This is a genomic window from Prauserella flavalba, from assembly GCF_003202235.1.
In the GTDB taxonomy this organism is placed as follows: domain Bacteria; phylum Actinomycetota; class Actinomycetes; order Mycobacteriales; family Pseudonocardiaceae; genus Prauserella_A; species Prauserella_A flavalba.
On the sequence record NZ_MASU01000023.1, the window covers coordinates 56,386 to 97,344 of the forward strand.

The 40,959-nt window shown below is 70.8% G+C and carries 40 protein-coding genes, 2 pseudogenes and 1 riboswitch (1 of these 43 only partly in view); of the genes and pseudogenes, 10 read left to right on the forward strand and 32 right to left on the reverse strand.

Going from position 1 to position 40,959, the window contains the following annotated elements; translation table 11 throughout:
• Both BA062_RS37175 and BA062_RS37180 read right to left on the reverse strand, forming a co-directional pair.
• Positions 1-106 carry the start of a metal ABC transporter ATP-binding protein gene (locus tag BA062_RS37175; RefSeq protein WP_110343830.1) on the reverse strand. 713 nt of this gene lie to the left of the window's left edge, so 106 of the gene's 819 nt are visible here — the first part of the coding sequence; its start codon is at positions 104-106; its stop codon lies off the left edge, out of view.
• On the reverse strand, positions 103-1,080 hold the full coding sequence (locus tag BA062_RS37180) for a metal ABC transporter solute-binding protein, Zn/Mn family (protein WP_110343831.1): 978 nt from the start codon (positions 1,078-1,080) through the stop codon (positions 103-105). The genes BA062_RS37175 and BA062_RS37180 overlap by 4 nt, the downstream gene beginning before the upstream one ends.
• A gap of 192 nt (positions 1,081-1,272) precedes the next feature.
• Between BA062_RS37180 and BA062_RS37185 the strand changes: the two genes are divergently transcribed.
• The 4 genes from BA062_RS37185 to BA062_RS37200 all read left to right on the forward strand — a co-directional run bounded on the left by BA062_RS37185 (position 1,273) and on the right by BA062_RS37200 (position 4,847).
• The gene (locus tag BA062_RS37185; RefSeq protein ID WP_110343832.1) at positions 1,273-2,373 is read left to right on the forward strand and encodes a LacI family DNA-binding transcriptional regulator; all 1,101 of its coding nucleotides are present in this window, start codon (positions 1,273-1,275) and stop codon (positions 2,371-2,373) included.
• Between the two features lie 61 nt (positions 2,374-2,434).
• Positions 2,435-2,926, forward strand: coding sequence for a beta-class carbonic anhydrase (locus tag BA062_RS37190; protein WP_110343833.1), 492 nt, complete (start codon positions 2,435-2,437; stop codon positions 2,924-2,926).
• Positions 2,927-2,941: 15 nt separating this feature from the next.
• The gene (locus tag BA062_RS37195) at positions 2,942-3,817 is read left to right on the forward strand and encodes an HhH-GPD family protein (RefSeq protein ID WP_110343834.1); all 876 of its coding nucleotides are present in this window, start codon (positions 2,942-2,944) and stop codon (positions 3,815-3,817) included.
• A gap of 58 nt (positions 3,818-3,875) precedes the next feature.
• Positions 3,876-4,847 (forward strand): peptidoglycan recognition protein family protein, encoded by a 972-nt coding sequence (locus tag BA062_RS37200; protein WP_110343835.1) that lies wholly within the window; start codon positions 3,876-3,878, stop codon positions 4,845-4,847.
• 94 nt (positions 4,848-4,941) lie between these two features.
• Here BA062_RS37200 and BA062_RS37205 read toward each other — a convergent pair whose 3' ends face one another.
• The gene (locus BA062_RS37205) at positions 4,942-5,709 is read right to left on the reverse strand and encodes an alpha/beta fold hydrolase (RefSeq protein ID WP_110343868.1); all 768 of its coding nucleotides are present in this window, start codon (positions 5,707-5,709) and stop codon (positions 4,942-4,944) included.
• A gap of 49 nt (positions 5,710-5,758) precedes the next feature.
• On the opposite strand from BA062_RS37205, the gene BA062_RS37210 reads away from it, so the two are divergent.
• Both BA062_RS37210 and BA062_RS37215 read left to right on the forward strand, forming a co-directional pair.
• Positions 5,759-7,201, forward strand: a complete 1,443-nt coding sequence (locus BA062_RS37210; protein ID WP_110343836.1) for a M1 family metallopeptidase — start codon at positions 5,759-5,761, stop codon at positions 7,199-7,201.
• Positions 7,202-7,217: 16 nt separating this feature from the next.
• Positions 7,218-7,529, forward strand: coding sequence for an antibiotic biosynthesis monooxygenase family protein (locus BA062_RS37215; protein ID WP_110343837.1), 312 nt, complete (start codon positions 7,218-7,220; stop codon positions 7,527-7,529).
• A gap of 327 nt (positions 7,530-7,856) precedes the next feature.
• Here the strand turns inward: BA062_RS37215 and BA062_RS37225 are convergent, their stop codons facing one another.
• Positions 7,857-10,409: an ATP-dependent Clp protease ATP-binding subunit gene (locus BA062_RS37225; protein ID WP_110343838.1), complete on the reverse strand. Its 2,553-nt coding sequence runs from the start codon at positions 10,407-10,409 to the stop codon at positions 7,857-7,859.
• 385 nt (positions 10,410-10,794) lie between these two features.
• Here BA062_RS37225 and BA062_RS37230 point away from each other — a divergent pair, with 385 nt between their 5' ends.
• The gene (locus tag BA062_RS37230) at positions 10,795-11,631 is read left to right on the forward strand and encodes a (2Fe-2S)-binding protein (RefSeq protein ID WP_110343839.1); all 837 of its coding nucleotides are present in this window, start codon (positions 10,795-10,797) and stop codon (positions 11,629-11,631) included.
• A 4-nt stretch (positions 11,632-11,635) separates the two neighbouring features.
• Here BA062_RS37230 and BA062_RS37235 read toward each other — a convergent pair whose 3' ends face one another.
• Positions 11,636-12,217 (reverse strand): TIGR03086 family metal-binding protein, encoded by a 582-nt coding sequence (locus BA062_RS37235; RefSeq protein WP_245960216.1) that lies wholly within the window; start codon positions 12,215-12,217, stop codon positions 11,636-11,638.
• A gap of 74 nt (positions 12,218-12,291) precedes the next feature.
• Between BA062_RS37235 and BA062_RS37240 the strand changes: the two genes are divergently transcribed.
• On the forward strand, positions 12,292-13,125 hold the full coding sequence (locus tag BA062_RS37240; protein WP_110343841.1) for an AraC family transcriptional regulator: 834 nt from the start codon (positions 12,292-12,294) through the stop codon (positions 13,123-13,125).
• Positions 13,126-13,135: 10 nt separating this feature from the next.
• On the opposite strand, the gene BA062_RS37245 is transcribed toward BA062_RS37240, so the two are convergent.
• The 9 genes from BA062_RS37245 to BA062_RS37285 all read right to left on the reverse strand — a co-directional run bounded on the left by BA062_RS37245 (position 13,136) and on the right by BA062_RS37285 (position 21,849).
• Positions 13,136-13,483, reverse strand: a complete 348-nt coding sequence (locus tag BA062_RS37245) for a histone-like nucleoid-structuring protein Lsr2 (RefSeq protein WP_110343842.1) — start codon at positions 13,481-13,483, stop codon at positions 13,136-13,138.
• 137 nt (positions 13,484-13,620) lie between these two features.
• Positions 13,621-15,126 carry a lysine--tRNA ligase gene (gene lysS, locus BA062_RS37250; protein ID WP_110343843.1) on the reverse strand — a complete coding sequence of 502 codons (1,506 nt, stop codon included), beginning with the start codon at positions 15,124-15,126 and terminating at the stop codon, positions 13,621-13,623.
• A gap of 58 nt (positions 15,127-15,184) precedes the next feature.
• Positions 15,185-15,970 carry a type III pantothenate kinase gene (locus BA062_RS37255; protein WP_110343844.1) on the reverse strand — a complete coding sequence of 262 codons (786 nt, stop codon included), beginning with the start codon at positions 15,968-15,970 and terminating at the stop codon, positions 15,185-15,187.
• A complete protein-coding gene (panD, locus tag BA062_RS37260; protein WP_110343845.1) occupies positions 15,971-16,471 on the reverse strand; it encodes an aspartate 1-decarboxylase in 501 nt (166 codons plus the stop codon).
• Between the two features lie 12 nt (positions 16,472-16,483).
• Positions 16,484-17,398, reverse strand: coding sequence for a pantoate--beta-alanine ligase (gene panC, locus BA062_RS37265; protein WP_110343846.1), 915 nt, complete (start codon positions 17,396-17,398; stop codon positions 16,484-16,486).
• Complete coding sequence (locus BA062_RS37270) at positions 17,395-18,291, reverse strand: Rossmann-like and DUF2520 domain-containing protein (RefSeq protein WP_110343869.1); 897 nt, start codon at positions 18,289-18,291, stop codon at positions 17,395-17,397. The genes panC and BA062_RS37270 overlap by 4 nt, the downstream gene beginning before the upstream one ends.
• Before the next feature lie 155 nt (positions 18,292-18,446).
• Positions 18,447-19,541: a PrsW family intramembrane metalloprotease gene (locus tag BA062_RS37275; RefSeq protein WP_110343870.1), complete on the reverse strand. Its 1,095-nt coding sequence runs from the start codon at positions 19,539-19,541 to the stop codon at positions 18,447-18,449.
• Positions 19,542-19,632: 91 nt separating this feature from the next.
• Positions 19,633-21,318, reverse strand: coding sequence for a DUF6779 domain-containing protein (locus BA062_RS37280; protein ID WP_110343847.1), 1,686 nt, complete (start codon positions 21,316-21,318; stop codon positions 19,633-19,635).
• A gap of 69 nt (positions 21,319-21,387) precedes the next feature.
• Complete coding sequence (locus tag BA062_RS37285) at positions 21,388-21,849, reverse strand: DUF3180 domain-containing protein (protein WP_110343848.1); 462 nt, start codon at positions 21,847-21,849, stop codon at positions 21,388-21,390.
• Between the two features lie 79 nt (positions 21,850-21,928).
• Between BA062_RS37285 and BA062_RS37290 the strand changes: the two genes are divergently transcribed.
• Entirely contained in the window at positions 21,929-22,915 is a 987-nt protein-coding gene (locus BA062_RS37290) for a MerR family transcriptional regulator (RefSeq protein ID WP_110343849.1), read from the forward strand.
• On the opposite strand, the gene folK is transcribed toward BA062_RS37290, so the two are convergent.
• The 14 genes and pseudogenes from folK to dacB all read right to left on the reverse strand — a co-directional run bounded on the left by folK (position 22,912) and on the right by dacB (position 36,775).
• The gene (gene folK, locus BA062_RS37295) at positions 22,912-23,403 is read right to left on the reverse strand and encodes a 2-amino-4-hydroxy-6-hydroxymethyldihydropteridine diphosphokinase (RefSeq protein ID WP_110343850.1); all 492 of its coding nucleotides are present in this window, start codon (positions 23,401-23,403) and stop codon (positions 22,912-22,914) included. The two genes, BA062_RS37290 and folK, sit on opposite strands and share 4 nt — an antisense overlap.
• The gene (gene folB, locus BA062_RS37300) at positions 23,400-23,759 is read right to left on the reverse strand and encodes a dihydroneopterin aldolase (protein ID WP_110343851.1); all 360 of its coding nucleotides are present in this window, start codon (positions 23,757-23,759) and stop codon (positions 23,400-23,402) included. Before folB ends, folK begins: the two co-directional genes overlap by 4 nt.
• Complete coding sequence (gene folP / locus BA062_RS37305) at positions 23,752-24,555, reverse strand: dihydropteroate synthase (protein WP_110343852.1); 804 nt, start codon at positions 24,553-24,555, stop codon at positions 23,752-23,754. Before folP ends, folB begins: the two co-directional genes overlap by 8 nt.
• Before the next feature lie 35 nt (positions 24,556-24,590).
• A pseudogene (gene folE / locus BA062_RS37310) lies at positions 24,591-24,935 on the reverse strand (GTP cyclohydrolase I); the annotation flags it as partial.
• 969 nt (positions 24,936-25,904) lie between these two features.
• Positions 25,905-26,132, reverse strand: a pseudogene (locus tag BA062_RS37320) (GTP cyclohydrolase I); the annotation flags it as partial.
• A 61-nt stretch (positions 26,133-26,193) separates the two neighbouring features.
• On the reverse strand, positions 26,194-28,587 hold the full coding sequence (gene ftsH / locus BA062_RS37325) for an ATP-dependent zinc metalloprotease FtsH (RefSeq protein WP_110343853.1): 2,394 nt from the start codon (positions 28,585-28,587) through the stop codon (positions 26,194-26,196).
• Between the two features lie 231 nt (positions 28,588-28,818).
• A complete protein-coding gene (locus tag BA062_RS37330) occupies positions 28,819-29,622 on the reverse strand; it encodes an ESX secretion-associated protein EspG (protein WP_245960217.1) in 804 nt (267 codons plus the stop codon).
• 43 nt (positions 29,623-29,665) lie between these two features.
• A complete protein-coding gene (locus BA062_RS37335) occupies positions 29,666-30,457 on the reverse strand; it encodes an ESX secretion-associated protein EspG (RefSeq protein WP_110343854.1) in 792 nt (263 codons plus the stop codon).
• A 3-nt stretch (positions 30,458-30,460) separates the two neighbouring features.
• Complete coding sequence (locus tag BA062_RS37340) at positions 30,461-31,807, reverse strand: hypothetical protein (RefSeq protein WP_110343855.1); 1,347 nt, start codon at positions 31,805-31,807, stop codon at positions 30,461-30,463.
• Between the two features lie 18 nt (positions 31,808-31,825).
• Positions 31,826-32,194, reverse strand: coding sequence for a hypothetical protein (locus BA062_RS37345; protein WP_110343856.1), 369 nt, complete (start codon positions 32,192-32,194; stop codon positions 31,826-31,828).
• A 146-nt stretch (positions 32,195-32,340) separates the two neighbouring features.
• Complete coding sequence (hpt, locus tag BA062_RS37350) at positions 32,341-32,895, reverse strand: hypoxanthine phosphoribosyltransferase (RefSeq protein ID WP_110343857.1); 555 nt, start codon at positions 32,893-32,895, stop codon at positions 32,341-32,343.
• Between the two features lie 35 nt (positions 32,896-32,930).
• Positions 32,931-33,896: a tRNA lysidine(34) synthetase TilS gene (gene tilS / locus BA062_RS37355; protein WP_110343858.1), complete on the reverse strand. Its 966-nt coding sequence runs from the start codon at positions 33,894-33,896 to the stop codon at positions 32,931-32,933.
• Complete coding sequence (locus BA062_RS37360; RefSeq protein ID WP_245960218.1) at positions 33,875-34,933, reverse strand: zinc-dependent metalloprotease; 1,059 nt, start codon at positions 34,931-34,933, stop codon at positions 33,875-33,877. The genes tilS and BA062_RS37360 overlap by 22 nt, the downstream gene beginning before the upstream one ends.
• Positions 34,934-34,954: 21 nt before the next feature.
• Positions 34,955-36,775 (reverse strand): D-alanyl-D-alanine carboxypeptidase/D-alanyl-D-alanine endopeptidase, encoded by a 1,821-nt coding sequence (dacB, locus tag BA062_RS37365; RefSeq protein ID WP_245960219.1) that lies wholly within the window; start codon positions 36,773-36,775, stop codon positions 34,955-34,957.
• A 157-nt stretch (positions 36,776-36,932) separates the two neighbouring features.
• Between dacB and BA062_RS37370 the strand changes: the two genes are divergently transcribed.
• Positions 36,933-37,448: an inorganic diphosphatase gene (locus tag BA062_RS37370; RefSeq protein ID WP_110343874.1), complete on the forward strand. Its 516-nt coding sequence runs from the start codon at positions 36,933-36,935 to the stop codon at positions 37,446-37,448.
• Between the two features lie 57 nt (positions 37,449-37,505).
• Here the strand turns inward: BA062_RS37370 and BA062_RS37375 are convergent, their stop codons facing one another.
• From BA062_RS37375 to BA062_RS37390, 4 genes are all read right to left on the reverse strand, one after another.
• Positions 37,506-38,774 carry a serine hydroxymethyltransferase gene (locus tag BA062_RS37375; RefSeq protein ID WP_110343859.1) on the reverse strand — a complete coding sequence of 423 codons (1,269 nt, stop codon included), beginning with the start codon at positions 38,772-38,774 and terminating at the stop codon, positions 37,506-37,508.
• Positions 38,775-38,803: 29 nt separating this feature from the next.
• Positions 38,804-38,879: riboswitch (ZMP/ZTP riboswitch) on the reverse strand.
• A gap of 198 nt (positions 38,880-39,077) precedes the next feature.
• Positions 39,078-39,638: a hypothetical protein gene (locus BA062_RS37380; protein ID WP_110343860.1), complete on the reverse strand. Its 561-nt coding sequence runs from the start codon at positions 39,636-39,638 to the stop codon at positions 39,078-39,080.
• A 304-nt stretch (positions 39,639-39,942) separates the two neighbouring features.
• Complete coding sequence (locus tag BA062_RS37385) at positions 39,943-40,464, reverse strand: gamma carbonic anhydrase family protein (RefSeq protein WP_110343875.1); 522 nt, start codon at positions 40,462-40,464, stop codon at positions 39,943-39,945.
• A gap of 49 nt (positions 40,465-40,513) precedes the next feature.
• Positions 40,514-40,959 (reverse strand): nuclear transport factor 2 family protein (locus BA062_RS37390; RefSeq protein WP_245960220.1); only part of this gene is annotated, 446 nt, incomplete at its 5' end.

Here is a 40,959-nt window from a genome sequence, read left to right on the forward strand (position 1 = left end):
CGGCCAGGAACTCACCGGGCTGGACATCGAGGTCGAGACCCGACCACAGGACCCGGTCGCCGAACCGCAGCCCCGCGCCCTCGATCTCGACGACTCCGCGACTCACTGACCCAGTGCTCCCGCCAACGCGTCCACCTGCGTGCTCATCCAGGCAATGTAGTCCGTCGTGCCCTCGGGCAGCGTCTCGGTCACGTCGACGACGGGCACGCCGGCGTCCTTCGCCGTGCCGACGAGCTTCTCGGTCACGGGCGTGACGGTCTGGGAGTTGTTCACGACGGCCCGCACCTGCTTGCCGGACACGAGCTCGGTGACCTGCTGCTGTGCGGCGACGGGCACGTCGGTCTCGTTCTCGATGGCTTCGGCGTAGTCGTGCGGCGTGGCGTCGGTGATGCCCGCGGACTCGAGCAGGTAGTGCGCGACCGGTTCGGTGGCGACCACCTTGGTGCCGGGGTGATCGGTGCCGATCTTCTCGATGCGCTGGGTCAGCTCGTCGAGGTCGGCCTTGAACGCCTCGGCGTTGTCGGTGAAGGTCTGCTTGGCGCCCGCGTCGAGCTCGCTGAGCCGGGCGGCGACCTTGTCGGCGACCTCCGCGACGACGTGCAGGTCGTACCAGACGTGCTCATTCACCTCGCCGTGGTCGTGGCCGTGCTCCTCGCCGCCCTCCCCTGCGTGCTCCCCGGCGTGCTCGTCGCCGTGCGCGTGGCCCTCGCCCTCGAAGGCGACCACGGGCTCGCCGCCGGAGTTCTGCCCCGCGAGCTGCTCGAAGAACTCGTCGTACCCGCCGCCGTTGTAGACGAGCAGCTGGGCGTCCTGCACGTCGGCGGCGTCCTCGGCGCTGGCCTGGTACGAGTGCGGGTCTGCGGAGGGGTCCTCGACGATCGACTTCACGTCGACGTGGTCGCCGCCGACCGCCTCCACGACGCTGCCCCACACGTTCGTCGACGCGACGACGGAGATGCGGCCGTCCTCGCTCGCCTGCCCGCTGCCTCCTCCGCCGTCACCGCACGCGGTGAGGCCAAGGGCCAGCGCTGTGAGCACCGAGGTCGTGGCGAACAGGCGCCTGGCACGGCGAGAGCTCATCGGCAAACACACTCCGTCAACATCAGTGGTGGGTGACAGTCGGTAGGGATAATGGAAACCATTGTCGGTTCAACTTTACCCTAACCGGTGACGAACACACAGCTCAGCGACCGACGTCACGACTCACCGTCAAGATGTGACGGACGCGGGGCAGAACTTCTGCATTGGCTTCTGAACCGTTACGGTTTGTTCATGAACCGGCCGATGCGAACCCGGCGGCAGGCGACTCTGGCGTCCCTTGCCGCCGAGCTGGGCGTGTCCAGGACGACGGTCTCGAACGCCTACAACCGGCCGGATCAGCTATCACCCGAGCTGCGCAAACGCGTTCTGGAGACAGCCAGGCGCCTCGGCTACCCCGGTCCCGACCCGGTGGCCCGCTCCCTGCGTACCCGCAAGGCGGGCGCGGTGGGTCTTCTGCTCACCGAGAACCTCTCGTACGCGTTCCGTGACCCGGCCGCCGTCGGCGTGCTGGAGGGTCTCGCGCTCGCGTGCGAGGACGCGGGCGTCGGCCTGCACCTCGTTCCGGCGAGCCCCGGCAGGGAGGACGTCGCCGCCGTGCACCGCGCCGGCGTCGACGGCTTCGTCGTCTACTCCGTTCCCGACGATGACCCGCACCTCGCCGCGGTGCTCCAGCGCCCGGTGCCCACCGTGATCGTCGACCAGCCCGAAGTCGAGGGCGTCGACCGCGTCGGACCCGACGACGAGGCCGCCACCGTGAGCCTCGCCAACCACCTCGTCGCACTCGGCCACCGGCAGGTCGGCGTGTTGTGCATGCGCCTGGCCCGCGACCGCAACGACGACTTCGTGCCGATGTCGCGCCAGCAGGAGGCGCACTACCACGTGCAGCGCACCCGGCTCGCCGCGCTGGCGAGGACCTTCGAGGCCGCGGGCGTGGCCTGGGAGAGCGTGCCGGTGGTGGAGCGCTTCGAGCACAACGTCGACGACGGCGCCTCCGCGGCCCGCCAGCTGCTCGACGCCCACCCGCGCGTGACCGCGCTGATCTGCACCTCGGACATCCTCGCGCTCGGCGCGCTCGCCGAGGCGGGACGGCGCGGCCTGCGCGTACCCGCCGACCTCACGATCACCGGCTTCGACGGCATCGCCGAGGCCACGCGCGCCGGGCTGACCACCGTGCACCAGCCGGTGCTGGAGAAGGGCAAGTCGGCGGGCAGGCTGCTCCTCGGCGCCGCCGACCGAGTGGCACCCAAGGTGATCACACTGCCCACCGAACTGCGCGTCGGCACCACGTCCGCCCCGCCCCGCACCGCCGAGGAACGCTGGTTCGGCCCGTAACCGACGTGACGTTCGTCCGGCCGAGTTGTGCGAAGGACGGCAGCCCCGTTCCATTGAACGCATGACGTCGATCGACCTGCTGCTCAAGCGCAACGAAGAACTGGGCAACATCGTGCCCGGCGACCGCTCGTCGGCCAGCCCATCGCTGCACGTCGCGATCCTGACGTGCATGGACGCACGCATCCGCGTGTTCGAGCTGTTCGGACTGCTGCAGGGCGAGTCGCACGTGCTGCGCAACGCGGGCGGCGTCGTCACCGACGACATGATCCGCTCGCTCGCGCTCAGCCAGCGCAAGCTCGGCACCCGTGAGGTGCTGATCATGCAGCACACCAGCTGCGGGCTGAACATGGTGACCGAGGACAGCTTCAAGGACGAGCTCGAGGAGGCCAGCGGGCTGCGGCCGACCTGGGCCGTCGAGGCGTTCCGGGACGTAGAGGCCAGCGTTCGCCAATCGGTGCGGCGCGTGCAGACCAGCCCCTTCCTGCTCCACAAGGACATCGTGCGGGGCTTCGTCTACGACGTGCACACGGGCGCGCTCTCCGAGGTGTCCTGACTAGAGTCTCCGTCGATGCCCATCGACACCGACACCCTCATCGACTGGTTCGACACGGTCGGCCGCGACCTGCCCTGGCGGCGCCCCGAATGCACGGCGTGGGGCGTGCTGGTCAGCGAGATCATGCTCCAGCAGACGCCGGTCGCCCGTGTCGAACCGATCTGGCACGAATGGCTCGCCCGCTGGCCGCGTCCGTCCGACCTCGCCGCCGCGAGCCAGGGTGAGGTGCTGCGCGCATGGGGCAAGCTCGGTTACCCGAGGCGCGCGCTGCGCCTGCACGCCGCCGCCTCGGCCATCGCCACCGAACACGGCGACGTGGTTCCCTCCGACGTCGACACCCTGCTCTCGCTTCCGGGCATCGGCGCCTACACGGCCCGCGCCGTCGCCGCGTTCGCCTACGGCAAACGGGCGCCCGTGGTGGACACCAACGTCCGCAGGGTCGTCGCGAGGGCCGTGCACGGTGCGGGCGACGCGGGACCGCCGTCGAACACCCGCGACATGGCCGACGTCGAGGCGCTGCTGCCACGCTCCGAGTCCCGCGCGGCCCGGCTCTCCGCGGCGCTGATGGAGCTGGGCGCGCTGGTCTGCACCGCGCGCTCCCCGCGCTGCGCGGACTGCCCCGTGACCGACGGCTGCGCGTGGCAGCACGCGGGCAGGCCCGCCTACGCCGGACCCGCCAAGCCCGTGCAGAAGTACGCGGGCACCGACCGGCACGTACGGGGTCTCCTGCTGGACGTGCTGCGGGGGACGTCGGGGCCGGTGGAGAAGGCAAGGCTCGACCTCGTGTGGTCGCAGGCGGGACAGCGCGACCGCTGCCTGGACTCGTTGCTGGTCGACGGGCTGGTGGAGCAGACGGCCGACGGAAGGTTCGCCCTGCCGGGCGAACATTGACAGCACGTAAGCGAATCTTGTTAATGTTTCCCCTCGTTGCGATCGAGGGGAGATCGAGATGACCGGCAAGCCAGTGTTCGACCGGCGCGCGCTGATCAAGGGCGGTATCGCCGCGACCGCGGTCGGCGCGGTCGCCACGTGGCAGGCGGGTCCCGCCGCCGCCTCCGCGCGCAAGGTGGCCGAACCGGTGATCTACGGAACCGACATCTGGGGAGCGCGGCCGCCGAGCAGCCCGATCGAGGTGCTCGACCGCAAGCCGACCTACATCGTCGTGCACCACACCGTGGAGCCCGGCAACACCGAGGACTACTCGCGCGAGCGCGCGTTCCAGATCTCGCGCGACATCCAGACGTTCCACATGGACACGCGCGGCTGGGCCGACTCGGGCCAGCAGTTCACCAACAGCCGCGGCGGCCACATCACCGAGGGCAGGCACCGCAGCCTCGAGGTGTTGCGCGGCGGCGTGCAGCACGTGCTCGGCGCGAATGTCGGCAACCACAACAGCGAGGTCATCGGCATCGAGAACGAGGGCCTCTACACCGAGGTCGACGTGCCGCAGGCGCTGTGGGACTCGCTGGTGCAGCTCGTGGCCTACATGGCAGACCAGTACGGCATCTCGACCGAGTTCATCAAGGGGCACAGGGACTTCAACTCGACGCAGTGCCCCGGCGACGTCCTCTACGCGCGGCTGCCGGAGCTGCGGGAGGCGGTCGCCGCCGAGCTGGGCATGCGTGCGCGCCAGCCCGTGGAGTGGCCGTTGCTCAGCGAGGGCGACACGGGTGACCGGGTGCGCGAGGCGCAGCGGCTGCTGCGGGCGCGTGGTGAGAACGTAGCGGTGGACGGCGTTTTCGGCCCGGCGACCCGTGACGCGGTGAGCTCGTTCGCCACCGCCAACGGAGTGCCCACGGCGACCTGCTACGCGTCGGCGCACGCCGACGAGCGGGGACTCCTCGGCGCCGACATCTGGCCGCTGCTCGCGCAGGGCACGAACCGCCAGGCCCTCAAGACCCACCTGGCCCGCATCGGCTGACCGCAGTGAAGGCCACCATCACTGCGTTCAATGCTGTCAAGGTGGCCTTCACTGCGTTCAACGCAGGCATGGTGGCCTTCACTGCGGACGGTGGCTAGCGGTCGAGCACCTCCGAGAGGAAGGCTTCCACCGCGCCCCGGTAGTGCTCGGGCGCGTCGTCGTGCACCACGTGCCCGGCGCCGGGCACGACGACGTGCCTGCCGCCGCCAGGGGCGCGCGCGGCCAGCTCCGCCTGCTGTCCCGGCGGCATCGCCGTGTCACCGGCCTCGATCACCAGCAGCGGGCACTCCACCTTGTCCACAAAGGACCAGTAGTCGCGGCGGCCCCATTCCGCCGCGATCTCGTACAGGTCTTCGAGGTTGGCCATCAGGTGGTAGCCGTCGGCCCGCTCCTCGACACACTCCGCGAAGTAGTCGCCCGTGCTGCCGAAGAACTCCCTGACGTGCGCGAGCGAACGGAACGGAACCGGCCACGACTCGAAGTGGCCCCGCCACGCGTCGACGGTGCGGCCGCGCTGGTCGGGCGCCATGTCCTCCACCACGACGGCCCGCACCAGCTCGGGCCGCGTCGCGGCGAGCACCCACGCATGTAGCCCGCCCATCGAGTGGCCGATGACGATCGCGGGCCCCTCGCCCAGCTCGGTCACCAGCTCGGCGACGTCGGCGACGAACTCCTCGGTCCGCCACTCTCCCGTTCGCCTCGCCCGCCCGTGGCCACGTGCGTCGAGCCCGACGACGTGCCCGTACGCCGTGAGCCACCTCGCGACGCCCCACCACGTCGTCGCCCTGCCCATGAGCCCGTGCAGCAACACGATGGGCGGCCCCTCGCCACCGAAGTCGACCACACCGTCCCTCGGCTGCATCGGCACCTCGTTCACGTCGTCTTTCCGGCCCTGCGCGTAGGCTCCCGCCATGATCTCCCGCCGCGCGCGGACCGGCCTGCTCCTCGGTCTGATCTGCACCCTAGCCGCGTGCACCGCACCCGGGTCCGACGAGCAGACCCGGCCGCAGCCCACCCCCGGCGTCCCGTCGCCCGGCGCGGCGGGCATCGGCGACCCGTACTACCCCGACGACGGCAACGGCGGCTACGACGCGACGGGCTACGACGTGTCGATCGGCTACGACCCCGCCAACGGCCGCCTCACCGGCGACACCACCGTCACCGCACGCGCCACGCAGGACCTCGAGTCGTTCAACCTCGACCTGCGCGGCTTCAGGATCCGTTCCGTGGAGGTCGACGGCGAGCGCGCGGAGTTCGCGCGACAGGGCGACTTCGAGCTCGTGATCACGCCGGGCGAGCCGCTGACCAACGGCAGCGAGTTCACCGCGCGCGTCCGCTACGAGGGGACACCGCAGGACGCGTCGAGCGCCCAGCTTGGCGGCAACGGCTGGCAGCGCAGCGAGTCCGGCGGGGCGTTCGTGCTCGGCGAGCCGCAGTCGGGCTCCTACTGGTATCCGGTGAACGAGCATCCGAGGGACAAGGCGACGTTCCGGCTCACCGCACGCGTGCCCCAGGACTGGACGGCGGTGTCGATCGGGCGCCAGGAAGGTTCCTCGACGGCGGACGGCTGGACCACGAGCACGTGGGTCGAGTCCGAGCCCGTCGCCAGCTACCTCACCACGGTCGCGATCGACCGGTTCACGATCGACCGGGGACGGCTTCCCGACGGAACCCCGGTGCTGAGCGCGTTCGCCCCCGGCGCCGAGGGCATCCGCCAGGACGCCGCGCGCGTACCCGAGATCATCGAGTTCCTCTCCGGCAAGTTCGGCGACTACCCGGCGACCTCGGCCGGGGGCATCTACCTCGGCGAGAACGTGGGCTACTCGCTGGAGACTCAGGGCAGGCCCACCTACACGGTGTCGGCCGACCTGGAGACGATCGTCCACGAGCTGGCCCACCAGTGGTACGGCAACGAGGTGTCGGTGGAGTCGTGGGCCGACATCTGCCTCAACGAGTGTCTCGCGAGCTATTCGCAGTGGCTGTGGGCCGAGGGCAAGGAGGGCGACGACCTCGACGCCCGCTACCGGCGCGCGGTCGACCAGCTGCGCGACGACCGGGAGTTCTGGGGTCAGCGGCTCTACGACATGGGCGCGGGCCACGAGTTCGAAGGCGTGTACGACAAGGGCATCCTCGCGTTGCACGCGCTGCGCAGGCAGATCGGCGACGAGGCGTTCCACCGGGTGCTGCGGGAATGGCCGGTCGAACACCGCGAGGGCAACGCGAGCTGGCCGAAGTTCGAGCGGTTCGTCGCCGACATCGCGGGCCAGGACCTGGAGGGCTTCTTCGCCGACTGGTTCCGCGGCACCCAGCTGCCCGGTGACGAGCACCTCTATCCCGGCTCGCTGCGCCGGTAGCTTCTAGGCTGGGCACATGGCTGTTGTGAAGATCAACGCGATCGAGGTTCCGGAGGGCGCTGGCCCCGAGCTGGAGAAGCGGTTCGCCGCACGACTGCACGCCGTCGACTCGCAGCCCGGGTTCCTCGGCTTCGAGCTGCTGCGCCCTGTCGCCGGGGACAACCGCTACTTCGTCTACACGAAGTGGGAGACCGAGGAGCATTTCCAGGCGTGGGCCCAGGGTCCCTCGCGGGAGGCGCACGCCGGAGAGCGGGCCAAGCCGGTGGCCAGCGGAGCGAGCCTGCTCGAGTTCGAGGTGGTGCAGAGCTCGGCCCCCAAGGCCGACTGAACCCCCTCAGCGCCCCGCCCCTGTCGCGAGTCGTGCACTCCCGACCGCGAGTCGTGCACTCCGGACGCCGAGTTCTGCGTTCCGGACCGCGAGTTGTGCGCTCCCGACGGCGAGTGCTTCGTTCCCGGACGCGCGGCTCTGGGTCCGCCGACGCCCGAACGCACGACTCGCGGTCCCGAACGCACGACTCGCGGTCCGGAACGCACGACTCGCGGTCCGGAACGCACGACTCGCGAACGGGAACGCACGACTCGCGCCTGCACACGCGAAACGGCGCCCCCGCGCTTTGCGCGGGGGCGCCGTTCGCGTCGCAGCGGTCTGCGGCGGTTACTCCTTCTCGGCCTCGCCGGCGTCGTCGCCGCCCGCGGCGGCGATGCTCACCGGAGGAGCGTCGGGCACGTCCATCGGCTTCGCCTCACCGCGGAAGACGAACCTGGCCTTGTCGTCCTTGTCGTCGCCGGGCTCCCAGCCCTCGACGTCGACGATGATGATCTGGCCGGGCTGCACCTCACCGAACAGGATCTTCTCGGACAGCTGGTCCTCGATCTCCCGCTGGATGGTGCGGCGCAGCGGACGGGCACCGAGCACCGGGTCGAAGCCGCGCTTCGCGAGCAGGGCCTTGGCCCGGTCGGTCAGCTCCAGCTCCATGTCCTTGGCCTTCAGCTGGGTCTCGACCCGCGTCACCATCAGGTCCACCATCTCGATGATCTGCTCCTGCGTGAGCTGGTGGAAGACGATGATGTCGTCGATGCGGTTGAGGAACTCCGGCCGGAAGTGCTTCTTCATCTCCTCGTTGACCTTCTGCTTCATCTTCTCGTAGCGCGATCCCTCGTCGCTGCCGGAAGAGAAGCCGAGGCTCACGGACTTGGAGATGTCCTGCGTGCCCAGGTTCGAGGTGAAGATCAGCACCGTGTTCTTGAAGTCGACCGTGCGGCCCTGACCGTCGGTGAGGCGGCCGTCCTCCAGCACCTGCAGGAGGGTGTTGTAGATCTCCTGGTGGGCCTTCTCGATCTCGTCGAAGAGGACCACGGAGAACGGCTTGCGGCGCACCTTCTCGGTGAGCTGGCCGCCCTCCTCGTAGCCGACGTAGCCCGGAGGGGCACCGAACAGCCGCGAGGCGGTGTAGCGGTCGTGGAACTCACCCATGTCGATCTGGATGAGCGCGTCGTCCTCGCCGAACAGGAAGTTCGCCAGCGCCTTGGACAGCTCGGTCTTACCGACACCGGACGGGCCGGCGAAGATGAACGAACCGGACGGGCGCTTCGGGTCCTTCAGGCCGGCGCGGGTACGGCGGATGGCCTGCGACACGGCCTTGACCGCGTCCTCCTGACCGATGATCCGCTTGTGCAGCTCGGTCTCCATGCGGAGCAGACGCGTGGTCTCCTCCTCGGTGAGCTTGAACACCGGGATGCCGGTCCAGTTGGCGAGGACCTCGGCGATCTGCTCGTCGTCGACCTCGGCGACGACGTCGAGGTCGCCGTCCTTCCACTGCTTCTCCCGCTCGGTCTTCTGGCCGAGGAGGGTCTTCTCCTCGTCGCGAAGGCGCGCGGCCCGCTCGAAGTCCTGAGCGTCGATGGCCGACTCCTTCTCCCTGCGGACGTCGGCGATCTTCTCGTCGAACTCGCGCAGGTCCGGCGGAGCGGTCATGCGGCGGATGCGCATCCGGGCGCCGGCCTCGTCGATCAGGTCGATCGCCTTGTCCGGCAGGAACCGGTCGTTGATGTAGCGGTCGGCCAGCGTGGCGGCCGCGACCAGCGCCGAGTCGGTGATCGAGACGCGGTGGTGCGCCTCGTACCGGTCGCGCAGGCCCTTGAGGATCTCGATCGTGTGCTCGAGCGACGGCTCGCCGACCTGGATCGGCTGGAAGCGGCGCTCCAGTGCGGCGTCCTTCTCGATGTACTTGCGGTACTCCTCGAGCGTGGTCGCGCCGATCGTCTGCAGCTCACCACGGGCCAGCATCGGCTTGAGGATGCTCGCCGCGTCGATCGCGCCCTCGGCGGCGCCCGCACCCACGAGCGTGTGCAGCTCGTCGATGAACAGGATGATGTCGCCGCGGGTCTTGATCTCCTTGAGGACCTTCTTGAGGCGCTCTTCGAAGTCACCGCGGTAGCGGGAGCCCGCCACCAGCGACCCGAGGTCGAGGGTGTAGAGCTGCTTGTCCTTGAGCGTCTCGGGCACCTCGCCCTTGACGATGTTCTGGGCCAGTCCCTCGACGACGGCGGTCTTGCCGACGCCGGGCTCGCCGATGAGGACCGGGTTGTTCTTGGTGCGGCGCGACAGCACCTGCATGACGCGCTCGATCTCCTTGCCGCGGCCGATGACCGGGTCGAGCTTGCCCTCCCGCGCGGACGCGGTCAGGTTCCGCCCGAACTGGTCGAGCACGAGCGAGGACGACGGGGTGCCTTCGCCACGGCCTGCGCCCGCCTCGGCCGGCTCCTTGCCCTGGTAGCCGGAGAGCAGCTGCAGCACCTGCTGGCGAACCCGGTTGAGGTCTGCGCCGAGCTTGACGAGCACCTGCGCCGCCACGCCCTCACCCTCGCGGATGAGGCCGAGCAGGATGTGCTCCGTGCCGATGTAGTTGTGGCCGAGCTGCAGCGCCTCGCGCAGCGACAGCTCCAGCACCTTCTTGGCACGCGGCGTGAAGGGAATGTGCCCGCTCGGGGCCTGCTGCCCCTGGCCGATGATCTCCTCGACCTGCTGGCGGACGCCCTCCAGCGCGATACCCAGCGACTCCAGCGCCTTGGCGGCGACACCTTCACCCTCGTGGATCAAGCCCAGGAGGATGTGTTCGGTGCCGATGTAGTTGTGGTTGAGCATCCGGGCCTCTTCCTGGGCCAGGACAACCACCCGCCTCGCGCGGTCGGTGAACCTCTCGAACATTCCCACTCCCTCGACTGCTGCGCCGGCGGCCCGATCTCATCACCAACGAACTTTTCCGGCAATGAGTTCGGCACCGTGAGACCACTGTAGTAGCCAAGCGCTCGTGTCGGCCTACCACTACGGCGGAATGCACCCCGCCCAAGGTCGGCTCCTGATCGGCCTCGAGCCCGGCCAAGACCTGACACACAGTCCGTTTGTTGCTGGCTGCTGACGTCTGGCACAACGCAGGGGGCCCCGCCGGGATTCCGGTCGCAGATTCTTGTCCGCTCACCGCGAACAGGGCCACGCGATGTTCCCACGAACGGGGAGCACGACTGGCGAACCACCCGGACAGCGGTAAGGTAAGGCAGACCTAACACTCGGATGGAGCAAACGGAGGCGATGCGTGACCGTTGACCGGTCCTTTCGTGATGCTCGACACACTCGGGCCGAGCTCGACGCACTGTCGGGCTCGCTGACGAGGGTGGCCGGGCTCCAGGACCGGGTCGAACTGCGCACCGATCTGCCCGCCGACGGCTGGCAGCGTTGCTCGGACCTGCTCGCCGAGCCGCGCCGGCTCGCCGCGTGGTGCCTCGCCCTGACCGACTGGTTACGCGAGGAGTACGGCGACGCGCCACCGCGCACCACGGCGAGCTACGTCATGTCCTGGTACCTGCGGGTGCCCGCCTACGCGGGTGCGCTCCTGCTGCACCACGAGCGGCGCGTGCCGTCGCTGCGGCCGGAGGAGCTCGGCGTGCGGATCGCTCCCGGCGGGCGGCCCGATCCCACCGGCGTCGCGGTACTGGGCACCTCTTTCTACTGCCTGCCCTTCGACCCCGGCGCCGGGCGGCCCGAGGCGACCGTCGTGGCCGACGAGCGCGCTCTCGCGGCGGTGCTGAGGGCCCGCTACACGGCGCACGCCGCACGGTTCGTGCGCGCGTACGCACCGCTGAGCCCGCTCAGCACGCGCATGCTGTGGGCGGGCGCCACGGATGCGCTGGACGCCTGCCTGTGGTGGGCGGGACTCGACGGGGGCGACGAGGGCGCGGGCGTCGCCGACGCGGCACTCGTGCTCGAGTCGAAGTTCACGCCGCTGACCTCGGCCTCGACGCTGCGCATGGCGCGGGGCGAGGACGGCCGCCGCGCATGGTGCCGCCGCCGCGAGAGCTGCTGCTTCACCTACCTCCTTCCAGAGCGCTCCGAGTGCACGGACTGCCCGCGCCTTGGTCCCCGCCCACGCTGACGCCTCACGCCGCCCAGTCCGGCGAACGGCCGGAGAGCCCCAGCGCCCGGTCGAGCGGCGGCGCCGACGCCGGGACCGGCACCTCCTCGCCGAACACCCCCATGCCGCGCCCCTGCTCGGCCATGCCCCGCATCACCTGCTCGATCGCGGGCCCGGTCTCGTCGGCGCCGCGCAAGCTCCCGCCGGTGGCGCGGGCGAGGTCCCAGCCGTGCAGCACCAGCTCACACAGCACCATCTCGCCGGCCATCCGGGCGGGCAGGTCCCCGCCGCCCATCGACGTGACGCCCTCCCACGCGGAGGGTTCCCCGAGCGCGTCGGCCAGGTCCTCCGTCTGTTTGACGAGCCGCTGCGCCCAGTCACCGGCTACGAGCGCGGCCGACTCCTCGCCGGCCGCGCGGGCGGGCACATCGCTCTTGCGGGCGGCGGCAAGCAGAGCCGGCCCCCAGTACAGGAGGTGGTTGAGCAGGCCGCGCACGTCGTAGCTCTCGCAGGGCGTTGGCTCGGCGAGCTGGTCGCCGCGCACACCCCGCACCACGGCGCAGAGGTCGGCGGCGGCGATCCGGATCGGTTCTCTCAGGTCGGACATGGCACCCATTCCACCTGGCCGGGCGACGTCCCGTCTTGAAGAAAAGCGTCAGTGACGGCCGCTACCGTCGGACCGTGGAGCGCATCCCGCAGGGCATTCTCGACGAGCGGACGGCGGCGAGCACGTTCGAGCTGACCCGCCACGAGCCGGCCGAGCCGCTGCGCCTCTTCGTGCAGTACTACTGGATCGTCCGCTGGGACCTGCGGGGCAGGCAGGCGCACCGCCAGCGGGTGCTGCCGAACCTCTCGGTGCACGTCTCGTTCTCGCGCTCGGCCTCGGGGGTGTGGGGGCCGGGCCGCGACGTGTTCTCCTACCTGCTCGATGGGCGCGACCAGGTGCTCGGCGTGCGGTTCCACCCCGGCTGCTTCCGCTCCTTCGCGGGCAGGCCGGCCGAAGAACGGGCCCTGCCGCTGGCCGACGTCTTCGGCCCGCAGGCCGTCGAGACCGAGGCCGCCGTGCTCGCCGCCACCGGCACCGCCGAGATGGTCCGCCTGACCGACGAGCTGCTGGGCAAGGACGTGCCCGAGCTGGACGCCGCGGGGGCGCAGGCCCGCGACGCGGTCCGCTTGATCGCGGGCGATCCCGGGCTCACGAGGGTCGGCGCGCTGGCCTGCGCCACCGGGCTCTCGGTGCGGACGCTGCAACGGCTGTTCGCCGACCAGGTCGGGGTGAGCCCGAAGTGGGCGATCAGGGTGTACCGGTTGAGCGACGCGGCGCGGCGCATCGCCGACGATCCCGCGCTCGGCCACGCCCGGCTCGCGAGCGAACTGGGCTACAGCGACCAGGCGCATTTCGTCAGGGACTTCACCGCGGTCGTGGGCACCTCCCCGGCGCGCTACGCACACACGCAGACAGGAAAGCGGTGGCCTTCCCGACAAACGGGAAGGCCACCGCCTTCAATTCAGTGAAACCGCTATTTCAGTTTTTGCGGTGATAGGCGTCGACGACTTCCGAAGGGATGCGGCCGCGGTCGGAAACCTCGAAACCGTTCTTCCTCGCCCACGCGCGAATGGCCTGATTCTGTTCGCGGTCGACCGCCGCCGAACGGCCCGGCGCCTTGACGGCGGCAGGGCGGCCCGCCCGCTTCCGGCCACCGGCCCGGCGCGCGTGCTCGACATACTGGGCCAGCGCATCCCGCAATTCTTCGGCGTTTTCCGCGGAAAGATCGATCTCGTAGCTCACCCCGTCAAGCCCGAACTCGACGGTCTCCTCGGCCTCTGACCCGTCCAGATCGTCCACGAGGGAGACAAGGACCTTCTGCGCCATGGTTCCTCCTGTTTAAAGCCGGCGTTAGATCGCGTGGTCACCACGCACGGTCAAAAGCCTTTGACTTGAGACATTAATACCCGTTGCCAGGAGCAAAGGCAAATCAACATCTGCGGATACAGATGTGTCCGCCGCGATTATTCGGGACGGACCAGCGGGAAGAGGATCGTCTCCCGGATACCGAGACCGGTGAGTGCCATCAGCAGCCGGTCGACTCCCATTCCCGCGCCGCCGGTCGGTGGCATTCCGTACTCAAGTGCACGCAGAAAATCCTCGTCCAGGCGCATGGCCTCGCTGTCACCCTTCGCGGCGAGCCGGGCCTGCTCGGTGAGCCGTTCCCGCTCCACGACGGGATCGACGAGCTCGGAGTAACCCGTGGCCAGCTCGAAGCCTCGCACGTACAGGTCCCACTTCTCGGCCACGCCCTCCTCGGTGCGGTGCTGGCGGGTCAACGGGGACGTTTCCACCGGGAAGTCGCGCACGAATGTCGGCGCCACGAGGTGGTCGCCCACGAGGTGTTCCCACAGTTCTTCGACGAGCTTGCCGTGGCCCAGCTTCGGATCGACCTGCAGCCCACGCGACTCGGCGAACGCCCGCAGTTTCTCGACCGACGTTTCCGGGGTCACTTCCTCACCGAGCGCGTCGGAGAGCGAACCGTACATTGTGATTGCCGACCACTCGCCGGAGAGGTCGTACTCGCTTCCGTCGGCGAGCGTGACGACGTGGGAACCGAATGCGGCCTCGGCCGCTTCCTGCACCAGCTCGCGGGTCAGCACGCCGATTGTGTCGTACGTCGCATAGGCCTCGTAGTATTCGAGCATCGCGAACTCGGGCGAATGGGACGAGTCGCTGCCCTCATTCCGGAAGTTCCGGTTGATCTCGAAGACCTTCTCGATACCGCCCACCACACAGCGCTTGAGATACAACTCGGGCGCGATACGCAGGTAAAGATCCATGTCGAACGCGTTGGAATGCGTCACGAAAGGCCGCGCGGAGGCCCCGCCGTGAAGCGTCTGCAGCATCGGCGTCTCCACCTCGGTGAATCCACGCCGGTGGAATGAATCGCGCAGCGCCCGCATCACCGCGGCACGCGTGCGCACCACGTCGCGGGCCTTCGGCCGGAGGATCAGGTCGACATAACGCTGCCGGACCCTGGTCTCCTCGGAGAGCTCCTTGTGCGCGACCGGCAGCGGACGCAGCGCCTTGGCCGTGAGCTGCCAGCTGTCGGCGAACACGGACAGCTCACCGCGCTTGGACGTGATCACCTCGCCCTGCACGAAGACGTGGTCGCCGAGGTCGACGTCGGCCTTCCACGCCGAGAGGGCCTCCTCACCGACCTTCGCGAGGCTCAGCATCGCCTGCAGCTCCGTGCCGTCGCCCTCACGCAGCGTGGCGAAGCAGAGCTTGCCGGTGTTGCGCAGGAACATCACGCGGCCCGTGACGCCCACCTGCTCACCGGTCTGCGTGTCGGCGGGCAGACCGGGGTGTGCGGCGCGGACCTCGGCCAGCGTGTGGGTGCGCGGCACCTCGACGGGATAGGGCTCGACGCCGGAGGCCAGGATCCGGTCCCGCTTGTCCCGGCGCACCCGCATCTGCTCCGGCAGGTCGTCCTCGCTCGTGGGCTGCTCCGGGATATCGCTCATGAGGCCTTAGGGTACGAACACCCGTGCGAGCCGTGCACACGGGTTACCCGTTGCGGGCTCAGCGCACGTTGCGTTCGTAGACCAGCCGCAGGCCCAGCAACGTCAGCTCGGGCCGGTGCTCGGTGATCGTCTCCGACTCGTTCAGCACGAGCGGCGCGAGACCACCGGTCGCGATCACCTCGACGCGCTCTCCCGAACCGCCCGCGAGTTCGCGCGCGATGCGCCGCACGAGGCCGTCGACCTGCCCGGCGAAGCCGAAGACGATGCCCGACTGCAGGCATTCCACGGTGTTCTTGCCGATCACCGAGCGCGGGGGCACCAGCTCCACCTTGCGCAGCGCGGCCGCCCGCGCCGCCAGCGCGTCGACCGAGATCTCGATGCCCGGCGCGAACGCCCCGCCGAGAAACTCGCCCTTCGCGGAGATGGCGTCGACGTTGGTGGACGTGCCGAAGTCCACCACCACGCACGCCGTGTTGTGCAGGTGGTGCGCGGCCAGCGTGTTCACCAGCCGGTCGCCGCCCACCTCCTTCGGGTTGTCGACCAGCAGCGGAACGCCCGTGCGCACACCAGGCTCCACCACGATCTTCGGCACCCTCGGGTAGTACCTGCCGAGCATCACGCGCAGCTCGCGCAGCACGGCGGGAACCGTCGACAACGCGCTGATGCCGCTCACCGAGTCGGCGTACTGGCCGAGCAGCCCGCGCATCGTGAGCGCGAGCTCGTCGGCGGTCATCCGCGCGTCGGTGCGCATCCGCCAGTCACGAACCAGCTCGGCCGACTCGCCCCTCCCCGAGTAGAGGCCGAGCACGATGTTCGTGTTGCCGATGTCGACGGTGAGGAGCAACTAGCTCTCCGCGTGGAGGAGGGCGTCGAGCTTGGCGGCGTCGACCGTCTCCGCCACCGGGAACGCCTGCGGCTCTCCCACCTGCGGGCCGATCGGCAGCGCGCCGCTCACCAGGCCCGTGCCATCGGGTGCCTCGGTCGGGTCGCTGCCGAGGTTGACGATGCGGTTGTCGGCGTCGACGAACACGATCTTCGGCTCGAACGACGCCGCCTCGGCGGAGTCCATCTGCCCGTAGGCGATCAGGATCACCAGGTCACCGGGGTGCACCAGGTGCGCGGCGGCACCGTTGATCCCGATGACGCCGCTGCCGCGCTCACCCTTGATGACGTAGGTCTCCAGCCGCGCACCGTTGGTGATGTCCACAATGCACACCTGCTCGCCGGGCAGCAGGTCCGCGGCCTCCATGAGCTCCTCGTCGACCGTGACCGAGCCGACATAGTGCAGGTCGGCCTGCGTCACCGTCGCTCTGTGGATCTTCGACTTCAGCATCGTGCGGTACATCCGGGACTCCCTCTATACCCCTGCGTCCTCAGTGGACAATTGTGAGCCGTACTCGGCGGCCGCGCCGAGCAACACGGCGACGTTGTCGATCAACCGGGTCTTGCCGACCCTCGCGGCGATCAACAACCGTGCCTCCCCATCGACGGGCGCGGGCCCCAGATCGGTTCCCCGCAGTTCCAGGTAGTCCACCTCGACCTCGGGCCGGGCCGCGAGCGTCTGCCTCGCGGCGTCGAGCACGGCCTCCGCGCCGAGGCGACCCGCGTGCGCACCGGCGACGAGCGCGGCCGACAGCGTCACGGCGTGTTCGCGCTCCGGCTCGGACAGGTAGACGTTGCGCGACGAGAGCGCCAGCCCGTCGGGCTCCCGCACCGTGGGCACGCCGAGCACACGCGTCTCGAAGTTCAGGTCCCGCACCATCTTCCGGATGAGCACCAGCTGCTGGTAGTCCTTCTCCCCGAACAGCGCGTGGTGCGGCCTGACGATGTTGAACAGCTTGGACACCACCGTCAGCACGCCCGCGAAGTGGCCGGGCCGCGACGCGCCCTCCAGCTCCTCGCCGAGCGGACCGGGCTGCACGGTGACGCTCGCGCCCTCGGCGTAGAGGTCACCGGCCTCTGGCGTGAACGCGATGTCGATGCCCATCTCCTCGAGCACCGCGAGGTCACGCTCGAGCGGCCTCGGGTACGCCTCGAAGTCCTCGCCCTCCCCGAACTGGAGGGGGTTCACGAAGATCGACGCGGCCACGATGGTGTTGGGCAGCCGCTTGGCCCTGCGCAGCAGCTCGCGATGTCCCGCGTGCAGCGCGCCCATCGTGGGAACCAGCGCGACGTTGCGGCCCACCGCGCGCAGCGCCGCCGTCACCTTCGTGACCTCGGCGGGCGCGCGGTAGGTGTTGAGCGTGCCTCGGGTGAACTTCGGGGCTGTCATGGGGTTTCACGTCCGTTGTCGAGGAGTTCGTGGAGCTCGGCCGCCGCGTCGGCGCCGAGCAGTCCGGCGGCGGTGGCCCTGTCGGCCGTCCTGCGCGCGAGCGTGGCGTACGTGGCGGCCACGTCCGGCGCCTCGTCCGCCAGCACGGCGAGGTGCTTGGCGACCGTACCGGCGTCGCCCCGTGCGACCGGCCCGGTCAGGGCACGGTCCCCGTGCCGCAGCACGTTGTCCAGCGCGGCGGACAGCAGCGGGGCGAGCAGGCGTTCGGCATGGCGCACACCGCCCGCCCGCAGCAATTCAACACTGTCGGCGACGAGCGTGATCAGGTGGTTGGCGCCGTGGGCCAGCGCGGCGTGGTAGAGCGGCCTGCTGGCCTCCGGGATCCGCACCGGCTCGGCGCCCATCTCCACCGTCAGCGCCTCGCCGACGTTCCAGGCCGCCTCGTCACCCTCCGCGGCGGTGACGCCGACGCCGCACGTGGCCAGCCGCTCCAGGTCCTCCTCACGGCCCGTGAAGGTCAGGACGGGATGCAGGGCCAGCGGGAGCGCCCCCAGTTCCGTGGCGGGGCTCAGAATGCCGATGCCGTGCGCACCCGAGGTGTGCACCACGATCTGGCCCGCCCGCAGGGCACCGGTCTTGGCGAGCCCGGCCGTCATGGGCCCCAGCGCGTCGTCGGGCAGCGCGAGGAGCACCAGGTCGGCGCGCCGCGCGACCTCGTCGGGCGGCAACAGGGGAACACCGGGCAGCAGCTTCTCCGCGCGCCGGACCGAGGCGTCGGACACACCCGACGCGGCGACCACGGTGTGGCCTGCCCTGGTCAGCGCCGCGCCCAGCACGCTGCCGACCCTGCCCGTGGAAACGACACCCACCGAAAGCCGGGCGGGCCGCGCCATCGCGGTCATCGCGCACACCAACGGACGCTCATGGTCAAAACTCCCAAGCTCGTTCCAGTCCCGCTCTTCGGTCGCGGGTACCAGACGACGGCGCGAGAGTAGCCCCCGAACGCGCCGGTAACGGTGACCAGGTGACGAGCTTCACCCGTCCCGGTTCACCCCGTCCGCCCGGCCGTGGCGAGCCGGACGGCCTCCGCGCGGCTGGCCCGCACGACGTCCACCAGCTCCTGCTGACGCTCCTCGCTGAACGGCCTCCGCCGCAGGAACGCCAGCTCCGTGACACCCGCCTGGTATTCCGCGACGGCCCTCGCCGCGGCCCGGCCCGACTCCCTGCGCGCCAGCCGCCGCCAGCGGCGCCGCTCCTTCAGATCGGCGAGCAGATCGATCTCCGAGCGGGCGATCCAGCCCGCGGCGGCCATGCTCGGCAACGCGGCGGCGATGATCCGCTGCTCGCGGCGCCGCTGCCACAGCACGAGCAGGAACACGCCGACGAACATCGGCACCATGATCAGGAAGTAGACGTTGAGGAACGCGGTGGCGCCGCCGAGCACCGCCGAGGCGTTCCACAGCGCGTGCAGGCAGACGGCCGCCACGTAGGCGGCCAGCGGCAGCAGGACCCGCAGCGCCCTGCCGTGGCTCTGCGCGGCGATGCCGAGGCCGATGCCGGTGAGCACCGTGAACAGTGGGTGGGCGAACGGCGAGAGCACCCCGCGCAGGATGAACGCTGCGACGACACCTGAGCTCAGCCCGTCGCCGAAACCCTGCTCGGCGAAGGCCCGGCCGAAGTAGTAGATGTTCTCCGTGAACGCGAACCCGGCCGCGCTGAACCCGGCGTAGACGATCCCGTCGACGACGCCGTCGAACTCGTGCGAGCGCCGCCAGAGGATCACGACCACGGGCACGGCCTTCATGAGTTCCTCGACCAGCGGCGCCGAGACCACCGCGCTCACCTTGCCGCCGTTTCCGGAGCCGAGCAGCAGGTCACCGACGGTCTCGGCGGTGTCGTTGATCAGCAGCGCCGAGAGCGTCGCGACGCACGCGCCCCACAGGAACGTGAGCAGCAGCAGCTTCGCGGGCTCCGGTTCCCAGCGGTCGATCCAGAGGAACGCCGCGGTGACGACGGCGACCGGAACGACGGCGGCGATCACCCCGATCACCACGGCCAGCACGCCGACCCTGACCGTCGCGAGCGCCACCACGAGCAGCCCGCACAACGCGACGCCGACGAGGCCGACGACCGGCAGCAGCACGGTGATTCTGCGGGGCGTGTGCCGGCGCAGGTGCTTGACGGGCCGGCTGGTGATGGGTCCGCTCACGCGGGCACCCTAGCGTCGGCGGCCGTCAGTCCTCGGCACGACGCCGCCTGCGCGGCGCGGAATCACTCGAGCCGTGTGCCGCGAGCAGCTCGCTCACCGACTTGCCCTCGGCGTGTGACCCGCTCGGTTCGGGTTCGGGTGCCCTGCGCCTGCCGCCGCTCGAGCCGTTGGTCTCCGGCTTGGCCCTCCGCCGCCCGGACTCGGCGGGTTCAGCGGCCGTGAAGCCCTGCCACGGCGGCTCCCCTTCGGCCCTGCGCCGCCTGCCGCCGCCGGAGTCGCCGTCGCCGCCGTGCCGCCCGGTGCTCGCGGGCTCCTCGTCGTGGTCGGCCTTGCGCCTGCGCCCACCGGGACGGCCCTGCAGATCGCGGATCTCGGGCGGCAACGTCGGGTTGGGCGTGGCCTCGACGGGCTCGGACTCCTTGGCGGGTTCGGGCTCAGGCAGCGTGACGGGCTCGGGCTCGGGCTCGGGCTCCGGCGGGACCCGGTGTGAGCCGGTGTCCTGCTGCCGGGTCGGCGCCGCGGGCCGGGCGGGCGGCTCCGGTTCCGGGGTGGCTTCGGCGCCCTCCCAGGCCGGCGTCCAGTCGGGGTCGACACTCCTGGCGTAGGTCGTGGGCGGCTCGGGCTTGGCGGCCTTGCGCTGCGGCGGCTCGACGCTCGACGCGGGCCTGCCCCTGCGGAGCGGCTCCATCGAGGGCCGCGTCGGCAGCGGTTCGGGGCGTTGCGGCGCGTGTGGTTGTTTCGCGGGCTCAGGCTGCCGTGCCGGGCGGTTGGCGGCGGGGCGCTGTTCGGGTCTCGACCGCTCCCCGGGCTGCTCCACGGGCCGCTCGGCGGGTTTCCGGACCGGCTGTTGCTGCGGCCGCGACCGCTCCGCGCGCGCCATCTCCGCTCGCGCCAGCTCGGCGGCCTTGGCCGCGCGGGCCGCCGCCGCACCGGCCTGGTCGGTCGGCCGCACCCGCCGGGTCGGCAGATCGGCCGGCCGCTCGACCGGCTTCTGCGACGGCCTGCTCTCCTCCGCGGGGAGGGAGGGCCTCGGCACGAACGCCGTCTTCGGTTCCTGCGGCTTGGGCTTCGGCGGCGGCGCCTGCTGCGGACGCCGGGGTGGGCGCAGCACGACGTCCGGCTCCTTGTCCCGCACCCGGGTGATCAGCTCGGTGGGCCGTTCGGCGACCTCGGTGCCGTTCTTGCCCGCCGTGAGCTGGGCGGGCACGTTGCCGTTCGACTCACCCGCGGTGACGATCCTCGGCTCCTCGCCGATCGAGCGCATGCGGGTGGACTGCGCCGTGAGCGCGACGCGCTCCCACAGCACCTCGCCACCGAACAGGGCCTGCAGACTCTCGCGCAGTGCGGTGACCTCGTTGCGCAGCGCCTCGAGCTCCTCGCGGGACTCCTCCTCGACGCGTTCCCGCGTCTCCGCCTCGATCTCCAGCTCGAATTCGCGCCGGGCGGCGATCTCGCGTTCCAGCTCCAGCTCGTAGATCTCCTGCGCCTGCGCCGCGGCCTGCCCGGTCGCGGCGGCCTGCTTGCGATAGCGCACGGCGACGAACGCGCCGATCAACGCCGCCCAGAGCGCCGCGAGAAGCCCGAGCCGCAACCATCTGAGGTCCTCGGTGAGAACGAGGACCAGAGTCGCACCGATGGCGAGGGCGAAGCCCGCGGCCAGCCACGGCCTACCGGAAGAGTGGCCGCGCGAGTCGTCACCCACGCCAGTCATGCCCAACACCGTACCTTCTAGTAATCCATCCGAGACCTTGTCGGTACTTCGAGCGGTGGCTTTGGCGCGTTAACCGGTCACTCTCCGATCGCGATCATGATCACGGGATTCCGGTGCCCGACAACAGTGCTCCAGCCACAGAGCCGCGGCGATGAGCGCGGCGGCGCAACCGGCGCCGACGATCGCGGCGGGCAGGTCGTCGGACGCTGCGGTGAGCTCGTCGGCACGGGGCGCGAGATAGGCCACACCGGCGAGCCACGCCCCGAGCATGAGGGCTCCGAGCAACGACGACGCCTTGGCTAGTGCGACGGCCCGCGCGATGCCGATGCCGGTGACCACGCGACCGCTGCGGATGCGGTTGCGGACCACGAACGCGAGCACCAGTTCGCCGACGGCGAGGACCAGCAGCGTGGCGCCGGCCAGCGTGGGCAGGCTCGGCATCGACTCGTAGGCCACCTCGAACAGGAAGTAGACCAGCGCGAGGCCGATCACCCCGGCGACGAGCAGTTCCCGTGGCCGAGTGAAGTGCATGCCCCCACCGTAGCGGCAGTGAAGGCCACCTTGCCTGCGTTGAACGCAGGCAAGGTGGCCTTCACTGCAGTGGCGCGCGATGCTTGACCCTCCAGTGGCTGGAGACTCCAGTCTGGATGTCGTGCAGGGGGTAAGCGTGTTCACGATCGGGGAGCTGGCCAGGAGAACCGGCCTACCGGTGAAGACCATCCGGTTCTACTCCGACGAGGGCCTGCTGCCTCCCACCGACCGTACCCACGCCGGCTACCGGCTCTACGACGCCAAGGCGCTCGCCAGGCTCGAGCTCGTGCGCACACTGCGCGAGCTGGGCATCGGGCTCGCCGACGTCGACAAGGTGCTCGCGCGGGCGGAGAGCATCTCCGCGCTCGCGAGCAAACACGTGGAGGTGCTCGACGAGCAGATCCGCGTGCTGCGCCTGCGCAGGGCGGTGTTGCGGGCGGTCGCCAAACGACGATCCGAACTGGACGAGGTGCAACTGATGAACAGACTGGCTTCGATGTCCGACGAGGAGCGCAAGCGCCTCGTCGACGAGTTCTGGCACGAGGTGACCGAGGGCCTCGACGTGGACTCCGAGTTCTACGCCCACATGCGCTCGGCGAAGCCCGAGCTGCCCGACGACCCTTCGCCGGAACAGCTCGAGGCGTGGGTCGAGTTCGCGGAACTGGTGCAGGACGCCGACTTCCGCGCGCTCATCCGCGGCATGGGCGAACAGCAGGCCGAGCGCCGCGCGCGGGGCGAGGACATCGACACGTTCTCCCAGGCACAGAAGGACGCCTGGTGCGGCTGGAGCGAGCGGGCACAGGCCGCGCTCGACGCGGGTCTGCCGCCGGACGGCGACGAGGGACGGGCGCTCGCCGACGACATCGCGCAGCTCTCGCACGCGGAGGGCGAGAGCGACACGCCGGAGTACCGCGCGAAGCTCGCCGAGCAGCTGGCGGCGGGTGCCGACCCGCGCGGCGAGCGGTACTGGCAGCTGATGGCGATCATCAACGGCTGGCCGCCGATCCCCAGCCAGAACGCCGCCGCGCAGTGGATCGTCGCCGCGCTGCGCGCGTCGATCGCCTAGAGGGTCAGGTCCTCGCGGCGGCGGACCCCTTCGCGATCGGAGTCCGGCAGGGCGGCGAGCAGGTCGGCCGCCCTGCCCCGGCCGGGCACCTCGGCCGCGGGGTCGATCTCCAGCCACGGGATCAGCACGGTCGCGCGGTCGGCGGTTCCGGGATGCGGCAGCAGCAGCTCGGGGTCGTCGGAGCGGACACCGTCGACGGTGACCACGTCCACGTCGAGCGTGCGCGGGCCCCAGCGCTGTTCCCGCACACGCTCGGCCTGCCGCTCCAGCGCCTGCCCGGTGCGCAGCCACGCCCAGTGGTCGCGGGCGGGATCGTCCACGATGCACACGGCGTTGAGGAAGTCAGGCTGGTCCTCGACGCCCCACGGCGCGGTCTCGTACACCCCGGACACGGCGACGAGCACGTCCCGGAGGCCGTCGACGGCCAGCCGGAGGTAGCCGAGCCGGTCGCCGAGGTTGGAGCCGAGCGAGAGGACGGCCCTGCTCATCGGTCGCGCCGGACGGTCACGGCCACGTCGGCGAAGGTCAGCGGGATCGGCGCCGACGGCTTGTGGACGGTCACCTCGACGGCGGTGAGCCGCTCGTCCTTCATCACCTCGTCGGCGATCCGGCCCGCGACGCTCTCGATGAGGTCGTACGGCTCGCCGCCGACGATGTCGGCCGCGAGCTGAGCCAGCTCGCCGTAGTGCAGGGTGCCGGCGAGGTCGTCGGAGGCGGCGGCGCGCGCGAGGCTCAGCCACGCCGTCACGTCCACGACGAACTCCTGTCCGTCGCGCTTCTCGTGGTCGAAGACGCCGTGGCGGCCGAAGACCCTCAGGCCGGTCAACGTGATCCGGTCACCCACCGGACGCCTCCCGCCAGGCGGCGGCCACCTTCACGGCGTCGAGCGAGGCGCCGACGTCGTGCACCCGCACGCCCCAGGCACCGGCCTGCGCGGCGAGTGCCGACACCGCCGCCGTGGCGACCTCGCGGCCGGACGGCGGGCGCGGTTCGCCCTCGGCGTCCGCGAGCAGCCGACCGAGGAAACGTTTGCGCGAGGCCCCGACCAGCACGGGGAAGCCGAGGTCGAGGAACACGTCGAGGCTGTGCAGCAGCGCCCAGTCGTGCTCGGCACGCTTGGCGAAGCCGAGCCCGGGGTCGAGCACGATCGCCTCCGTCGCGACACCGGCGGCGAGCGCGTCGTCGACCCTGGCGCACAGTTCGTCGCGCACCTCGGCGACGACGTCCTTGTACTCGGCCAGCGCGTTCATGTCCTTGCTGTGCCCGCGCCAGTGCATCAGCACGAACGGCACACCGGTCTCGGCGGCGACCTTCGCCATGCCGGGGTCGGCGAGCCCCCCGGAGACGTCGTTGATCACGTGCGCGCCCGCCTCGATCGAGGCCGCGGCGACGGCTGCGCGCGTGGTGTCGACGGACAGGACGAGCCCTTCGGCGGCAAGTGCGCGGACCACGGGCAGCACCCGCGCCTTCTCGGTCTCCGCGTCGACCCGCTGCGAACCGGGCCGGGTGGACTCACCGCCGATGTCGATGATGTCCGCGCCCCGCCGCCACATCGCGTGCGCGTGCGCGAGCGCGTCCTCCCGGCTCAGGTACCGCCCACCGTCCGAAAAGGAGTCCGGGGTGACGTTCAGTACGCCCATGACGGCGCACCTGCCCGGCGAGGGAAGGCCTGCGGTCACCGCCGGCCCTTGATGAGGTCCAGTGCCTCCGCCCTGGACGAGGCCGAGGTCTTGAGCAACCCGCGGACGGCCGACGTGGTGGTGCGCGCACCCGGTTTGCGGATGCCCCGCATCGACATGCACAGGTGCTCTGCCTCGACGATCACGATCACGCCGCGAGGCTTGAGCCTGCGCTCGAGCGCGTCGGCGATCTGCGAGGTGAGCCGCTCCTGCACCTGGGGGCGCTTGGCGTAGAGGTCCACGAGCCTGGCCAGTTTGGACAGTCCCGTGACCTTGCCCTGTGAGTTGGGAATGTAACCGACATGCGCGACGCCGTGGAATGGCACCAAATGGTGTTCACAATTATGTGTCAAATGGCCGGAAATCAAAAACGTCGGGTGCGGATCACATGTGAAACTGTAGACCGTGTACGGCTTGGCGTGGGTCGCCGTCACGGGCGTGACCGACTCGACCTCGACGTACTCCGACTCGATGAGGTCCGTCGCATAGTCGTCCTGAGGGAAGCCGTGGCGCCGGAACCAGCTGTCCGCGATGTACAGGTGCGAGGCCCGGTCGAGCTTCGGAGTGAAACGCGCGCCCACCACGGTCGCGAGATCTTCGAGGAACGCGGTGTTGCCACTGCCGACGATCCGGCCGGCACTCTGCTTGCTGCGGCAGCCGTCGCCGTCGATGTAGCCGTCGAGGAAGCCGTTGAAGGTCTCCCGGTCGTTCAGCACCACCATCGGAAACCGCTGCCTCATGTGGTGGGCGTCGCCGCCGACGTACTGCCGCAACAGGTCGGCGAGGTAGGAAGAGACGACCCTGACCCGAAAGCCCGGGACGGGCCGTCCGAGGTAACCGGAGGGACGCTCGACGGGCTCGAGCTTGGCGTCGATCCCGAAGGCTCGGCACAGCGACTCGGCGAACTTCTTCGCGTAGTCGCGGTCGTTCGCGACGAGCGAGACGTACCGCTCCGCCACGGTCCCGTCAGCGCACACGCTACCGACGACGTAGCCGAAGTCGTAGCCCAGGGTGGGCCGCCAGCGGTCGCGGCACAGCTTCCAGGCCGACGTCCACTCGATGAAGGTGCCCTCGACGTCCTTGGCCTCCATCCAGCCGCTCGGCGTCGCCAGCGGGTGGTCCGGGGTCACGACGAAGCTCCCACCGGAGGTCTTCACCTCGACCAGCTCGCGCGTCTGGTGCGAGCTGATGCCCACGACAGTGGTCTCCTCGACCTGGCCGCCGGCCAGCGTCCAGAGCTTGTCGCCGACCTCGACTTCGCGGGCCTGCTTGCGCCCGCCGACCGCGTTCACGGTCTGCTTGCTCGGCACGCACGTCGAATACATCGGGATGTCGGTGACGAGCACCATTTCCTCGTGGCTCTCGTCGAAGGTCCGGTCCAGTACGTGGTCCGGGTCGTTGTAGAGCCCCGCGAACATCTCCCGGTACGCACGCGCGACACGAGCCGGCGTGTCCGCCAGCCCGTCGCGGTCCGGGTCCTCGCCACACGCGAGCAGCAGCTCGCGTACCGCTTTCTCCGCGCGTGCCTGGTCGAACATCCGACCCGTCGCCACCGGGGTGTCCTCCTCCAGAGCCCCGTGGTGGCCGTTGCCGCTCAACTCACTGCCGATGGTGACCGTCCTGATCGTCGGGATCGCCCTGGTGGTGCTGCCCGCCCTGCTGCTGCGAGGGGTCGGGACCGTTGCCGGGCGCGGGGCGCCACGGCTGGCTGGGCCTGTTGCCACCGGGTGAGGTGGCCGGGGTCCAGCCGGGAGGCGCACCGTAGTTCGGCGGGCCGGCGGGGTAGTCGCCGGACTGTCCGCCACCGTAGGGCTGCTGCGGCCACGAGCCCTGGCCCTGGCCGCCGTTGTGCCTGCGGGTGCCGTTCGGGTACCCGCCGCTGCCGCCGCCCGGCGGCGCGTACGGGTTGTACGACGACGGCGGGCTGGCCGGCCTCGGGCTGTTGTACGGCGGACCGCCGGGCAGGTCGCCGCCACCGGGCGCGGTCGCCACGGGCGTGGGCTCGGGCTCCGGTTCCGGCTCCTTCTCGGGCTGCGGCGGCGGCCACGGCTCGCCCCGCTCCATCGCCAGCTCGCCCGGCGTCTTGATCGGCGGCTTGTCCGAGGGCAGGCGTTCGCCGAACTCGTTGAAGGCCGTGATGCGGGGGCGCTTCTCGACCGTCGCGAAGATGCGCTCGAGGTCCCTGCGCTGCAGGGTCTCCTTGTCCAGCAGCTCGACCACCAGCTCGTCGAGGACGTCGCGGTAGGTGTTGAGCACCTGCCACGCCTCGGTGTGGGCGGTCTCGATGAGCTTGCGGACCTCCTCGTCGATCTCGTGGGCGACCTCGAGGGAGTAGTCGGCCTGCCTGCCCGCCGAGCGGCCGAGGAACGGGTCGCCCTGGTCCTGGCCGTACTTGACGGCGCCGAGGCGCGGGCTCATGCCGTACTCGGTGACCATCGCCCTGGCGATCTTGGTCGCCTGCTCGATGTCGGAGACCGCACCCGTGGTGGGCTCGTGGAAGACGAGTTCCTCCGCGGTGCGCCCGCCCATCGCGAAGACGAGCCTGCCGATCATCTCGGAGCGGGTCATCAGCTCCTTGTCGTCCTCGGGGACGAGCAGCGCGTGCCCACCGGTGCGGCCGCGCGGCAGGATCGTGAGCTTGTAGACCGGCTCGATGTCCGGCATCGCCCACGCGGCCAGCGCGTGCCCGCCCTCGTGGTAGGCGGTGATCTTCTTTTCCTTCTCGGAGATGATCCGGCTCTTGCGCGCGGGCCCGCCGATCACGCGGTCGACCGACTCCTCGAGCGCGGCATCGGTGATGACGTTGCCGTTCTGCCGCGCGGTGAGCAGGGCCGCCTCGTTGATCACGTTCGCGAGGTCGGCACCGGACATGCCCACGGTGCGCTTGGCCAGCGAGCTGAGATCGACGTTCTGCGCCAGCGGCTTGCCCTTGGAGTGGACCTCCAGGATTGCCCTGCGGCCGCGCAGGTCGGGCGCGGACACCGGGATCTGCCGGTCGAACCGGCCGGGCCGCAGCAGCGCCGGGTCGAGGATGTCGGGCCGGTTGGTGGCGGCGATGAGGATGATGCCGCCGCGCGAGTCGAAGCCGTCCATCTCGACGAGCAGCTGGTTCAGCGTCTGCTCACGCTCGTCGTGCCCGCCGCCGAGGCCCGCGCCACGCTGGCGGCCGACCGCGTCGATCTCGTCGACGAAGATGATGCACGGCGCGTTCTGCTTCGCCTGCTCGAACAGGTCACGCACACGGGAGGCACCGACACCGACGAACATCTCGACGAAGTCGGAACCGGAGATCGTGTAGAACGGCACGCCCGCCTCACCGGCGACGGCACGCGCGAGCAGCGTCTTACCGGTACCGGGCGGACCGTAGAGCAGCACGCCCTTGGGGATCTTGGCGCCGAGTGCCTGGTAGCGCGCCGGGTTCTGCAGGAAGTCCTTGATCTCGTGCAGTTCCTCGACGGCCTCGTCGGCACCTGCCACGTCGGTGAACGTGGTCTTGGGCATGTCCTTGTTCAGCTGCTTGGCCTTGGACTTGCCGAAGTTGAGGACCCGGTTACCGCCGCCCTGCGCGTTGTTCATCATCCACATCAGCAGGAGCAGCAGGATCCCGAGCGGGATCATGTAGATGAGCAGCTGCGTGAAGAAGGAGTCCTGCGTGACGGTGGTGTCGAACCGGACCCCAGAGTCGCCGTTGCGGGCGTCGATCAGCGCGTTGTACAGCTGACCCGAGGCACCGGCCGGGAACTTGGTGATGACCTGGTTGACCTGCTGGCCGTCGACCTCGATCGCGTTGGCCAGGTGCAGCTTGAGCTGCTGTTCCTTGTCCTCCAGGTTCGCTTCCGTGACGTTGCCGGACTCGATCTGCTGGACGGCCTGCGACGTGGGCACGTGCGTGTACCCGCGGTCGCCGTCGAAGATCATGCTGAAGGCGAAATAGAGCAGCAGAACCGCGACTATCCACAGCAGTGGGTTCTTGAGCAGGCGCTTGCGGTCCATTAGATCCGGCCGTGGTGGCCTCGACCCTCCCTGGCTAGGCGGTACATGTCACATCCGCCGTCACGGTGTTGACAACTGCGATGGGCACGGGGTTAGCCGTCCCACCAGGGTACCGCCCGGCCTGACGAGGCAGCCGGGCGATCCTCCAGGAAGACAACGGCCACCAGCGACCCGATGTTCCCACCAGCTGACACGCAACTCAATGCGTGGGCGCGAACGGAGCCCTCACCGCTACCGCGAGACGGTCGCCACCATCTCTCCGAGCCGGGTACGCAGGGTCTTCGCGTCGGCGGGCGACACGGTCACCCACTCCCTGCCGTCGGTGCCCGCGCGGGACAGGCTGAGGTAGCGGCCCGTGCCCGTGTCGAACCACGCGAGCACCGCCGAACGGCGCTTGCCGCCCAGGTCGTCGCGGCTGTTGGCGGCCAGCTGGCCCCCTCGCGACCTCGGCTGCGCGATCAGCTGGGCGTACGCCTGGCGCGGGTCGGTGGTCCGCTCGGAAAGACCCGTGCGCCTGCGTGCACCGCCCCTCTCGCCCGACGCCGCCGTACCCGCGACGACCCCGGAGCGAGCGGGTTGTGTGCGCAGTGCCTCGTCGATGGGGAGCGTGATGGAGGCCTCGCTGCCGCGCGGAGCCGCGGGGAGCAGGTCGACCACCGCGGAGGCGAGGCCCTCCGGGTAGATCGGGCGCAGCCAGATGCCGCTCGCGTCCTGGATCGCCAGCACCGCCTGCCTGCCGTCGGACGCGGCCAGCGCCCCGACCGGCGGGGCCTGGAACTCCGGGATGAACAGCGCGTCGATGCTGGTCGACGGGCGCGCGAGCAACGCGAGCCACTCCTCGACCGGTGAGTCCTGGATGCCGCGCGCCGCGAACTCGGCGTCTACGCGCTTGCGCAGCTCCCTGCGCTCCAGCTCGGTACGGCCGTGCGAGCGGACCCGCAGTGGGTACGGCAGCTCACCGATGCCGGCCGACTCCCAGAGGAAGTCGAAGGCGACCGGCGTGAAGAACTCCTGCGTGGGCACGATCCTCCCCATGTCAGCCACGGTTCGCTGGGAAGGTTAGCGGACCGTGCCCGGCTCAGAGCGGTGCCGCCGTGGAGTTCGCCGCCCCGGCCAGCATCTCCGAGAGCCGGTGCCGCAGGGTCGCCGCGTCGGCGGGTGCGATCGTGATCCAGTCGCGACCGTCCCGGCCACGCGTCGCCTGCGTGAAGTACCGCCCGGTCTCGGTGTCGAACCAGCTCAGCACGGGCATCCGGCTCTTGCTGCCGGTGCGGCTGCGCGCGTTGGCACCGATCTGCCCACCGCGCAGACGCGGCTGCGCGTGCAGCCTGGCCAGCGCTTTGCGGTCCTCGTCCACGCTCGCCCGGCCACCGTCCGGCGAAGGCGCCCTGCGCTGCATGAAGTCGACACCCGGCCCGGAGAGCAGCTGCTCCAGCGGGACGGTGATCGACTTCTCCTTGCCGCGCGGGGCGGGCGGCAGCAGGCCGACGATGGCGCTGGCGAGCCCGTCCGAGGGCACCCGGTCGAGGAAGAAGCCCTGCGGGTCCCTGATGAGCATGGTGCCCTGCGAGCCCAGCGCGGCGACGACGGCGAGCTGCGGCTCGGCGCTCGGTGCGCTGATCTGCACGGAGTCCAGGCTCACGTCGGAACCAGCGACGACCCCGAGCAGGTCCTCGATGTGCGGTTGCGGCCTGCCCGACTCGTCGACGATGCCGCGCCGCGCCAGCTCGGCGAGTACCTGCTGGCGCAGCGTGGCACGTTCCTCCATCGTCTCGCCGTGAGAGCGGACCTGGAGCGGGTAGGGCAGTTCACCGATGCCGGCGGACTCCCAGAGGAAGTCGAACTCCAGCGAACTGAGCCGCTCCGCCACCGCCTACCGCTCCTCGTCGTCGTCGGGTCCCCAGGCGCCGAGCACCGGCGGCGGCGTGGCCTGCGTGGCGCCGAAGGTCTCGTCGGGGTCCGCCTCGATGAGGAAGGACGCGTGGGTGTGCTCCTTGTCCTCCTCCTGCTGCCCCGCACCGGCGCCCATCCCGCCCATGCCGCCCATCGGAGCGGCCGCGGGCGGCGTGGCGCCACCGCCGATCGTGCCGGCCGGGTTCACGACACCCTGCTGCGGCGCGACCGAGGCGGCACTGCCGCCCTGCTGGCTGTTGGCCGAGGCCTTGGTGTCGGTGGACGACTGCTTGGTGCTGCCGCTGCGATTGCCCTTGGCCAGCGAGCGGGCGCCCGCGTAGCCGAGCGCGCCACCGGCCACCGCGCCGCCGAGCGCGGCGAGGTTGGGGCCACCACCGCTGGGCGCCGAGGGCGCGGCGGGAACCGAGCCCGCGCCGGTGCCCGTGCCAGGAGCCGGGGCCGCCGAGCCGGGGGCCTGCGGCGGCGCCTGGTGCGGCCCGCCGGTGAAGCCAGCGGCGGCGACGTTGTTGTTCGCGCCCTCGGTGACGATCGGGGGCGTGGCTCCGAGGCCCGCGAGCATCGCACCGGGCGCGCCCGTGCCGGGCATCCCGTAGCCGCCGACGCCGCCGACCGAGCCTGCGTACGAGCCCGACGTGCCCGCGAGCGGCTTGAGGCCGAGCGACTCGGGCCCGAAGCTCGGGGTCGTGCCGTCGATCTCCGCCATCGCCGTGGTGTAGGCCTCCAGGTATGCGACCTGCTGGGCCTTCACGTCGTTGGCGGCGTCGAACTGCGGCTTCATGTCCTTGACCATCGCGGCGGGACCGCCCGCCAGCATGGCCGCGGTCTGCTGACCCGGGTCGAACTCGACCGGCTGCGGCATCTTCTTCAGCTCGGCGGCGGCCGCGGCCTGCTGGGCGAGCCGCGAGCTCATCGTGTTGGCGGCCTCGGACGCCTGCGCGCTGGAGTTGGCGATGCCGACGAGCGCGCCCTGCGCGGCACCGGCGCCCTGGCCGATCCACGCGGCACCGAGCTCGGAGATCGCGTTGTAGAGGTCCTCGGACGCCCTGCTCAGGCTCACGCTGTGGTTCGACCACGACTGGCCGAGCTCCTCGGCCGTGCCCGGCTCGTTGTTGACCGTGGCGAAGTTGTAGAGCTGCTGACTGTCCTGCGCCTGCCAGTTCGGCCGGTCGCCGATCGCGCGGTCGTCGCCGTAGGCGAACCCGTCGGCGCGCCCCCTCGCCTGCTGGACGATGTCCGCGACCTCGGAGTTGTCACCCAGCGGAACCGTGGAGCCCGGTTGGGCCTGCCCGGAGTTCTCGAATGCCATGTCGTCGCTCCCCCTGGATTACGCCTGACCGCGGAACGGGTCGGCGCCGGCCTCGTCGATCTCGTGGTAACGGCTCATCGCCGTGAGAATGGCCTGCTCGGCCTGCTCGTACTGGGTGTAGAGGTTCTGCAGCGCCTGCGCGTACGAGTCGCCGCCCCCGTCGGCGCGCTCCGAGAACTTCGCGGCGATGGCGTTGCCCACCGGGTTCGCGCCGAGCCTCGGCTGCGTGGCGAGCGCTCCCGCGTTGGCCAGCAGCGCCTCGACCTCGTCCTTGCCGGTGCGGATCTTGTTCAACACACCCTGTGCGGCGTCGGGATCCACGCCGACCTGACCGGTCGCGGCCGCGGCGCGGAACGCGGCGGCATCCGCGTAGCTGCTGTTCCCCATCTTTTCTGCTCTCTCCTGTCCCCAGCACAGCCAGAAAAACGCCTGTGATCTTCGCTTAGGTTAACGCAACAGCTGTGCCGGTATGACGCGTTCTCGGTGCTCAGGGTTCCGCATTCGCGAAGGTGACGCAATGCGTCCACCTGCGACTACGAGGAGTAAACCTTCGGGTCGAGCGTCCCGATGAACGGCAGGTCGCGGTAGCGCTCCGCGTAGTCGAGCCCGTACCCGATCACGAATTCGTTCGGGATGTCGAAACCGATGTAGCGCACGGGGACGTCGACCTGCACGGCCTCGCGCTTGCGCAGCAGCGACACGACGTTGAGCGAGGCCGGGTTTCGGGCGCTCAGGTTCTTGAGCAGCCACGACAGCGTCAGTCCCGAGTCGACGATGTCCTCGACGATCAGCACGTCCCTGCCCGCGATGTCGCGGTCGAGGTCCTTGAGGATCCGCACGACGCCTGACGAGGAGGTGGCCGAGCCGTACGACGACACGGCCATGAACTCCATCTGGGCCGGGATGGGCAGTGCCCTGGCGAAGTCGGTCATGAACATGACCGCGCCCTTCAGCACGCCGACCAGCACGAGGTCGGCCCCCCTGCCTTCCTGCGGGTAGTCGGCGGCGACCTTTTCGGCCAGCTCCGCGATCTTGTCTTTGATCTCTTGCTCGGTGATGAGCACGGAGGCGATGTCGCCTTCGTACACGGGCCAGTCCCCTCTTGTGGTGGGTTCGGGAGCCTTCACGCTTCCACGCAGAGCTTTCCACGTGATCTGCGCGCTTCAAAATTGCCCGGTAGCCATACCCCGCCCTGCCCCCGCCATTCACCGACGAGCGCGTCGACCGAACGCAGATGGGCGTCGGTCAGCTCACGCACGCCCGCGCCGAGGAGCCACGTGCGCAGCGCCCGCCGCCGCAACGCGGCCGGTGCCTGCGCGAGCACGGTCACGTCGAGCGTCGCGCCGTCGCGGGCCCGCTCCAGCAGCTCCGCGGAGAGTGCGTCGAGCGTGTCGCCGTCCTCGCGCAGCTGGGCCGCGGTGCGGGCGAGCGCCGCGGCGACGCCCCCGTTGAGGACGTCCTCCAGCAGCGGCAGCACCTCGTGCCGCAGCCGCACCCTCGTGTAGCGGGGGTCGGCGTTGTGCGGGTCCGTCCACGGCTCGACGCCCAGCTCGGCACACGCACCGGCGGTGGCCGAGCGCGGCAGCGCGAGCAGCGGCCGTCCCCACGGCGGGTCGAGCGGGCGCATTCCGGCGACCGACCTCGGACCCGAGCCCCGGCCCAGCCCGAGGAGCACGGTCTCGGCCTGGTCGTCGCGGGTGTGGCCGAGCAGGACGAGCCCCCCGTCCTCCGGCAGCGCCCGGCGCAGGGCCGCATAGCGCGCGGCGCGGGCGGCTGCCTCGATCCCGCCTCGGCCGGACACGGTCACGGTGAGCACCCTCGCCTCGTCGGCGCCGAGCTTGCGCGCGGTGATGGCGGCGGTGGCGGCGACCTCCGCGGAGCCGTCCTGCAACCGGTGGTCAACGACGAGCGCGGTCAGGCGCAGCCCGGCCCGGTGCGCCGCCTGTGCCGCGGCGTCGGTGAGCGCGAGCGAGTCGGCTCCGCCCGACACGGCGACGAACAGCTCACCGCCCGCGAGCAGGTTCTCGTGCCGGGCCAGGAACTCCCGCACGGCCCTGCGGACGGCGCTCAGTGCATCCGGCGAACCCACGCCTGCGGATCCCTGATCTCGGCCCGGGTCGGCAGGGTGGCCGGTGAGGTCCACACGGCGTTGAAGCCCTCCATGCCGACCTCGTCCACCACGTGCTTCGTGAACTTCGCGCCCAGTGCGTACTGCCGGATCTTCGCGTCTACGCCGAGCAGGCTGCGCAGCAGCCGGTCGAGCAGCCCGCCGCCCTTGCGGCGCGCGGTGAACCGGCGGCGGATCGTCGCGACGCTGGGGACCACGTCGGGGCCCACGGCGTCCATCACGTAGTCGGCGTGGCCCTCCAGCAGCGTGGAGAGCGCCAGCAGCTTGTCGAAGACGGCGCGCTGCTGCGGCGACTGGAGCAGCTCGGCGAGGCCCATCGAGCCGTCCGACTTGGCGCGCCGCGCCTCCTTGAGCGTCTCGGGGAGCCTGCTGAGCACGGTGCCGAGGCCGTCGCTGTCGGCGAGCCCGCCGACGAGGGTCGCCACCTCGTCGGCGAAGTAGTCGCGCAGCCACGGGACCGCGGTGAACTGCAGCCGGTGGGTACATTCGTGCAGGCACACCCACAGCCGGAAGTCGCGCCCTGACACGCCCATCGCGCGCTGCGCGGTGACGACGTTGGGGGCGACGAGCAGGAGCCTGCCCTGCTTGTCCTCGCCGCCGAACGGGTCGTACTGACCGAGCACGCGGGCGCCGAGGAACGCCAGCACCACGCCGGTCTGCAGGCCGGCGCCTCCTGCGACGAGCGGCGTCAACGGGCCGCCCGGTCCGCTCGGCAGGGCGCGGCTGGTGAGCTCGTCGAGCCCGGCGGCGGCGGCGCGCACCCACCCCGGCCGGTCGACGACGTCGCCGGGCAGCAGCGGCAGCCCCTCGCCGAGGCCGGTCAGCGCGCGGACGTGCCGCTCCGCGTCAACGGTCAGGTCGCGCAGCTCGGTGACGGCGCGCTCGGCCTCCTCCCTCGGCACGACGGGACCACCGCGCACGAGGTAGGCACCAGCCGAGGCGGCCACGGACCAGTCGACCAGCGGGTTCGCCTGCGACTGCTGGTTCACCGTGTTCACGCTCCCGACGCTACCCGCTCGTCAGCCGCAGCCACACCCGCGCAAAGTCGCCGTGATCGCGTCCAGTCCCGCACGTCCGGCCTCGGTCTGCGAGCCGACGGTCATGAGCGCGAACACCAGCACCCGCCCGTCCGTGTCGAGCACGACCCCGGCGAGGGAGTTGATGCCGTCGGAGGGGATCGTGCCGGTCTTGCCCCGGACCCAGCCCTTGCCCTCCGCCGCGGCGGCCTGGGTGTAGCGCTCGGCCAGCGTGCCGCTGCCGCCCGCGACGGGCAGTCCGCCGAGCAGTGGGCGCAGCTTCGCGGTGCGCGGGTCGCCCTTGCCGTCCGGGGCCGCCGCGACGGAGAGCAGCTCGCCCAGCAGCTTCGCGGGGACCTTGTTGCGCAGGGAAAGCCCGCTGCCGTCGCTCAGCTCGACCCCGCTGACGTCGAACCCGTTGCGGGAGAGCACGTCGAGCGTCGCCTGCGCGCCGCCCGTGAACGACGGCTCGGCGCCCTCGGCGATCGCGACGTGCCGCGCGATGACGTCGGCGAGGAGGTTGTCGGAGATCGACAGCGCGGTGTCGACGAGCTCGGTCAGCGGTGCCGACTTGACCTCGCCGAGCACGCGGGCGCCCTGCGGCGCCGTGGTGGTCGGGGTGCTCGCGACCTGCGCGCCGAGCCTGCTCGCGAACTCGCCGGCGAGCTGTTCGGCGGGCCGGCCGGTGCGCATCGACCCGTCGTCGCCGGGCACGCTGCGGCCGCCGTCGAGCATCGCGGGCTCGACGGGCGCCATGTACGTGGACGGTGCGTCCTCCGGCGCCCAGCCCTCCGCGGACGTGGGACCGCTGAACGCGCCGAGGTCGAGCTGGACCTGACTGACGTTGCCGCCGGTGGCCTCCTTGACCTGGGCGACGAGGTCGTCGAGGTGCGCGGCTCCCCGGTAGACCGACTCCTGGCCGTCGGGCAGCGAGGAGAGGGTGATGTCACCGCCCGCGACGAGCACGACGCTGCCCGGTTCGGAGCCCTCGACGACCTTGGTGGAGAACTGCGTGCCGTGGTCGAGGGCCAGCAACGCGGCCGCCGCAGTGAGGACCTTGGTGGTGGACGCGGGCGTGATCGGCTGTCCCGCGTTCCGCTCCCACAGCGTCGTGCCGGTGACCGGGTCGATCACCGTGCCGGTGAGCGTGCCGAGCGCCGGGTTGCTCACGGCACCGGAGATGGCCTGCGAGACGCCCGCCGGGGTCGGCGCCGGGCCGGACGTCGAGGGGCCGGCGAGGTCACGGCTGACGGCGACCGGCTGCGGCGGATCGGCCTTGGGCGCGTTCGGCGCCCACGGCAGGCCGAGCCGGTTGGAGACGTACGGCAGGGCCGCGACGACACCGAGGGCCACCACGAGCACCACGGCCGCACCGGCGATCCACCACGCGCGGCGCCCGCGCCTTGGCGGGCGCTCGGCCGGTTCCTCCCGCTGCGGCTCCTCGGCCTCCGTTTTCGTCTCGGCGGGGTGCTGCTCCCCGGTCGGCTCGATCCGCATGGGCACGGCGTGCGCGCTCGCCGGCTTGATCTCGATGCGCCCCGGAGCCGGGGGCGGCTGACGAGGTTGCTGAGGCTGGGGCCGCGGAGGTGGCGGCTGCTGGGGTTGCGGCTGCTGAGATTGTGGCCGGGCCTGCGGGCGCGGCTGCTGCTGGGGCCGAGGCGGAGGCGGAGCGGCGACCTTCGGCACGAACATCGTGGGCTGCTCCGGCAGGCTCGCCTTCGGCATCGGCAGCTCGTGGGTTCTGCCCTCCGGCTCGTTCTCGCCCGCCGCGTCGTGGTCGGCCGACGGCCACGCGGGCTCTGGCGTCTCGTCCGTGCCGGGCACACACCCCTCCTCGCCGCTTTCGACGGGGCCAACGTCACACTTGCGGCCAGCAGTGCGGCACCCGTCCGATCCGTGGTCCACACTAGTGAGGACGGTAACTGGACAATGTGAGCCGCCCGGACGCGGCACGCAGGCGACGAGGCAGCGAGGACGCGGCGTGGAATTCGACGTCACGATCGAAATCCCCAAGGGGGAGCGCAACAAGTACGAGGTGGACCACAAGACGGGGCGCATCAAGCTCGACCGCACCCTGTTCACGGCCACCCAGTACCCGGCCGACTACGGCTTCATCGACGACACGCTCGGCCAGGACGGTGACCCCCTGGACGTGCTGGTGCTGGTGCAGGAGCCCACGTTCCCGGGCTGTCTCATCAGGTGCCGCGCCATCGGGATGTTCCGTATGCGTGACGAGAAGGGCCCGGACGACAAGGTCCTCGCGGTGCCCTCCGACGACCCCCGCCTGGAGCACCTGCGCGACATCCACCACCTGAACGAGTTCCACAAGCTCGAGATCGAGCACTTCTTCCAGGTGTACAAGGACCTCGAGCCCGCCAAGAGCGTGGAGGGCTCCACGTGGGTCAGCCGCGTCGACGCGGAGACCGAGATCAAGCGCTCGTACGAGCGTGAGGCCGAGCGCCGCGAGAAGGAGGCCGCCGACAACGGCGAGCACTGATCTCCCAGGCCCTTCCGGACGCCCCGTGGCCCTCGGGTCACGGGGCGTCCGGCGTACTCAGGCCCGGTAGCCCGGAATCGGGAACGCCGAGAGCAGCTCGCGGACCTCGGCGGAGATCTTCTGCAGCGCCGCGGTGTCCTCGGCGACGGCAGCGGTGATGGTGCGGTCGATCCACTCGGCGATCAGCGGCTGGTGCTCCGGCTTCAGCCCGCGCGTGGTGATCGCGGCGGTGCCGAGGCGGATGCCGGACGGGTCGAACGGCTTGCGCGGGTCGAACGGCACGGTGTTGTAGTTCAGCTCGATGCCGGCCGCGTCCAGCGCCTTGGCGGCGGGCTTGCCGCCGATCTGCTTGCTGGTGAGGTCCACCAGCAGCAGGTGGTTGTCGGTGCCGCCGGAGACGAGGTCGTAGCCGCGCTCGATGAGCGCCTCGGCGAGCGCCCTGGCGTTGGCCACGATGGCGTGGGCGTAGTCGCGGAAACCGGGCTTGGCGGCCTCGCCGAGTGCGACGGCGATCGCGGCCGTCGTGTGGTTGTGCGGCCCGCCCTGCAGGCCGGGAAACACGGCCTTGTCGACGGCCTTGGCGTGCTCGGCGTCGGAGAGGATCATCGCGCCGCGCGGGCCGCGCAGCGTCTTGTGCGTGGTCGTGGTGATCACCGGCGCGTGGCCGACGGGCGAGGGGTGCGCGCCACCGGCGACGAGGCCCGCGATGTGCGCGATGTCGGCCACGAGCACGGCGTCGACCTCGCGGGCGATCTCGGCGAACGCGGGGAAGTCGATCGTGCGCGGGATCGCGGTGCCGCCGGCGAAGATCAGCTTGGGCCGGTGCTCGCGGGCGAGGTCGCGCACCTGGTCGAGGTCGACCCTGCCCGTCTCCTTGCGCACGCCGTAGCGCACCGCGTTGAACCACTTGCCCGTCGCGGAGACCGACCAGCCGTGGGTGAGGTGACCGCCGTCGGGCAGCGCCATGCCCAGCACCGTGTCGCCGGGCTGTGCGAACGCGAGGTAGGCGGCGAGGTTGGCCGGGGAGCCGGAGTAGGGCTGCACGTTGGCGTGCTCGACGCCGAACACCGCCTTGGCGCGCTCGATGGCGAGCAGCTCGACGGGGTCAATCAGCTGCTGGCCCTCGTAGTAGCGCTTGCCCGCGTAGCCCTCGGAGTACTTGTTGGTGAGCACCGTGCCGGTGGCCTCGAGCACCGCCTGCGACACGTAGTTCTCCGACGCGATGAGGCGGATCTTGTCGTGCTGGCGAGCGGCCTCCGCCTCGATCAACCCGGCGATCTCGGGGTCGGCGGAGGACAACGTGGGAATCGCTGGCTGATGCGTCATGTCACGAACTCCTGGCATGCGGCGGACCTCGCGGGCACCCAGGCGCGCGGTGCCGGCCCTGTTTCGCTCCCCGGTGGTGCTCCACCTCGATGGCGCCAGTCGCTACTGCGCCCTCGATGGTAGTGGAGTCGGCGCGGCTGGTCGCCGTGCCGTATCGAAGGAACAAGCGATAGCGACGAGCGGGTCGTCGGCAATTGAGCGCGGCCATGCGTGCTCGGCGAATCTGCGGCGTCGTTCGGATCGGACCGAACGGAAGCGCTACACAGCTGCGTAAACGTCACCGCCGCGGGGCGCTGCCCCTGCCTAGTGGAGTAAATCCGGCCGGACTCTGGCTATCTCCTGGGTCAACTGTCGGACCGTGGCGATGTTCGGCAGTTTCAGTTCCACTTCCAGACCGGCAGTGGGCGGGGGTTTCAACAGCGCTGCGTGACGGGTGGCGAAGTGACGGTCCACGGGAGTGAACACCAGGGCCGAGCGCACGGCCTTCGAGTTCGGGTCTCCCTTGACCGGCGGGCGCGGTTCCTGGCCGCGGACGGCACGCACCTCCTCCCACTCGATCAGGTCGGATTTGCGGCCGGCCCACCACCGCAGTCCACGTCCGTCGACCACGAAGCGGTGCGTGCGGGGGACGGAGCCGACCATGATCAGCAGGCCGCCCAGCGCGAGCGCGCCGAAGAGGAACGACGCGGCGGTCGGGGAGAGATTTTTCGATTTCGACGATCCCGAGGGGCTCCCGACCTCCGGGAAGAGGGCGACCAATCCGAAGAAGACGCACATGGCTAGCCCGCCGATGAACGCCCACCGACCGGATCGGTACTCGATGACGGGCGTCGCGGGATTCTGAGGCCATGTCTGTTCAGGCACGACTGGCAGCGTAGCTGACGACGCTACCGGCAGTGAGCGCTCAGCCACTACTGCACGAGCCCGGCAGCTCAGCGCCAGTAGCCGCCCGCCAGGGCGGTGCGGGTGAACCGTTCCCTTGCTCCAGCACACGAGTCGTGCGCTCAGGCCCGCGAGTCCCCGCTCGGCACCGCGTCCGCTCCGGTTCGTTGACTCCTTGCCCGGCCGTACGCCGGTCGCGTGCCAGAACGCACGACTCGCCGTCGGGAACGCACGACTCGCGGTCGGGAACGCACGACTCGCGCGGCGGGGCAGTTGGGGGTCAAGGTCAATCCACGGGCTTGATGGTTTCCGCGTGCCTGCGGGCGAGTTGCCGGTAGATCTCGGCGTTGTGCTCGACCCAGCCGCGCGCGGACTCCGACTGCGGCAGGAACTTCTTCGCCGGGCTGCCGACCGCGACGACGTCCGAGGGAACGTCGGTGTTCGGCGGAACGGTCGACCCGGCAGCCACGAGGGTGCGCGCGCCGACCGTCGCATTGTCGAGCACCGTCGCGTGGTTGCCGATGAGGGCCTTCTCGCCGACGGTGCAGTCGTGCACGACGCACGAGTGGCCGACCGTCGCGTCAGGACCCACCTCGCACACGCCGTCGCCGACGTGCAGCACCGAGTTGTCCTGCACGTTGGAGCCCTCGCGGATCAGGATCCTGCCGAAGTCGGCCCTGAGCACCGCGCCGTACCAGACGGAGGCGCCCTTCTCGACGACAACGTCGCCGATCAGCGTCGCGGTGGGTGCGATCCAGGCATCGGGATGGACCTGCGGAGTCTTGCCCTCGAAGGCGAACATCGGCATGTGCGACACCCTAACCAGGCACGGGCCGGGCCAGGGTGCCGCTCGTTCGCTACGGCGCCGAGCCCGTCAGCGGGGTCGTGTCGAGATACCTGACCTCGTAGTCGCGTTGGGCGAACCTCCAGCCGTCCGGGGTGCGCCGGTAGCGGTCGTGGTAAACGGCGTGGTTCGCGTGCGAGCCGCCGTCGCGCAGCCGCCCGAACTCCGCGACGTTGGCACGGCCCGCGGCCGTGTCGCCCTCGATGCCGATCCAACCGGGGTGCACGGTCTGGACGAAGTAGTCCCAACCACCTTGCAGCCGTTCGATCCCGGCGCGGATCTCCGCCCTGCCGCGGAACTCGACACCGGCGCCGGGAATCTTCCACACGCCGTCGTCGGTGAACAGCGACGCGAACCGGTCGTAGTCGCGCATCATCCCGGCGTCGGTGAACTCCCCGCGCAGCGCCTCGATTTCGAGCCGGTCGGCGAGGGACCGGAGGTCGGTCATCGTTGCCGCCC

Bases quoted from the DNA above. Each gene is read 5' to 3' on its own strand.
- BA062_RS37180 (WP_110343831.1), bottom strand. From the start codon at position 1,080: ATGAGCTCTCGCCGTGCCAGGCGCCTGTTCGCCACGACCTCGGTGCTC.
- BA062_RS37185 (WP_110343832.1), top strand. From the start codon at position 1,273: ATGAACCGGCCGATGCGAACCCGGCGGCAGGCGACTCTGGCGTCCCTT.
- BA062_RS37190 (WP_110343833.1), top strand. From the start codon at position 2,435: ATGACGTCGATCGACCTGCTGCTCAAGCGCAACGAAGAACTGGGCAAC.
- BA062_RS37195 (WP_110343834.1), top strand. From the start codon at position 2,942: ATGCCCATCGACACCGACACCCTCATCGACTGGTTCGACACGGTCGGC.
- BA062_RS37200 (WP_110343835.1), top strand. From the start codon at position 3,876: ATGACCGGCAAGCCAGTGTTCGACCGGCGCGCGCTGATCAAGGGCGGT.
- BA062_RS37205 (WP_110343868.1), bottom strand. From the start codon at position 5,709: ATGCAGCCGAGGGACGGTGTGGTCGACTTCGGTGGCGAGGGGCCGCCC.
- BA062_RS37210 (WP_110343836.1), top strand. From the start codon at position 5,759: ATGATCTCCCGCCGCGCGCGGACCGGCCTGCTCCTCGGTCTGATCTGC.
- BA062_RS37215 (WP_110343837.1), top strand. From the start codon at position 7,218: ATGGCTGTTGTGAAGATCAACGCGATCGAGGTTCCGGAGGGCGCTGGC.
- BA062_RS37225 (WP_110343838.1), bottom strand. From the start codon at position 10,409: ATGTTCGAGAGGTTCACCGACCGCGCGAGGCGGGTGGTTGTCCTGGCC.
- BA062_RS37235 (WP_245960216.1), bottom strand. From the start codon at position 12,217: ATGTCCGACCTGAGAGAACCGATCCGGATCGCCGCCGCCGACCTCTGC.
- BA062_RS37245 (WP_110343842.1), bottom strand. From the start codon at position 13,483: ATGGCGCAGAAGGTCCTTGTCTCCCTCGTGGACGATCTGGACGGGTCA.
- lysS (WP_110343843.1), bottom strand. From the start codon at position 15,126: ATGAGCGATATCCCGGAGCAGCCCACGAGCGAGGACGACCTGCCGGAG.
- panD (WP_110343845.1), bottom strand. From the start codon at position 16,471: ATGTACCGCACGATGCTGAAGTCGAAGATCCACAGAGCGACGGTGACG.
- panC (WP_110343846.1), bottom strand. From the start codon at position 17,398: ATGACAGCCCCGAAGTTCACCCGAGGCACGCTCAACACCTACCGCGCG.
- BA062_RS37270 (WP_110343869.1), bottom strand. From the start codon at position 18,291: ATGGCGCGGCCCGCCCGGCTTTCGGTGGGTGTCGTTTCCACGGGCAGG.
- BA062_RS37280 (WP_110343847.1), bottom strand. From the start codon at position 21,318: ATGACTGGCGTGGGTGACGACTCGCGCGGCCACTCTTCCGGTAGGCCG.
- BA062_RS37285 (WP_110343848.1), bottom strand. From the start codon at position 21,849: ATGCACTTCACTCGGCCACGGGAACTGCTCGTCGCCGGGGTGATCGGC.
- BA062_RS37290 (WP_110343849.1), top strand. From the start codon at position 21,929: ATGCTTGACCCTCCAGTGGCTGGAGACTCCAGTCTGGATGTCGTGCAG.
- folK (WP_110343850.1), bottom strand. From the start codon at position 23,403: ATGAGCAGGGCCGTCCTCTCGCTCGGCTCCAACCTCGGCGACCGGCTC.
- folP (WP_110343852.1), bottom strand. From the start codon at position 24,555: ATGGGCGTACTGAACGTCACCCCGGACTCCTTTTCGGACGGTGGGCGG.
- ftsH (WP_110343853.1), bottom strand. From the start codon at position 28,587: ATGGACCGCAAGCGCCTGCTCAAGAACCCACTGCTGTGGATAGTCGCG.
- BA062_RS37330 (WP_245960217.1), bottom strand. From the start codon at position 29,622: ATGGGGAGGATCGTGCCCACGCAGGAGTTCTTCACGCCGGTCGCCTTC.
- BA062_RS37340 (WP_110343855.1), bottom strand. From the start codon at position 31,807: ATGGCATTCGAGAACTCCGGGCAGGCCCAACCGGGCTCCACGGTTCCG.
- BA062_RS37345 (WP_110343856.1), bottom strand. From the start codon at position 32,194: ATGGGGAACAGCAGCTACGCGGATGCCGCCGCGTTCCGCGCCGCGGCC.
- BA062_RS37375 (WP_110343859.1), bottom strand. From the start codon at position 38,774: ATGACGCATCAGCCAGCGATTCCCACGTTGTCCTCCGCCGACCCCGAG.
- BA062_RS37385 (WP_110343875.1), bottom strand. From the start codon at position 40,464: ATGCCGATGTTCGCCTTCGAGGGCAAGACTCCGCAGGTCCATCCCGAT.